General features: G+C 65.3%; 49 protein-coding genes and 2 tRNA genes (2 of these 51 running past the window's edge). 35 read left to right on the forward strand and 16 right to left on the reverse strand.

What is annotated here, in order from left to right:
* Both AB4Y36_RS09790 and AB4Y36_RS09795 read left to right on the forward strand, forming a co-directional pair.
* On the forward strand, positions 1-121 hold the final stretch of the coding sequence (locus AB4Y36_RS09790) for a LysR family transcriptional regulator (protein WP_069268660.1). The gene continues 818 nt to the left of window position 1, outside the view; only the last 121 of its 939 coding nucleotides appear in the window; the start codon falls outside the window, past its left edge; it ends in the stop codon at positions 119-121.
* A 144-nt stretch (positions 122-265) separates the two neighbouring features.
* Entirely contained in the window at positions 266-409 is a 144-nt protein-coding gene (locus AB4Y36_RS09795) for a hypothetical protein (protein ID WP_169739136.1), read from the forward strand.
* An 18-nt stretch (positions 410-427) separates the two neighbouring features.
* Here the strand turns inward: AB4Y36_RS09795 and AB4Y36_RS09800 are convergent, their stop codons facing one another.
* The 4 genes from AB4Y36_RS09800 to wrbA all read right to left on the reverse strand — a co-directional run bounded on the left by AB4Y36_RS09800 (position 428) and on the right by wrbA (position 3,884).
* Positions 428-1,234 (reverse strand): metallophosphoesterase, encoded by an 807-nt coding sequence (locus AB4Y36_RS09800; RefSeq protein ID WP_069268659.1) that lies wholly within the window; start codon positions 1,232-1,234, stop codon positions 428-430.
* Positions 1,235-1,264: 30 nt separating this feature from the next.
* Complete coding sequence (locus tag AB4Y36_RS09805; protein ID WP_368682858.1) at positions 1,265-2,701, reverse strand: FAD-binding oxidoreductase; 1,437 nt, start codon at positions 2,699-2,701, stop codon at positions 1,265-1,267.
* A 140-nt stretch (positions 2,702-2,841) separates the two neighbouring features.
* Complete coding sequence (locus AB4Y36_RS09810) at positions 2,842-3,198, reverse strand: DUF2069 domain-containing protein (RefSeq protein ID WP_069268699.1); 357 nt, start codon at positions 3,196-3,198, stop codon at positions 2,842-2,844.
* Positions 3,199-3,266: 68 nt separating this feature from the next.
* Positions 3,267-3,884 carry an NAD(P)H:quinone oxidoreductase gene (gene wrbA, locus AB4Y36_RS09815; protein WP_069268657.1) on the reverse strand — a complete coding sequence of 206 codons (618 nt, stop codon included), beginning with the start codon at positions 3,882-3,884 and terminating at the stop codon, positions 3,267-3,269.
* 194 nt (positions 3,885-4,078) lie between these two features.
* Here wrbA and AB4Y36_RS09820 point away from each other — a divergent pair, with 194 nt between their 5' ends.
* Positions 4,079-5,380 (forward strand): YihY family inner membrane protein, encoded by a 1,302-nt coding sequence (locus tag AB4Y36_RS09820; protein ID WP_368682859.1) that lies wholly within the window; start codon positions 4,079-4,081, stop codon positions 5,378-5,380.
* A 46-nt stretch (positions 5,381-5,426) separates the two neighbouring features.
* On the opposite strand, the gene AB4Y36_RS09825 is transcribed toward AB4Y36_RS09820, so the two are convergent.
* From AB4Y36_RS09825 to AB4Y36_RS09835, 3 genes are all read right to left on the reverse strand, one after another.
* Positions 5,427-5,747, reverse strand: coding sequence for an Mpo1-like protein (locus AB4Y36_RS09825; protein WP_069268656.1), 321 nt, complete (start codon positions 5,745-5,747; stop codon positions 5,427-5,429).
* Between the two features lie 95 nt (positions 5,748-5,842).
* Positions 5,843-6,682, reverse strand: coding sequence for an alpha/beta hydrolase (locus tag AB4Y36_RS09830; RefSeq protein WP_368682860.1), 840 nt, complete (start codon positions 6,680-6,682; stop codon positions 5,843-5,845).
* A complete protein-coding gene (locus AB4Y36_RS09835) occupies positions 6,679-8,025 on the reverse strand; it encodes an O-acetylhomoserine aminocarboxypropyltransferase (RefSeq protein WP_342945950.1) in 1,347 nt (448 codons plus the stop codon). Before AB4Y36_RS09835 ends, AB4Y36_RS09830 begins: the two co-directional genes overlap by 4 nt.
* A 293-nt stretch (positions 8,026-8,318) precedes the next feature.
* Between AB4Y36_RS09835 and AB4Y36_RS09840 the strand changes: the two genes are divergently transcribed.
* From AB4Y36_RS09840 to aroC, 3 genes are all read left to right on the forward strand, one after another.
* Positions 8,319-8,774, forward strand: a complete 456-nt coding sequence (locus AB4Y36_RS09840) for a CBS domain-containing protein (RefSeq protein ID WP_069268653.1) — start codon at positions 8,319-8,321, stop codon at positions 8,772-8,774.
* A 101-nt stretch (positions 8,775-8,875) separates the two neighbouring features.
* A complete protein-coding gene (locus AB4Y36_RS09845) occupies positions 8,876-10,861 on the forward strand; it encodes an MFS transporter (RefSeq protein ID WP_368682861.1) in 1,986 nt (661 codons plus the stop codon).
* Positions 10,862-11,019: 158 nt separating this feature from the next.
* Entirely contained in the window at positions 11,020-12,120 is a 1,101-nt protein-coding gene (aroC, locus tag AB4Y36_RS09850) for a chorismate synthase (protein WP_368682862.1), read from the forward strand.
* A 95-nt stretch (positions 12,121-12,215) separates the two neighbouring features.
* Here aroC and AB4Y36_RS09855 read toward each other — a convergent pair whose 3' ends face one another.
* On the reverse strand, positions 12,216-13,889 hold the full coding sequence (locus AB4Y36_RS09855; protein ID WP_368682863.1) for an electron transfer flavoprotein-ubiquinone oxidoreductase: 1,674 nt from the start codon (positions 13,887-13,889) through the stop codon (positions 12,216-12,218).
* 176 nt (positions 13,890-14,065) lie between these two features.
* On the opposite strand from AB4Y36_RS09855, the gene AB4Y36_RS09860 reads away from it, so the two are divergent.
* The gene (locus AB4Y36_RS09860) at positions 14,066-14,845 is read left to right on the forward strand and encodes an SDR family oxidoreductase (RefSeq protein WP_028204260.1); all 780 of its coding nucleotides are present in this window, start codon (positions 14,066-14,068) and stop codon (positions 14,843-14,845) included.
* 64 nt (positions 14,846-14,909) lie between these two features.
* Complete coding sequence (locus AB4Y36_RS09865; RefSeq protein ID WP_069268196.1) at positions 14,910-15,350, forward strand: thioesterase family protein; 441 nt, start codon at positions 14,910-14,912, stop codon at positions 15,348-15,350.
* Between the two features lie 47 nt (positions 15,351-15,397).
* Here the strand turns inward: AB4Y36_RS09865 and AB4Y36_RS09870 are convergent, their stop codons facing one another.
* Positions 15,398-15,970, reverse strand: a complete 573-nt coding sequence (locus tag AB4Y36_RS09870; protein ID WP_069268195.1) for a LuxR C-terminal-related transcriptional regulator — start codon at positions 15,968-15,970, stop codon at positions 15,398-15,400.
* 257 nt (positions 15,971-16,227) lie between these two features.
* Between AB4Y36_RS09870 and AB4Y36_RS09875 the strand changes: the two genes are divergently transcribed.
* From AB4Y36_RS09875 to AB4Y36_RS09950, 16 genes are all read left to right on the forward strand, one after another.
* Complete coding sequence (locus AB4Y36_RS09875; protein ID WP_069268194.1) at positions 16,228-16,947, forward strand: CoA transferase subunit A; 720 nt, start codon at positions 16,228-16,230, stop codon at positions 16,945-16,947.
* A 15-nt stretch (positions 16,948-16,962) separates the two neighbouring features.
* Entirely contained in the window at positions 16,963-17,604 is a 642-nt protein-coding gene (locus tag AB4Y36_RS09880) for a CoA transferase subunit B (protein WP_069268193.1), read from the forward strand.
* 170 nt (positions 17,605-17,774) lie between these two features.
* Positions 17,775-18,668, forward strand: a complete 894-nt coding sequence (locus AB4Y36_RS09885; RefSeq protein ID WP_368682864.1) for an alpha/beta fold hydrolase — start codon at positions 17,775-17,777, stop codon at positions 18,666-18,668.
* A gap of 96 nt (positions 18,669-18,764) precedes the next feature.
* The gene (locus AB4Y36_RS09890; protein WP_069268191.1) at positions 18,765-19,118 is read left to right on the forward strand and encodes a RidA family protein; all 354 of its coding nucleotides are present in this window, start codon (positions 18,765-18,767) and stop codon (positions 19,116-19,118) included.
* Between the two features lie 60 nt (positions 19,119-19,178).
* Positions 19,179-21,428 carry a bifunctional (p)ppGpp synthetase/guanosine-3',5'-bis(diphosphate) 3'-pyrophosphohydrolase gene (locus AB4Y36_RS09895; protein ID WP_342945945.1) on the forward strand — a complete coding sequence of 750 codons (2,250 nt, stop codon included), beginning with the start codon at positions 19,179-19,181 and terminating at the stop codon, positions 21,426-21,428.
* An 86-nt stretch (positions 21,429-21,514) separates the two neighbouring features.
* Positions 21,515-21,591: transfer RNA gene (locus tag AB4Y36_RS09900), tRNA-Val, on the forward strand.
* A gap of 292 nt (positions 21,592-21,883) precedes the next feature.
* Positions 21,884-23,791 carry a threonine--tRNA ligase gene (gene thrS, locus AB4Y36_RS09905; RefSeq protein WP_368682865.1) on the forward strand — a complete coding sequence of 636 codons (1,908 nt, stop codon included), beginning with the start codon at positions 21,884-21,886 and terminating at the stop codon, positions 23,789-23,791.
* Positions 23,792-23,841: 50 nt separating this feature from the next.
* A complete protein-coding gene (infC, locus tag AB4Y36_RS09910; RefSeq protein WP_083245567.1) occupies positions 23,842-24,363 on the forward strand; it encodes a translation initiation factor IF-3 in 522 nt (173 codons plus the stop codon).
* A 291-nt stretch (positions 24,364-24,654) separates the two neighbouring features.
* Entirely contained in the window at positions 24,655-24,852 is a 198-nt protein-coding gene (rpmI, locus tag AB4Y36_RS09915) for a 50S ribosomal protein L35 (protein ID WP_004191477.1), read from the forward strand.
* 30 nt (positions 24,853-24,882) lie between these two features.
* Positions 24,883-25,242 (forward strand): 50S ribosomal protein L20, encoded by a 360-nt coding sequence (gene rplT / locus AB4Y36_RS09920; RefSeq protein WP_004192938.1) that lies wholly within the window; start codon positions 24,883-24,885, stop codon positions 25,240-25,242.
* Positions 25,243-25,465: 223 nt separating this feature from the next.
* The gene (gene pheS, locus AB4Y36_RS09925; protein ID WP_069268188.1) at positions 25,466-26,479 is read left to right on the forward strand and encodes a phenylalanine--tRNA ligase subunit alpha; all 1,014 of its coding nucleotides are present in this window, start codon (positions 25,466-25,468) and stop codon (positions 26,477-26,479) included.
* A 108-nt stretch (positions 26,480-26,587) separates the two neighbouring features.
* Positions 26,588-29,044: a phenylalanine--tRNA ligase subunit beta gene (gene pheT / locus AB4Y36_RS09930; RefSeq protein WP_342945943.1), complete on the forward strand. Its 2,457-nt coding sequence runs from the start codon at positions 26,588-26,590 to the stop codon at positions 29,042-29,044.
* A gap of 91 nt (positions 29,045-29,135) precedes the next feature.
* Positions 29,136-29,546: an integration host factor subunit alpha gene (locus AB4Y36_RS09935; RefSeq protein ID WP_028204248.1), complete on the forward strand. Its 411-nt coding sequence runs from the start codon at positions 29,136-29,138 to the stop codon at positions 29,544-29,546.
* 127 nt (positions 29,547-29,673) lie between these two features.
* The gene (locus AB4Y36_RS09940; protein ID WP_342945942.1) at positions 29,674-30,072 is read left to right on the forward strand and encodes a MerR family transcriptional regulator; all 399 of its coding nucleotides are present in this window, start codon (positions 29,674-29,676) and stop codon (positions 30,070-30,072) included.
* A gap of 93 nt (positions 30,073-30,165) precedes the next feature.
* Positions 30,166-30,242, forward strand: a tRNA-Pro gene (locus tag AB4Y36_RS09945).
* A 247-nt stretch (positions 30,243-30,489) separates the two neighbouring features.
* A complete protein-coding gene (locus AB4Y36_RS09950; RefSeq protein WP_069268185.1) occupies positions 30,490-31,428 on the forward strand; it encodes a DMT family transporter in 939 nt (312 codons plus the stop codon).
* Between the two features lie 91 nt (positions 31,429-31,519).
* On the opposite strand, the gene AB4Y36_RS09955 is transcribed toward AB4Y36_RS09950, so the two are convergent.
* Positions 31,520-32,923, reverse strand: a complete 1,404-nt coding sequence (locus tag AB4Y36_RS09955) for an MFS transporter (RefSeq protein WP_368617734.1) — start codon at positions 32,921-32,923, stop codon at positions 31,520-31,522.
* Positions 32,924-33,560: 637 nt separating this feature from the next.
* On the opposite strand from AB4Y36_RS09955, the gene AB4Y36_RS09960 reads away from it, so the two are divergent.
* From AB4Y36_RS09960 to AB4Y36_RS09970, 3 genes are all read left to right on the forward strand, one after another.
* Entirely contained in the window at positions 33,561-34,130 is a 570-nt protein-coding gene (locus AB4Y36_RS09960) for an acyloxyacyl hydrolase (protein ID WP_069268184.1), read from the forward strand.
* A 108-nt stretch (positions 34,131-34,238) separates the two neighbouring features.
* Positions 34,239-34,559 (forward strand): DUF190 domain-containing protein, encoded by a 321-nt coding sequence (locus tag AB4Y36_RS09965; RefSeq protein ID WP_342923633.1) that lies wholly within the window; start codon positions 34,239-34,241, stop codon positions 34,557-34,559.
* A gap of 186 nt (positions 34,560-34,745) precedes the next feature.
* Positions 34,746-35,606, forward strand: coding sequence for a 3-hydroxybutyryl-CoA dehydrogenase (locus AB4Y36_RS09970; protein WP_069268182.1), 861 nt, complete (start codon positions 34,746-34,748; stop codon positions 35,604-35,606).
* Between the two features lie 16 nt (positions 35,607-35,622).
* Here the strand turns inward: AB4Y36_RS09970 and AB4Y36_RS09975 are convergent, their stop codons facing one another.
* Together AB4Y36_RS09975 and AB4Y36_RS09980 are read right to left on the reverse strand one after the other, a co-directional pair.
* Positions 35,623-36,723 (reverse strand): aldose epimerase family protein, encoded by a 1,101-nt coding sequence (locus AB4Y36_RS09975; protein WP_069268181.1) that lies wholly within the window; start codon positions 36,721-36,723, stop codon positions 35,623-35,625.
* Positions 36,724-36,781: 58 nt separating this feature from the next.
* A complete protein-coding gene (locus tag AB4Y36_RS09980) occupies positions 36,782-37,993 on the reverse strand; it encodes a DNA-binding transcriptional regulator (RefSeq protein ID WP_069268209.1) in 1,212 nt (403 codons plus the stop codon).
* A 310-nt stretch (positions 37,994-38,303) separates the two neighbouring features.
* Here AB4Y36_RS09980 and xylA point away from each other — a divergent pair, with 310 nt between their 5' ends.
* The 6 genes from xylA to AB4Y36_RS10010 all read left to right on the forward strand — a co-directional run bounded on the left by xylA (position 38,304) and on the right by AB4Y36_RS10010 (position 48,626).
* Positions 38,304-39,626, forward strand: a complete 1,323-nt coding sequence (gene xylA / locus AB4Y36_RS09985; RefSeq protein ID WP_368682866.1) for a xylose isomerase — start codon at positions 38,304-38,306, stop codon at positions 39,624-39,626.
* Positions 39,627-39,728: 102 nt separating this feature from the next.
* Positions 39,729-41,219: a xylulokinase gene (gene xylB, locus AB4Y36_RS09990; RefSeq protein WP_368682867.1), complete on the forward strand. Its 1,491-nt coding sequence runs from the start codon at positions 39,729-39,731 to the stop codon at positions 41,217-41,219.
* A gap of 195 nt (positions 41,220-41,414) precedes the next feature.
* Positions 41,415-42,443, forward strand: coding sequence for a D-xylose ABC transporter substrate-binding protein (gene xylF / locus AB4Y36_RS09995; RefSeq protein WP_069268207.1), 1,029 nt, complete (start codon positions 41,415-41,417; stop codon positions 42,441-42,443).
* 93 nt (positions 42,444-42,536) lie between these two features.
* Positions 42,537-44,090 carry a D-xylose ABC transporter ATP-binding protein gene (gene xylG, locus AB4Y36_RS10000; protein ID WP_368682868.1) on the forward strand — a complete coding sequence of 518 codons (1,554 nt, stop codon included), beginning with the start codon at positions 42,537-42,539 and terminating at the stop codon, positions 44,088-44,090.
* Positions 44,087-45,286 carry a sugar ABC transporter permease gene (locus AB4Y36_RS10005; protein WP_368682869.1) on the forward strand — a complete coding sequence of 400 codons (1,200 nt, stop codon included), beginning with the start codon at positions 44,087-44,089 and terminating at the stop codon, positions 45,284-45,286. The genes xylG and AB4Y36_RS10005 overlap by 4 nt, the downstream gene beginning before the upstream one ends.
* A gap of 487 nt (positions 45,287-45,773) precedes the next feature.
* On the forward strand, positions 45,774-48,626 hold the full coding sequence (locus tag AB4Y36_RS10010) for an AAA family ATPase (RefSeq protein WP_368682870.1): 2,853 nt from the start codon (positions 45,774-45,776) through the stop codon (positions 48,624-48,626).
* Positions 48,627-48,698: 72 nt separating this feature from the next.
* Here the strand turns inward: AB4Y36_RS10010 and AB4Y36_RS10015 are convergent, their stop codons facing one another.
* Both AB4Y36_RS10015 and AB4Y36_RS10020 read right to left on the reverse strand, forming a co-directional pair.
* Positions 48,699-50,990 (reverse strand): ATP-dependent DNA helicase, encoded by a 2,292-nt coding sequence (locus AB4Y36_RS10015; protein WP_368682871.1) that lies wholly within the window; start codon positions 50,988-50,990, stop codon positions 48,699-48,701.
* Positions 50,987-52,738 carry a VRR-NUC domain-containing protein gene (locus AB4Y36_RS10020; protein WP_368682872.1) on the reverse strand — a complete coding sequence of 584 codons (1,752 nt, stop codon included), beginning with the start codon at positions 52,736-52,738 and terminating at the stop codon, positions 50,987-50,989. The genes AB4Y36_RS10015 and AB4Y36_RS10020 overlap by 4 nt, the downstream gene beginning before the upstream one ends.
* Before the next feature lie 120 nt (positions 52,739-52,858).
* Between AB4Y36_RS10020 and AB4Y36_RS10025 the strand changes: the two genes are divergently transcribed.
* Complete coding sequence (locus AB4Y36_RS10025) at positions 52,859-53,437, forward strand: hypothetical protein (protein WP_368682873.1); 579 nt, start codon at positions 52,859-52,861, stop codon at positions 53,435-53,437.
* A gap of 130 nt (positions 53,438-53,567) precedes the next feature.
* Here the strand turns inward: AB4Y36_RS10025 and AB4Y36_RS10030 are convergent, their stop codons facing one another.
* Together AB4Y36_RS10030 and AB4Y36_RS10035 are read right to left on the reverse strand one after the other, a co-directional pair.
* Positions 53,568-54,848: a DUF3443 domain-containing protein gene (locus AB4Y36_RS10030; RefSeq protein WP_368682874.1), complete on the reverse strand. Its 1,281-nt coding sequence runs from the start codon at positions 54,846-54,848 to the stop codon at positions 53,568-53,570.
* Complete coding sequence (locus AB4Y36_RS10035; RefSeq protein WP_342945928.1) at positions 54,845-55,318, reverse strand: DUF2844 domain-containing protein; 474 nt, start codon at positions 55,316-55,318, stop codon at positions 54,845-54,847. The genes AB4Y36_RS10030 and AB4Y36_RS10035 overlap by 4 nt, the downstream gene beginning before the upstream one ends.
* A gap of 387 nt (positions 55,319-55,705) precedes the next feature.
* On the opposite strand from AB4Y36_RS10035, the gene bamC reads away from it, so the two are divergent.
* Positions 55,706-56,884 carry the 5' portion of an outer membrane protein assembly factor BamC gene (bamC, locus tag AB4Y36_RS10040; RefSeq protein WP_368682875.1) on the forward strand. 60 nt of this gene lie beyond the right edge of the window, so the window shows 1,179 of its 1,239 coding nt (coding positions 1-1,179); it begins with the start codon at positions 55,706-55,708; its stop codon lies off the right edge, out of view.

The raw sequence follows: 56,884 nt of genomic DNA on the forward strand, positions 1-56,884 counted from the left end.
TTATCCGTCGCGCCAGTATCTCGACGCGAAGATCCGCACGTGGGTCGAGCTGCTGCGCGAGAGCATGCCTTCGACACTCGCTCGGGATCACAACGAGCTGCGCCAGTTCGCGCGCACCTGAGCGCAATCAAATGGCGCGCGGGCCGTGACAGCCTGTTACAGCTTGCGCAGATGGCAACACTTCCTTACGCCCGGCGGCGCGGTGGCTTGGTAAGGTAGCGGGACTGTTTCACGCAACCTCTTTCTGCCAACACCGGAAACTCGAATGGATACGCATCTGATGATCGGCATCGCCGTGATGATGGGCCTGATCGGCATCGCGGCATCGCGCGATCTGCTGCGCATGCGCCGCGCGCAGCTCCAGCCCGCGACGCTGCGCGTGCGCCGCGACGACGCACGCATGCACTAAAGCCGCGGGTTTGCCTCGCTAGATCTCCACCACCTTGTCCCAAGCAAAGGCCGGATTCTCCGGCCGCCCCGTGCGGCGGTCGCGATAGCCGCGCGGATTGCACACCACGCGGGTGCCGTTGACCGTGTAGTCGAAGCACGTATGCGTGTGGCCATGTATCCATAGCGCGACCGGCGCGCGCACGAGCGCGCCGAGATCGCTCACGAATCCCGCCGACACCAGATCCTCCGCGTAGCGCGGCGCCAGACTCCCTTTATGCGGCGCGTGATGCGTGACGACGATCGTCTCGCCCGCGAAGGGCTTCGCCAGTTCCGCTTCGAGCCATGCGCGCGAACGCGCGTGGAGCGCGAGCGAGTCGGCCGGCGTGAAGTCGCGGGCACCTGCTTGCGGGCTGTCCGGCCAGGACACCTGGATCAATCCGCGAAAATCCAGCATCACGCGCATCGCTGCCGCTATGGCGGCTTCACGCGCGGCGTCGTCGGCGCCGAAGAGTGCGAAGTCGGCCCACAGCGTCGTGCCTAATACCCGAAAGCGGCCCGCCGGATCGACGTAGACGCCATCGTTGAGGAAATGCACGTTGTCGAGCGTGGAGGCGGCGTCGCGCATCGCCGTTTCCAGCGCGCCGAGATCGCCGTCGTAGTACTCGTGATTGCCGGGCACGTACACCACCGGCACCTGCGGATCGAACGTTTCCGCCGCCCAGCGCAAGCCCAGCCCGTGATTGTGGATGTCACCCGCGAGCACGACGAGATCGGCCTGCGCATGCGGGATCGTGTCGGGCTCGTCGTTTTCCAGATGCAGGTCGGATAGCACGCGGATCTTCAACACGATGTCGGCTCCTTGCGTCCCGCGCGTTCAGCGCAGCACTTTCCCCGGATTCATCAGATTCAGCGGATCGAGCGCGGTCTTGATCGCGCGCATCAGCGCGAGTTCGACCTCGCTCTTGTAGTGCATGTTCTCGTCGATCTTCAGCTGCCCGAGGCCGTGTTCCGCACTGATCGTGCCGCGATGGCGATCCACGCTGTCGTAGACGATGCGGTTCAGCGTCTTCTCGTTTTCGGCGAGGAAACGCTTCGGGTCGCCGCCTTCGGGCGCCTGCACGTTGTAGTGCAGATTGCCGTCGCCGAGATGCCCGAAGGTGACCATACGCGCGCCGGGCACCGCGCGGGCGATTTCGGCGTCGGTTTCCTCGATGAAATGGCCGATGCGCGAGATCGGCACCCCGATATCGTGCTTGATGTTCAACCCTTCCTGCGCCTGCGCGAGCGGAATGTGCTCGCGGATATTCCAGAACGCCTGCGACTGCGCGAGGCTTTCCGCGACCACGGCGTCTTCCACGAGACCTTGTTCGAGCGCTTCTTCCATGAGCCGCTCGAAGAGGGCGCGCGCGTGTTCTTCGCTTTCGTTGTCCGACAGTTCGAGCAGCACGACCTGCGCGTGATGCTCCGCGAACGGATAGCGCAGTTGCGGGAAATGACGGCCGACGAGCGCCATGCAGAAGTCCGACATCAGCTCGAAGCCCGTGAGCAGCGGCCCGGCGTAGCGCTGCGCGAGTGCGAGAAAGTCGAGCGCCGCATGTGCCGAGCCGAGCGCGGCGAGCGCGGTGACGCGCGCGGCCGGCAGCGGATGCAGCTTCATGACGGCGGCGGTGATGATGCCGAGCGTGCCTTCCGCGCCAATGAAGAGATCGCGCAGATCGTAGCCGGTGTTGTCCTTGCGCAGCCCGCGCAGACCGTCCCAGATCTCGCCTTGCGGCGTGACGACTTCGAGGCCGAGACACAGCTCGCGCGTATTGCCATAGCGCAGCACGCCGGTGCCGCCCGCGTTGGTCGAGAGATTGCCGCCGATCGTGCAGCTGCCTTCGGCCGCGAGCGAGAGCGGGAAGAGGCGGCCTGCATCTTTTGCGCGCGCCTGGACTTCGGCGAGGATCACGCCGGCTTCGACGGTGATGGTGTTGTTGTGCGGATCGATTTCGCGCACGCGGTTCAGGCGGCGCAGGCTCAGCACGGCCTGGTTGCCGCTCGTGTCCGGCGTGGCGCCGCCCGCTAGGCCCGTGTTGCCGCCTTGCGGCACGAGCGCCACGCGATGCTCGCGCGCGAGCTTCACGACCGCGGCGACTTCCTGCGTATTGGCCGGGCAGAGCACCGCGACGGCCGCGCCCTGGTAGCGGCGGCGCCAGTCGGCGAGGTAGGGCGCGGTGTCGTGCGCGTCGGTCAGCACGTATTGCGCGCCGATGGCGGCGGCGCAGGCGTCGAGAAAGCCTTGGCAGGCGGTCGGGGTGGAGTCGGTCATGGTGTCTCGGATATTCGCGCCTGGGCTGGCTCGCGGCGCGATTGTCATGAAGTCGCGAGGCTCAAACGGTTAGTTTGACACGGCGGTAACCTTCACGCAGCGCTCGTGGACGAGGCGGTCGCGGCGTGGAAGGCCGTCGCTTAGGCCGACTCGCTTTTAGCGGACTTTGCGGCGGACTTCGCGGCACGCTTTGCCGCGCGCTTGTACGGCGCGACATAGGCAAGCGCACACGCGAAAAAACCAAGAGCCAGCGCGACTTCCACCCAGCCGAGCCGGTTGCCGGGCGCGGGATCGGTCATGCCGCGCACGATGCCTTCCGCGAAGTAGAGCAGCACGAGCATCGCCGCCCATTGCAGCGTGTAGAGCCTGCGTCGCAGCACGCCAGGCAGCGCGATGGCGAGCGGCACGGCCTTGAGCACGAGCGCGCTGCCGCCGGGGCGCAGCGGCGCGAGCCGCCACTCCCACGCAATGCACAGCAGCGTGAGCGCGGCGAGCATCGCAAAAGCGCCGAGCGCAGCGCCGCGACGCTGGACGATGGGCTCGGCGATGCCGTCCACGCGGGTATTCACAGCCGCTGGCCTTGCTCGGTGACAGCGAGTGCGAGCGCCGCGCGCGCAAGCCGCACACCCAGCGCGCTCGCGAGCGTCTTTTCATCGGCGCTCAAACCGTGGCCGCGCGCGTCCTGGCGCGCGTGATGCGAGGCGCCGTAGGGCGAGCCGCCGCCCTGCGTGGTCGTGAGCGCGCTTTCCGTGTAGGGGATGCCCACGAGCAGCATGCCGTGATGGAGCAGCGGCAGCATCATCGAGAGCAGCGTGCTCTCCTGGCCGCCGTGCAGGCTGCCCGTCGATGTGAACACGCAAGCGGGCTTGCCAGCGAGCGCACCCGAAAGCCACTGCGGTGTGGTGCCGTCGAGAAAGTATTTGAGCGGCGCGGCCATGTTGCCGAAGCGCGTGGGCGAGCCGAGCGCGAGGCCCGCGCATTCTTCGAGGTCGCGCAGTTCGACGTAGGGCGGCCCGTCGGCGGGGATGTCGGGCGCGGTGGCCTCGCAGACCGTCGAGACGGGCGGCACCGTGCGCACGCGCGCTTCGGCGCCGGGAACACTGTCGATACCCTGGGCGATGGCGCGCGCGAGTTCGCGCGTTGCGCCATGCCGGCTGTAATAGAGCACAAGAATCGGTTTCATCGGGCCTCGTCGGTGGACGGGATATTATAGGGGTTGGGTCTGCCGCCGCAGCGGCGCACCGGCGAGCGACGCGCATCTTACGCGCAAATCATCGGCAAATAGGTACACTGCGTGCGCGCCGGATCAGAGGCAAAAAAACGGCGTCAAGAAAGCGCGGCAATCAACGTGTTCACGGTGGCGAGGAAAGCAGGCCAATGGATGTGCTGTCGAGGGTGAAGATCGATCTGGACATCGTGAAGCGCCTCGCGCGTTTCGCGGCGCGGCGCAGTCGCGAAGATCGCATTGCGCAGGTCGCGGGCAGCCTCACCTTCACCACGCTGCTCTCGCTCGTGCCGCTCGCCACGGTCGCGTTTGCGCTTTTCACCGCGTTCCCGATCTTCGCTTCGTTCCAGAACTCGCTGCAGGCCTTTCTCGCCGATCACCTCATGCCGGCGCAGATCAACAGCCAGATCTTCAAGTACCTGAACCAGTTCGCCTCGAAGGCCAAGGGCCTCACGACGATGGGCATGATCGTGCTCTTCGTCACCTCGGTCATGACGATGATGACCGTGGAGTCGGCCTTCAATCTGATCTGGCGTGTGCGCAAGGCGCGCCCGTTCGCGCAGCGCGTGCTCGTCTACTGGGCCATTCTCACGCTCGGGCCGATCCTGATCGGCGTGAGCCTGTCGATCTCCTCGTACGTGTTCACGCGTTCGGCCGTGATCGCGACCGAGCAGCACGTTTCGGGCATCCTCGACTGGATGCTGATCGGCGCCTCGCTGCCGCTGACGTCGCTCGCGTTCACGATGCTCTATGTGTATCTGCCGAACTGCCGCGTGCAGTGGCGCGACGCATTGGTTGGCGGCATCGCAGCGGCGATCGCATTCGAGGCGGCCAAGCGTGGCTTTGGTTACTACGTGCGGCGTATTCCGACTTATACGGCTGTTTATGGCGCCTTCGCGGCCGCGCCGATGTTCCTGCTATGGATGTACCTGAGCTGGTTCATCACGCTCGTGGGCGCGATGATCACCTCCGCTTTGCCCGAAATCCGCACCGGGCGCTTCGACCGGCCGCGCTTTCCGGGCAGCGATCTGCTCGACGCGCTCGAACTGCTCGCGGGTCTCGCCGATGCGCGGGAAGCGGGCGAGCCGGGCCGCACGACCGAGCAGCTCGCGCAGCTGCTGCGGCGCGACCTGGCCACGGTCAGGCGACTGATCGACGGCCTCGAAGAGGACGAACTCGTGGGGCGTCTCGAGCAGGAGGAGCGTGCGAAAACGCTGTTCCTGCTGATCGGCAATCCTGCGCGCATTTCGGTGACGCGCATCTTCGACCGCTTTGCGATCGATCGCGAGGAACTGGCGTATCAGCTCAAGTCGAGCAGTATCGACGCGCACCTGCTGCTGGGTGCGCTCGACAACGACAAGCTCGCGATTTCACTCGCGTCGCTGCTCGCGACGCGGCGTCTCCCGGCGCTCACGGAGGAGCATCCGCCAGTGCTCCCGCATCCGGCGGCATGACGAGGCGGCGCGCCCATGACAGGCGCGCCGTCGCATCAAATTCGAATCAAAGGGAAATCTTGCCGCGGCAGATATCCGCGAACATGACCCAGTCGCCCATCAAGCTGTAGATGGGGTGACGGAAGGTGGCCGGGCGGTTCTTCTCGAACTTGAAATGGCCGACCCACGCGAAGCCGTAGCCGCACACGACGGCAAGCGGCAACCAGAGCCAGTTGCCGGTGGCGATCGCCATGCAGACGAAGCCGATCACGCCAAGCGAGCCGATGAAATGCAGCCGCCGCGACATGAGATTGCTGTGCTCGCTCAGGTAAAACGGATAGAACTGCGCGAAGCTCGAAAAGTGCTCGGTATGCGTGGTGGGTTGCATCGTCTCCTCCTTTCTGCGCGGGTACGCAGGGGATGGTTGATTGAGCCATTCTGCGGCGTTCCGAACGACCGTGCAACCCGGGCAAGTCACAGCCGTCAGCCGTTGCCCACGCGCGGTGTTTGTTGCGTTGCAAAACCGTAGAGCGCATCGAGCGTCGCATCGGGCTGCTCCGTCATCAGCGCGTGGCCGGCGTCCAGCGTGACCGTGTCCACGGGCGTGCCCGCTTGGGCGAGGGCGTCGGCGAGGGCGCGCGCAGCGCGCGGGGGCGTCATCGCATCGCGTTTGCCGACGATCAGGCGCACCGGGCAGCGGACTTTCGCGGCGCTGGCGAGGCCGTCCGCATAGGCATTGCACGCCGCGAAATCGGTATGAAAAAGCTGCGGCTCGCCGCGCGCGGAGACGCGCTCCATGAGCCGCTGGTTCATGCCGCGCAGCCAGAAGCCGGGCCCCGGGCTCGACGGCTTGGCGGCGAGCGTCGAGTGCGACCACGCGTTGACGAGCGCGATCGCCTCCGGCTCACGCTCGCGCGCGGCTTCGAGCAGGGTAGGCGCGACCGTCATCGGGAACGCGGTGGCGAGCAGGGCGATGCGCTGCGCGCGTTCGGGATGGCGTGCCGCGAATTCGAGCGCGATGAGCGAGCCCATGCTATGGCCGGCGACGAAGGCCTGCGGGGCGTTCAGCGCGTCGAGCAGTGCGGCGAGCCAGTCGGCGAGCGCGCCGATGCTCGTGAGCGCCGGACCCGCGCTGCGCAGATGGCCGGGCAGATCGACGGCCAGCGCATTGAAACCGTGGTTGGCGAAATAGCGCGATTGCAGCGCCCAGACGCTGTGGTCGTGCTGCGCGCCGTGGACGAACACCGCGAACGGCAGCGCGTGGTCGATCGCGTGCGAGGCCGTGTAGACATAGACCGGTTTGCCGGCGACATCGACGATCATGACGCCTCCTTGCCGGCGGACTTGCCTTTCGATGCGTCCACTTTTTGCGACGCCTTCAGTGCGCGCTTGAGGTCATCGACCAGGTCGGCAGGGTCTTCGAGCCCGATCGAGAGCCGGATCGTGCCCTCCGCGATGCCGGCGGCGGCCAGTGCCGCGGCGTCCATGCGGAAATGCGTGGTCGAGGCGGGGTGGATCACGAGTGAGCGCGCGTCGCCGACGTTGGCCAGATGCGAGAACAGGGTGAGCGCTTCGATGAAGCGCTTGCCCGCCGCGCGGCCGCCGCGCAGATTGAAGCTGAACACCGCGCCCGCGCCACGCGGCAGCAGGCGCTTCGCCAGCGCGTAATCGGGATGGCTCGGCAGTTCCGGCCACGCGACCGATTCGACCGCCTCGTGCGCGGCGAGATATTCGACGATGCGCCGCGCGTTCGCCACATGCCGCTCCATGCGCAGCGGCAGCGTTTCGATGCCTTGCAGCAATTGCCACGCGGCCTGCGGATGCAGGCACGCGCCGAAGTCGCGCAGGCCCTCGCGCCGCGCGCGCAGCAAGAAGGGCGCGACCGTGCTTTCCTCGCTGAACACCATGTCGTGAAAGCCCGCATAGGGTTCGGTGAGTTCGGGAAAGCGGCCCGACGCTTCGAAGTCGAACGTTCCGCCATCGACCAGCACGCCGCCGATCGTCGTGCCATGGCCGCCGAGGAACTTGGTGGCCGAGTGATAGACGAGATCGGCGCCGTGCTCGAAGGGGCGCAGCAGGTAAGGCGTGGTGAACGTCGAATCGACGAGGAGCGGCACGCCATGGGCGTGCGCGATCTGCGCGACGGCTTCGATGTCGAGCACGTCGAGGCCCGGGTTGCCGAGCGTTTCGCCGAACAGCAGGCGCGTATTGGGCCGCAGCGCCGCGCGCCAGGCGTCGAGGTCGCCGGGCTTCACGAAGGTCGTTTCGATGCCGAAGCGCTTGAGCGTGTAGTGCAGCAGGTTGTGCGAGCCGCCGTAAAGCGCCGCCGAGGCGACGATGTGCGAGCCCGCGCCCATCAACGTCGCGATCGCGAGATGCAGCGCCGCCTGGCCGCTCGCGGTGCCGATCGCGCCCGCGCCGCCTTCGAGCGCGGCGACGCGCTCTTCGAACACGGCGACGGTCGGGTTCGAGATGCGCGAATACACATGGCCCGCACGCTCCATGTTGAAGAGCGCGGCGGCGTGGTCGGTGTCGCGAAACGAGAACGAGGTGGTGAGGTAGATCGGCGTCGCGCGGGCGCCGGTGGCGGGGTCGGGCGCCGCGCCCGCATGCAGCGCGAGCGTGTCGAAGCGGCTATCGGGATTGGATGCGGGATTCGATGACATCGTGGCGGCGCGCCGGCGCGAACCGGCCTGGTATCGAGATGAAGGGCATCGTAACACCGGCGGCGGGGCGCGGGGACGCCCGGCCGGGCGTTTTTCGGGCCTGATGGGGCGCGCCCCGTGTGGCCGTTTTCGCGCCGGAAAACCCCTCGCTACGGCTTTCGACAGACGTTTCGGTACGCCGCGGAGGGCCCGCCGCGCGGCTTTCCTTTTAACAATCTTTCCGCTAGGATCGAATCAGGTAGGCATCTTTTCAGCATTTCCCCCATTACTAGCGGCATTCCTGGAGACACATCATGCGTGTCAGCGACATCCTCAAGGTGAAGGGCAATACGCTCTACACCGTCACGCCCGACACTGCGCTGAACGAGGCAGTCAACACCATGGCCGAGCACGATATCGGCTCGCTCGTCGTCATGGAGTACGGCGATCTGGTCGGCATGCTCACGTTCCGCGAGATCATCCTCACGCTGCGCGCAAACGGCGGCAGCGTCGGCACCACGACGATCCGCAAGGTCATGGACGATCATCCCATCACCTGCACGCCGGAGACCGAGGTCGACGAAGTGCGCCGCATGATGCTCGAGCACCACGTACGCTACCTGCCGGTCATGGAAAGCCGCTCGCTCATGGGCGTGATCTCGTTCTACGACGTGGCGAAGGCCGTGGTCGAAGCGCAGGGCTTCGAAAACAAGCTGCTCAAGGCGTATATTCGCGACTGGCCCGAAGAGGAGCGTCAGCCGGCGCGCTGAGCGCAGCCCTTTCGCCCGATTGATCAGTATGGAAAAGCGCGCGTCAGGCGCGCTTTTTCGCGTCTGGGCCCCATGAATTCCGTCAGTGCGATTCCTGTTCGATGAACGATAGACCGATGCCCGCAGCGCAGCGCGACAAACGCAAAGCGCACCATGAGGGTGACCACGCTTCGCAGTTCGCGCTGCTGCGCCAGCGTCGTTTCGCCCCGTTTTTCTGGACGCAGTTCCTCGGGGCGATGAACGACAACGTCTTCAAGATCGGCTTCACCTCGCTCGTCACCTATCAGGCCGCGCGCTTTTCCGGCGTCGATCCGAAGACGGTCGCGTTCCTCATCTCGGCCATTTTCATCCTGCCGTTCGTGCTATTTTCCGCGACCTCGGGCCAGGTCGCCGACAAGTACGACAAGGCGATGCTCACGCGCTGGGTCAAGACCTTCGAGATCGCGGTCATGCTGATCGGCGCGGCCGGCTTCTGGATGCACAGCGCGCCGCTGCTGTACGCGTGCACTTTCCTGATGGGCGTGCATTCCACCGTGTTCGGGCCGGTCAAGTACGCGTACCTCCCGCAGCGCCTTGCGCCCGATGAACTGGTTGGCGGCAACGGGCTCGTCGAGATGGGCACGTTCGTCGCGATTTTGCTCGGCACGATCGTCGGGGGCGTGGCGGCGGGTATCGGCGCGATGGATCCCGCGTCGGCGCATGCGGACCTGGGGCCGCCCCTTGGTGCATGGTGGCTCGGCGGCATGTGCATTGTCATCGCGCTCGTGGGGCGCGTGGCGTCGGCCTTCGTGCCGCCGTGCGAGCCGTCGCAGCCGGACCTGCGCATCAACTGGAATCCGGTTTCCGAAACCTGGCGCAACCTGCGCCTCGCGCACGGCAACCGCACCGTGTTCCTGAGCCTGCTCGGCATCTCGTGGCTCTGGTTCGTGGGTGCAACGTTTCTCGCCTCGTTCTTCAATTTCGCGAAGGACGTGATGTCGGCCGACCCCGACGTCGTGACCGTGCTGCTCGCCATGTTTTCACTCGGCATCGGCTCGGGGTCGCTGCTCTGCGACCGGCTCTCGCGGCGGCGCATCGAGGTGGGCCTCGTGCCGCTCGGCTCGATCGGCATGAGCGTGTTCGGCATCGATCTCTTCTTTGCGAGCCACGCGTTGCCTCCCGCGTCCCATCTGCTTTCGGTGGGCGAATTCCTGCGCATCGCCGCGCATTGGCGCGTGCTCGCCGACCTGTTCCTGCTCGCCATGTTCGGCGGCTTCTACAGCGTGCCGCTCTACGCGCTGATCCAGAGCCGCAGCGCGCCCAGCCACCGCGCGCGCATCATCGCCGCGAACAACATCCTCAATTCGCTCTTCATGATCGTCTCGGCGCTCATGGCGATGGCGCTCACATCCGCAGGCGTCGGCATTCCCGGCATCTTTCTGACCACGGCGCTGCTCAATATCGTCGTGGCGGCCTATATCTACACGCTCGTGCCCGAGTTCCTGCTGCGCTTCGTGGCGTGGGTGCTCGTACATACGGTCTACCGCGTGCGGCTCGTGCATACCGAACGCATACCGGCCGAGGGCGCGGCCGTGCTCGTCTGCAATCACGTGAGCTATGTCGATGCGATCGTCATCATGGCCGAGAGCCCGCGCCCGATCCGCTTCGTGATGGATCAGCAGATCTTCCGCTCGCCGTTCGTCGGCTGGGTGTTCCGCCACGCCAAGGCCATTCCGATTGCGCCCGCGCACGAGGACCCGAATGCGCTCGCCGCTGCCTACGACGCGTGCGCGGCCGCGCTGGCCGAGGGCGACCTCGTCTGCATTTTTCCCGAGGGCAAGCTCACCCGCACCGGGGAGATGAACCCGTTTCGCCACGGCGTGAGCGAAATCTTGCGGCGCTCGCCCGTGCCGGTCGTGCCGATGGCGCTGCGCGGGCTGTGGGGCAGTGCGTTTTCGCGCTTCGCGGGGTCCGGCCAGGAGCGGCCGCTGCGACGCGGTCTGACGAGCCGTTTGACGCTCGCGGTGGGCGAGCCGATCGCGGCGGCGGACGCTACGCTTGAGCGCTTGCAGGAGACGGTGACGGAACTGCGCGGCGCGCGGCGCTGACGCCGGGCCATGCGGCGCGGCGCGCACGCGTCGCCCAACCGGCGTCGCGCCGCCGCTTCTCACCCGGCGCTCGCCCGACAGGCCGACCGCCCGGTCGGGCGTCGCCGCGCGCGGGCTGGCATAATATTGGATTCCCCGATTCACTTTGGACGACCGCCATGTCCGGCAACACGCTCGGTACGCTTTTCACCGTCACCACCTTCGGCGAATCCCACGGCCCGGCCATTGGCTGCGTCATCGACGGCTGCCCGCCCGGCATGGCGCTCACCGAAGCCGACATCCAGATCGACCTGGACCGCCGCCGCCCCGGCACGTCGCGTCACGTGACGCAGCGCCAGGAAGAGGACAAGGTCGAGATTCTCTCGGGCGTGTTCGAAGGGCTCACCACGGGCACGCCCATCGCGCTCCTGATCCGTAATACCGACCAGCGCAGCAAGGACTACGGCAACATCGTCGAGACCTTCCGTCCCGGTCATGCCGACTACACCTACTGGCAGAAGTACGGCATTCGCGATTACCGCGGCGGCGGCCGCTCGTCGGCGCGCCTCACGGCGCCCACTGTCGCGGCGGGGGCGGTGGCGAAGAAGTGGCTGCGCGAGCGCTTCGGCGTGGAAATTCGCGGCTACATGCGCGCGCTTGGCGAGATCGACGTGCCGTTCGTGAGCTGGGAGCACGTGCACGAGAACCCGTTTTTCGTGCCGAACGCCGACGTCGTGCCGCAGCTCGAGGACTACATGGATGCGTTGCGCAAGGACGGCGACTCGATCGGTGCGCGCGTGAACGTGGTGGCGAGCGGGGTGCCGGTAGGCTGGGGCGAGCCGCTTTTCGACCGGCTCGATGCCGACATTGCGCACGCCATGATGGGCATCAACGCGGTGAAGGGCGTGGAGATCGGCGCGGGCTTCGCGAGCGTCGCACAGCGCGGCTCGGTGCACGGTGACGAACTCACGCCCAACGGGTTCCACGGTAATCACGCCGGCGGCGTGCTCGGCGGTATTTCGACGGGGCAGGACATTACCGTCTCGATCGCCATCAAGCCGACCTCGAGCATCCGCACGCCGCGGCGCTCGATCGACAAGGCGGGCGATCCCGCAACGGTCGAGACCTTCGGGCGCCACGACCCGTGTGTGGGCATTCGCGCGACGCCGATCGCCGAAGCCATGCTCGCGCTCGTGCTGATCGATCACGCAATGCGCCACCGCGCGCAGAATGCCGACGTCGTCGTGACGACGCCGAAGATCGCGGCCAGCGACGAGTGATGCCGATCGCTGCGACGTGAGCCGCACGCGTTGCGCAGGCAACAAAAAGCCGCTTCAGGCTCACACCTGAAGCGGCTTTTTTTCGCCTGTCGGACTTACATGTTCGGATAGTTCGGCCCGCCGCCGCCTTCGGGCGTGACCCACACGATGTTCTGCGTCGGGTCCTTGATGTCGCAGGTCTTGCAATGCACGCAGTTCTGCGCGTTGATCTGCAGGCGGTCGCTGCCGTCGTCGTTCTTCATGAACTCGTACACCGCGGCCGGGCAGAAGCGCGCTTCGGGGCCCGCGTAGGTGCGCAGGTTCACGTTCACGGGCACGCTCGCGTCCTTGAGCGTGAGGTGCGCGGGCTGGTTCTCTTCGTGGTTCGTGTTCGAGATGAACACCGAAGACAGACGATCGAACGTGAGCTTGCCATCGGGCTTCGGATACTCGATCGGCTTGCACTGCGATGCGGGCTTGAGCATCTCGTGGTCGCGATGCTGGTGATGCAGCGTCCACGGCACGTTGCCGCCCAGCAGCTTCTGCTCGATGCCCACCATCAGCGTGCCCAGGTACAGGCCCTTGCTCATCCACTGCTTGAAGTTGCGCGCCTTGTACAGTTCCGTGTGGAGCCACGACTGCTTGAACGCTGCCGGGTAAGCCGCGAGTTCATCGCTCTGGCGGCCTGCCTGCACGGCTTCGAACGCCGCATCGGCGGCCAGCATGCCGGTCTTGATCGCCGCGTGGCTGCCCTTGATGCGCGAGGCGTTCAGGAAGCCCGCGTCGTCGCCCACGAGCGCGCCGCCCGGGAACACGAGCTTGGGCAGCGACATCAGGCCGCCTGCCGTGATCGCGCGCGCGCCGTACGAGACGCGCTTGCCGCCTTCGAGGTACTTGCGGATTTCCGGGTGCGTCTTGTAGCGCTGGAATTCCTCGAACGGCGAGAGATACGGGTTCTGGTACGCAAGACCGACGACAAAGCCCACCATCACCTGGTTGTTGTCGATGTGGTACAGGAACGAGCCGCCGTACGTGTCCGACTCGAGCGGCCAGCCGGCGGTGTGGATCACGAGGCCGGGCTGGTGCTTCGAAGGATCGATCTCCCACAGTTCCTTGATGCCGATGCCGTAGACCTGCGGGTCCGAGTCCTTGCCCAGCTTGAACTTCTCGTTCAGTTGACGGCCCAGATGCCCGCGGCAGCCTTCGCAGAACAGCGTGTACTTCGCGTGCAGCTCCATGCCGAGCTGGAAGTTTTCGGTGGGCTCGCCGTCCTTGCCCACACCCATGTTGCCGGTGGCAACGCCCTTGACCGAGCCGTCGTCGTTGTAGAGCACTTCGGCAGCCGGAAAGCCGGGGAAGATTTCCACGCCCAGGGCTTCGGCCTGCTGGCCCAGCCAGCGCGTGACGTTCGCGAGGCTGATGACGTAGTTGCCGTGGTTCTTGAAGTTGTCGGGCAGCGCCCAGTTCGGCACAGCCTTAGCCCCCGTTTCGGAAAGAAAAAGGAACTTGTCCTCGGTCACGGGCACGTTCAGCGGTGCGCCTTGCTCTTTCCAGTCCGGCATCAGCTCGTTCAGGGCGCGCGGGTCCATGACCGCACCCGAGAGGATATGCGCCCCGATTTCCGAGCCTTTCTCCAGCACGCAGACGCCGATTTCAGCGCCTTTCTCCGCGGCCAGCTGCTTCAGGCGGATCGCAGCAGACAGCCCGGCGGGGCCGCCACCGACGATCACCACGTCGTATTCCATCGACTCGCGTGGGCCGTATTGCTCTAAAAGACTTGCGGGGGTCATCAATGCTCCTCTTGCCATTAGAATGCTTTTTTCGGGATCGTATTGTCGGGTAACGTTCCCCGTGCCGCAACCCAACAGGCTAACATTAGCACGACCGTTCTATTCTGTGGCGTCAGATTTGGCGGGCCGACCCCGCCGCGTTCTGGCGCCTATTTACCTCTGAACAGGAACCGGAAATGGGCCGTTCGATCAATCTGGAAGGCAAGGTCGCGATGATCACGGGGGCCTCCAGCGGGCTCGGCAAGCGCTTCGCCCAGGTGCTCTCGCAGGCGGGCGCAAAGGTCGTGCTGGCGAGTCGCCGCGTGGAGCGGCTCAAGGAGCTGCGCGCCGAAATCGAGGCGAGCGGGGGCGCCGCGCACGTCGTCTCGCTCGACGTGACCGACTACCAGAGCATTCGCTCGGCGGTCGCGCACGCGGAAACCGAGGCGGGGACCATCGACATCCTCGTCAACAACTCGGGCGTCTCCACGACGCAAAAGCTCGCCGACGTCACGCCCGCCGACTTCGAATACGTGTTCGATACCAACACGCGTGGCGCCTTTTTCGTGGCCCAGGAAGTGGCCAAACGGATGATCATGCGCGGCAACGGCGGCGGCCCGAAGCCGGCCTACCGCATCATCAATATCGCTTCGGTCGCGGGTCTGCGTGTGCTGCCGCAAATCGGCCTGTACGCGATCAGCAAGGCCGCCGTCGTCCACATGACGAAGGCGATGGCGCTCGAGTGGGGCCGCCACGGCATCAACGTGAACGCGATCTGCCCGGGCTACATCGACACGGAGATCAACCACCACCACTGGTCGACCGAGCAGGGGCAAAAGCTCGTTTCGATGCTGCCGCGCCACCGCGTCGGCAAACCCGAAGACCTGGACGGCCTGCTGCTGCTGCTCGCCGCCGACGAGTCGTCGTTCATCAACGGTTCGATCATCACCGCCGACGACGGCTTCGGGCTCACCTGAACTGAGGCGAGTCCGGCCGGCGCCCGGCATTCTGTTTTCCGCAACAACACGAAGTTGAAGTGCAATGAGTGACTACCACCCCGTATTTGAAATGACCATGCCGATCCGTTGGGGCGACATGGATGCGTTCGGCCATGTGAACAACACGGTCTATTTCCGCTACATGGAGCAGGTGCGCATTTCCTGGTTCGAGCATCTTGGCGTGGCCTCCGAGAGCGGCGACGGACAGGGCCCCGTGATCGTCAATGCTTCGATGGAATTTCTCAAGCAACTGCATTACCCCGGCGACATCGTCTGCACGATGACGGTCGGCCAGCCCGGCCGCAGCAGCTTCGACACCGGTTTCGAACTGCGCCGCGCCGACGAGCCGGACACGCTCTACGCACGCGGGAACGCGCGCTGTGTGTGGATCGACTACGCGGCAGGCAAATCGGTGCCGATTCCCGATATGTTGCGCGCCACCATCGAGCATGCCGGACTGGTGAAGTCCGACCGGATAGGCTGAGCGCCCCGATGTCGCGCGCTGCCCCGCAGTGCGCGGCCCTGGCGTCCTTACTGGCCGAGCAGCCGCTGCAGCAGCTCGGTGGCGTTGCCGGTGTCGTACTTGCGCATGAGGCGCGCGCGATAGACATCCACGGTGCGCGGGCTGATATCGAGCACGCGCCCGATCTGCTTGCTGGTCTTGCCCGTAACGAGCTGCGCGGCGATCTCGCGCTCGCGCGGCGTGAGCTCGATGGCCACGCGGCGCGTCGCGCTCAGGTCTTCAAACGTCCAGACGCCCGCCGCGTGCGGCTCGGCGCGATCGAGCGAGCGCCCCGTGACGTGGCACCAGAAGAGTTCGCCGTTGGCGCGCTTCATGATGCGGTCGTCGGCATAGCTGCCTTGCGCCGTCATGATCGGCGGGATGCGTGCGCCAATGCGCTCGAACTCGTCCGCGGAAGGGTAGAGCACCTGGAACGACTGGCCGATCAGCGCCTCGCGTACGCAGCAGAAGATTGCGGCGACCTGGTCGTTGCAGTCGACGATGGTGCGCTCGCGCGCCAGTACGAGGCCGATGGGCGCGAGATGGAACGCGGTCTGGTAGTCGAGCGCGGAGCGTTCGACGGATTGGGTGGGAGCAGCCATGGCGGACGGTGCGGGTATTGCTTTATGTAGTTTTGCGTATTGTGCCGCAACAGGGGGCCAGCGTACGCTTTGCACCCATCGGAGGGGCAGTTTTCCAGGCTCGCGCGGCTCGTTTGGGCCCGTGCGCACGGCCCGGCCGGGCTGCCGGCTTCACGGCAGCGCCGCCGGGGCATGACTAGAATTGAACATCCGGACGCGCCAGACGTCCGCGCGACAAACCGGATTGGCGGATTTCCATTCGAGGAAGGGACACACTGATGAACAAGGTCTATAAAAGCGCGGCTGCCGCGCTCGAGGGCATCGTCAAGGACGGCCAGACATTCGCGGTTGGCGGTTTTGGGCTGTGCGGCATTCCCGAAGCCCTGATCGCCGCACTGCGCGATACGGGCGTGAAGGGCATCACCTGCATCAGCAACAACGCAGGCGTGGACGGCTTCGGCCTCGGCCTGCTGCTGGAGACGCGCCAGATCAAGAAAATGATCTCCTCCTACGTGGGCGAGAACAAGGAATTCGAGCGCCAGTATCTGTCGGGCGAACTCGAACTCGAATTCACGCCGCAAGGCACGCTGGCTGAAAAGCTGCGCGCGGGCGGCGCCGGCATCCCGGCGTTCTTCACGAATACCGGCTTCGGCACGCTGATCGCCGAAGGCAAGGAAACGCGCCAGTTCGGCGACAAGCACTACGTGCTCGAGCATTCGCTCACGGCAGACGTCGCGCTCGTGAAGGCGTGGAAGGCCGACAAGTCGGGCAACCTGGTGTTCCGCCGCACGGCGCGCAACTTCAACCCGATGTGCGCGATGGCGGGCAAGATCACCGTGGCGGAAGTGGAAGAGATCGTCGAGAACGGCGCACTCGATCCGGACGCCGTTCATACGCCGGGCATCTTCGTGCAGCGCATCGTGCTCAACGCGCACCCGGAAAAGCGCATCGAACAACGCACCGTGCGCGCCGCAGCTGGCAAACCCGCGGGCAACTGAGGAAGGAGACCGACCATGGCTTGGAATCGTGACGAAATGGCCGCGCGCGCGGCGAAGGAACTGCAGGACGGCTTCTACGTGAACCTCGGCATCGGGCTGCCCACGCTCGTGGCCAACCATGTACCCGCGGGCATGGAAGTGTGGCTGCAGTCGGAAAACGGCCTGCTCGGCATCGGCCCGTTCCCGACCGAAGACGAAGTGGACGCCGACATGATCAACGCCGGCAAACAGACCGTGACAACGCTGGCGGGCTCGTCGATTTTCTCGTCCGCGGACTCGTTCGCGATGATTCGCGGCGGCCACATCAACCTGGCGATCCTCGGCGCGATGCAGGTGAGCGAGAAGGGCGACCTGGCCAACTGGATGATCCCCGGCAAGATGATCAAGGGTATGGGCGGCGCGATGGATCTCGTGGCGGGCGTTGGCCGCGTGGTCGTGCTGATGGAGCACGTTGCGAAGGGCGACCAGCACAAGATCCTCGAGGCCTGCACCTTGCCGCTGACGGGCGTGGGCGTGGTCGATCTCATCATCACCGACCTCGGCGTGATGGAAGTGAGCGATGCGGGTCTGAAGGTGACCGAACTCGCACCGGGTGTCACGATCGACGAGATCAAGGCGAAGACCGGCGCGCCGCTCGACGTGAGCGCCGTGGGCTGAACGTCGTCGCGTAAGCACGATTGGCGGCGGGCGAGACTTCGGTCTCGCCCGTTTCGTTTTTGCGCATGGCTTGCGCACGGTCCGCGTGCGGCTTGACCGACGATGCCGTGCGGCAAAGCCGTTTACAATCGGCCGAAAGCCTTGATGCGCCTTCGAGCGAGGATTCCGCGATGACCGAATCGACCGCAGTGCCGCGCCAGCAATACGTCCAGTGTCTCAGTCCCGCGGGCCTGCACCGCATCGCGTACACCGAGTGGGGCGACCCCGCCAACCCGCGCGTGCTCGTGTGCGTGCATGGACTCACGCGCTCGGGGCGCGACTTCGACCGCTTCGCGGCCGCGATGGCCGACCGGTATCGTGTCGTGTGCCCCGACGTGGCAGGGCGGGGGCTGTCATCGTGGCTGCTCGACCCGCGCGGCTACGGCGTCGCGCAGTATGTGGCCGACATGGTCACGTTGCTCGCACGTACCGGCGTGGAGAAGGTGGACTGGTTCGGCACGTCGATGGGCGGCCTGATCGGCATCGCGCTCGCGGGGCTGCCGGGCGCGCCCATCGGCCGCATGCTGCTCAACGACGTCGGGCCGCATATCGAACCCGCGTCGCTCACGCGCATCGGCGAGTACGTCGGGCAAGGCGGGTCTTTCGCTACGCTCCAGGAAGGCATCGACAACGCGGCGCTTCTCGCGGCCTCGTTCGGTCCGCTGAGTGCCGATGAATGGCGCGAGATCAATACGCCGTTGCTGCATGAAGTGGAAGGCACGTGGCGCTACCGGTACGACCCGCGCATTGCGGAGCCCTTCAAGTCGATCACGCCCGAGCAGAACGAGGAGGGCGAGAAGTTCCTGTGGCGCTCGCTCGCCGCGTTCGAAGGGCCTGTGCTCGTCGTGCGCGGCGCGCTTTCGGACCTGCTTTCGCGTGAAACCGTCGAAAAGATGGTCGCGACCGGGCGCCAGGTATCGAGCGTCGAAATCGAGGGCGTCGGGCACGCGCCGGCCTTCCTCGCGCCCGACCAGATCGCGATCGCGCGCCGTTTCTTCGACGGCGAGGCCCTTCGCGCGTCATAATATGAGATTGGCCGGCATATTCCGGCGCGCGCCGATGCGCAGCGGATCGTGCCGGTCCGGAAGTCGACCGTTTTTCACTTCTCAACAGGAATTTTCATGGCAGTCATTCGTCACCACGTTGGCCCGCGTCTCTCGGAAACCGCCATCCACAATGGCACCGTCTACCTGGCTGGCCAGATCGCCGAAGACACGACGCAAGACATCGGCGGCCAGATGCGCGAAGTGCTCGGCCACATCGATCGTCTGCTGGGTGAAGCGAACAGCGACAAGTCGCTGCTGCTCTCGGTGCAGATCTATATCGCCGACATGAAGGATTTCCCCGGCATGAACGCCGAGTGGGACAAGTGGGTTGCGCAAGGCGCGACGCCGCCGCGCGCGACGGTCGAAGCGAAGCTCGCGAATCCGGAATGCCTGGTCGAGATCGTCGTGGTGGCTGCGCAGCGCGATTGAGCGCAGCTGGTTTGATCCTTTTCGTTGTCGCCCGTCCGGCAAGCCGGTGGGCATCGCCTCATGAGTAGCGACACCGTTCCTCCTTCCCCCGCGGTTACCGCCGATCCCGGCGCGCTGCCGTCGCTCGACGACGCGCTTGCGTTCGTGCGCGAGCACGCCGGCGACGCACGTCTTTCTACGGGCGAGCCGCTCATCGAGCATGCGCAGGGCACGGCAGTCATCATGAGCCGGCTCAATGTCGACCCGCCTGCGGTGCTTGCCGCGGCGCTCTTCAATCTCGCGCCGCATCTCGACGATCCGGAAGGCGCGCTCGAAGCGCGCTTCGGCGCGGAAGTCGCGAAGCTCGTGTTCGACGTGCGCAAGCTCTTGCGGCTCGGCACCGTGAGCCTGCGCGCGGCGCAGCACGCCGTGCCCGAAGCGGGTCGCGAAAGTCGCGACGCCCAGGCGGCGCGGCGCGCGCAGGTCGAGTCGCTGCGCAAGATGCTGCTCGCGTTCGCGCAGGACATTCGCGTCGTGCTGATCCGGCTCGCGTCGCGTTTGCAGTCGCTGCGCTTTTATGCGGCGGCGAAGATCAAGCCGGCGCCCGAGATCGCGCACGAGACGCTCGAAATCTACGCACCGCTCGCCAACCGCCTCGGCATCTGGCAACTGAAGTGGGAACTCGAAGACCTCGCGTTCCGCTTCCAGGAGCCCGATACCTACAAGCGCATCGCAAAGCTGCTCGACGAAAAGCGCGTGGAGCGCGAGAGCTACGTGTCCGAGGCGATCGCGCGGCTGCAGAGCGAGCTTGCCGCGGCGCATATCCAGGCCGAGGTGAGCGGGCGGCCCAAGCACATCTACAGCATCTGGAAGAAGATGCGCGGCAAGGAGATCGACTTCTCCGAGCTTTACGACGTGCGCGCGTTCCGCGTGATCGTGCCCGACATCAAGGATTGCTACACGGTGCTCGGCATCGTGCACAACCTCTGGCAGCCGGTGCCGAGGGAATTCGACGACTACATCTCGCGGCCCAAGCCCAACGGTTATCGCTCGCTGCATACGGTCGTGATCGGCGACGACGGCCGCGCGTTCGAAGTGCAGATCCGCACGCACGAGATGCATCAGTTCGCCGAATACGGCGTGGCCGCGCACTGGCGCTACAAGGAAGCCGGTGCGAAGGGCTACGGCGGCCAGTTCAGCGCGAGCAGCAGCTACGACGAGAAGATCGCGTGGCTGCGCCAGCTGCTCGCCTGGAAGGACGATGTGTCGGATGGGCGCCAGCCGTGGGAGCAGTTGCGCCAGGCCACCCTCGACGACGACCACATCTACGTCCTCACGCCCCAGGCGCGCGTGATCGCGCTACCGCAGGGCGCAACGCCGCTCGACTTCGCCTATCACCTGCACAGCGAACTGGGCCATCGCTGCCGCGGCGCGCGCGTGGACGGCGCGATGGTGCCGCTCAACACCCAGCTGCGCAACGGCCAGACGGTCGAAATCGTCTCGGTGAAAGAGGGCGGCCCGTCGCGGGACTGGCTCAATCCGCAGCTCGGTTATCTCCAGAGCCCGCGTGCGCGCCAGAAGGTCCGCGCGTGGTTCAACGCGATCGAGGCGCAGGAAAACATCGCCAACGGCCGCGCGATGGTGGAAAAGACGCTGCAGCGCGAGGGCCGCACGTCGGTCAGTCTCGATCAGCTCGCGGCCAAGCTGGGCTTCAAGTCGCCCGACGATCTCTTCAGCGTGGTCGGCAAGGAAGAGTTCAGCCTGCGCAACGTCGAGCACGCGCTGCACGACGCGCCCGCGGCCGAGCCCGAAGAGGAGACGCCCGAGCAGCTCACCAAGCGCGCGAGCGGCGCGAACGTCGCGCATGGCGGATCGTCGGGCGTGCTGGTGGTGGGCGTGGACGCGCTCCTTACGCAGCTCGCGCGCTGCTGCCGGCCCGCGCCGCCCGACGCGATCAGCGGTTTCGTCACGCGCGGCAAGGGCATGTCGATCCATCGCAGCGACTGCCCGACCTTCCGGCGCATGGCCGCCCGCGCGCCCGAGCGCGTGCTGCACACCACGTGGTCCGCCGACGTGATGGGCGGGCGCGGTCAGTCGGTCTACCCGGTCGACATCTCGATCGAGGCGACCGACCGCCAGGGTTTGCTGCGCGACATCTCCGAAGTGTTCGCGCGCGAGAAGATGAACGTGATCGGCGTGAAGACGCAGTCTCGCCGCAATGCGGCGTACATGCAGTTCACGGTGGAAGTGTCGAGTTCGGCGCAGATCCAGCGCGCCTGCGTGCTGCTCGGTGAGGTGGGCGGAGTGCAGCGGGCGTCGCGCAGGGGCTGAGGCGGCCAGACGAGGCAGGCAAAGATTGCCGCGCTGCAAAAAATGCTTGCCAAGTCTGCGGCTACTTCATATAATCTTCCTTCTTCAGGCTCGTAGCTCAGCTGGTTAGAGCACCACCTTGACATGGTGGGGGTCGTTGGTTCGAGTCCAATCGAGCCTACCAACGAAATCGAATCCCTGGCTTTGCCGGGGGCTCAAGGCAGTAAATGCACACAGCGCGCTGCGCCTGCAAAGGAAGCAGCCATAAGGCGAATACGGTTATGACACCGCGAACGTTTACCGAAACTACTTCGGAGCGACGCTAGTCGAGGACCTCTTTCGCCTCTGCAGTCAGGTTTGAAAAGTGAATGCGGCCCCTCGAAAGCGGGGCCGCATTTTTTTTCGCTGCGAAGTTTTCCGCGGTCTGTTCCCCACGAACAATACGATGTGCCTGCGCGGCACTTCTGGAGAAAAACATGGTTGCGATACGTCTGCCCGACGGTTCGGTTCGACAGTACGATCATCCCGTCACGGTCGCCGAAGTGGCGGCTTCGATTGGCCCCGGCCTCGCCAAGGCGGCGCTCGGCGGCAAGCTCGACGGCGAACTGGTCGATACGTCGACGCTGATCGATCGCGACGCATCGCTCGCCATCGTCACGGACAAGGACGCCGACGGCCTCGACATCATCCGTCACTCGACGGCGCACTTGCTCGCCTACGCGGTGAAGGAGCTGTATCCGGAAGCGCAGGTCACGATCGGACCGGTCATCGACAACGGTTTCTATTACGACTTCGCCTATAACCGTCCCTTCACGCCGGAAGATCTCGAGAAGATCGAAAAGCGCATGCAGGAACTCTCGAAGAAGGACGAGCCGGTGTCGCGCCGCGTCGTCACGCGCGGCGAAGCCGTGGACTACTTCAAGAGCATCGGCGAGAAGTACAAGGCCGAGATCATCGAGTCGATTCCGGGCGACCAGGAAATCAAGCTGTACTCGCACGGCGGTTTTACGGACCTGTGCCGCGGCCCGCACGTGCCGTCCACGGGCAAACTGAAGGTCTTCAAGCTCATGAAGGTCGCGGGCGCCTACTGGCGCGGCGACTCGAAGAACGAGCAGCTGCAGCGCATCTACGGCACGGCCTGGACGAAGAAGGAAGACCAGGATCAGTACCTCCACATGCTCGAAGAGGCCGAAAAGCGCGACCACCGCAAGCTCGGCAAGCAGCTCGACCTGTTCCACATGCAGGACGAGTCGCCGGGCATGGTGTTCTGGCACCCGAAGGGCTGGACGCTCTGGCAGCAGGTCGAGCAGTACATGCGCGGCCGCCTGCGCCTGGCCGGCTACGACGAAATCAAGACGCCGATGATCATGGACCGTTCGCTCTGGGAAGCGTCGGGTCACTGGCAGAACTATCGTGAAAACATGTTCACGACGGAGTCGGAAAAGCGCGACTACGCGATCAAGCCGATGAACTGCCCGGGCCACGTCCAGGTGTTCAACCATGGCCTGCGCTCGTACCGCGATCTGCCCCTGCGCTACGCGGAGTTCGGCTCGTGCCACCGCAACGAGGCGTCGGGCGCGTTGCACGGTCTCATGCGCGTGCGCGGCTTCGTCCAGGACGATGCGCACATCTTCTGTACGGAAGATCAGATCATCAGCGAGTCGATCGCCTTCAACACGCTGGCGATGAGCATTTACAAGGATTTCGGGTTCGATCACATCGACATCAAGCTCTCGCTGCGCCCGGATTCGCGCGCGGGGACGGATGAGACGTGGGATCGCGCCGAGCAGGGCCTGCGCGAGGCGCTCACGGCCTGCGGTCTGCAGTGGGAAGAACTGCCGGGCGAGGGCGCGTTCTACGGTCCGAAGGTCGAGTACCACATCAAGGACGCGCTCGGCCGCTCGTGGCAGTGCGGTACGCTGCAGCTCGACATGGTCCTGCCGGAGCGCCTTGGCGCCGAGTTCGTGGCCGAGGACAACAGCCGCCGCCGCCCGATCATGCTGCACCGGGCCATCCTCGGTTCGATGGAGCGCTTCCTCGGGATTCTGATCGAGCACCATGCCGGCGCGATGCCGCCGTGGCTCGCTCCGGTGCAGGCCGTTGTGATGAATATCGCGGAAAGTCAGGCCGAATATGCCGCGAATCTGGTCCAATCGTTGCAAAAACAAGGGCTTAGAGTGGTGGCCGATTTGCGCAACGAGAAAATTAGCTATAAAATACGCGAGCACACGCTTGAGAAGGTCCCCTACCTGCTTGTCGTCGGCGACAAGGAGCGTGAAGCACAAACGGTAGCCGTGCGTGCCCGTGGCGGCGTCGATCTGGGTGTCATGCCCGTCGATGCCTTTACAGCGCGTCTTGCGGAAGACATCAAGACGTTCAGGTAAGCCACTGCGGCAGCGCGGCTCGTTTTTTTAATTTTTAGAGGAAACGTAACATCGCTACGGATAAGTCGCATCGCATCAACGGTGAAATCACTGCACCCGAGGTGCGTCTCGTCGGAATCGAGAACGAGCCGCTCGGCATCGTAAAACTGGCCGATGCGTTCCGCATGTCGGAACAGCAGGACGTCGATCTGGTTGAAATTGCCCCGCAGGCGGTGCCTCCCGTGTGCCGCCTCATGGACTACGGCAAGTTCAAGTACCAGGAATCGAAGAAGCAGCACGAGGCCAAGCTCAAGCAGAAGGTCATCCAGGTCAAGGAAGTCAAATTCCGCCCGGGTACAGACGATGGCGATTACAACGTCAAGTTGCGTAATCTCATCCGCTTCCTCGACGATGGCGACAAGACGAAGATCACGTTGCGTTTCCGGGGCCGCGAAATGGCCCACCAGGAAATCGGTATGCGTATGCTCGAGCGCCTGCGCACCGACCTCGAAGAAGTCGGTCAGGTCGAGCAAATGCCGAAGATGGAAGGGCGCCAGATGATCATGGTGCTCTCGCCCAAGAAGAAGAAGTAACTGGCGTGCCGCGCGGTTCGACCTGCGCGGCGGTCAACATGCAGTTTTCAATGACGTCTTCGGCGCCCAGGCGCAGGAGGCGGCAAGCAGGTTCCGGAACGGCGCCCGCGCGTTGCACGTGAAGTGCGGCAAACGGGCGTTTTTCCTGGAAGCGGCGGCGAGCTTGTTTTTCAAAAGCCAGCCAGTCGCCAAAACAAGTGGAGTGGGTTTCGAAGGGCGGAGTCCCGGCAAGGTGTGTGAACACTGCGCCAACCGCACACCCATGTCCATCAAATAATGGAGTTGTCTGTCATGCCGAAGATGAAGACCAAGAAGAGCGCTGCAAAGCGCTTCGTGGTTCGTCCGGGCGGTACCGTCAAGCGCGGTCAAGCCTTCAAGCGTCACATCCTGACCAAGAAGACCACCAAGAACAAGCGTCATCTGCGTGGTGCAACGGCCGTTCATGATTCCGATCTGAACTCCGTGCGCGCAATGCTGCCGTTCGCGTAATCCTCAACCGATAACTCATAGGAGCGAAACATGCCTCGAGTCAAACGTGGGGTTACCGCACGGGCCCGCCACAAGAAGATCATCAACCTGGCCAAGGGTTACCGCGGCCGTCGCAATAACGTCTATCGCATCGCCAAGCAGGCGGTCATGCGCGCAGGCCAGTACGCCTACCGCGATCGCCGCAACAAGAAGCGTGTGTTCCGCGCACTGTGGATCACGCGTATCAACGCGGCGGTGCGTCAGCACGACATGACCTACAGCGTGTTCATCAACGGCCTGAAGAAGGCTTCGATCGAACTCGACCGCAAGGTTCTGGCTGACATGGCTGTGTTCGACAAGGCTGCATTTGCTGCGATCGTCAAGCAGGTGAAGGCCGCCGTCGCTGCCTGATAGCAGGTATTGCGCAGGTTCGTTGCAGCAGACATTCCGGTAGTCTCGGTGATGCTGCAACAAAAACGGGGCTCCTCACCGAGCCCCGTTTTTGTTGGTAATCACGCTTCTTGCGCCGCTTCATGGAGTGTCTTCGCGTCGTCATTGCCAGGCGTCATCATGGCGTGCCGTGAGCGCGGAGAGGCTCCAAGTCTCAAACTCTGACGCTGAAAAGATGGGATCAATGGATCTGGACCAGATTGTCGCCGACGCGCAAAGCGCGTTCGCCTCCGCCCCCGACGTCAACACGCTTGAAAACGAAAAGGCCCGCTTTCTCGGCAAGTCCGGCGCGCTGACCGAACTGCTCAAGGGTCTCGGCAAGCTCGACGCGGAAACGCGCAAGACCGAAGGCGCGCGCATCAACGCCGTCAAGCAGCAAGTGGAAGCCGCGCTCACCGCGCGCCGCCAGGCGCTCGCGGACGCGCTCCTGAACCAGCGTCTCGCCGCCGAGGCGATCGACGTCACGCTGCCGGGCCGCGGCACGGGCACGGGCAGCCTGCACCCCGTGATGCAGACGTGGGAACGCGTCGAGCGCATTTTCGGCTCGATCGGCTTCGACGTGGCCGACGGTCCGGAGATCGAAACCGACTGGTACAACTTCACCTCGCTCAACAGCCCGGAGAACCATCCGGCGCGCTCCATGCAGGACACGTTCTACGTGGACGGCAAGGACGCCGATGGCCGTCAGCTTTTGTTGCGCACGCACACGAGTCCGATGCAGGTGCGCTACGCGCGCACGCACACGCCGCCCATCAAGGTGATCGTGCCGGGCCGCACGTATCGCGTGGACAGCGACGCCACGCACTCGCCGATGTTCAATCAGGTCGAAGGCCTGTGGATCGAAGAGAACATCAGCTTCGCAGACCTGAAGGGTGTCTACACGGACTTCCTCAAGAAGTTCTTCGAACGTGACGACATTCAGGTGCGCTTCCGTCCGTCGTACTTCCCGTTCACGGAGCCGTCGGCCGAAATCGACATGATGTTCGAGCAAGGCAAGAACGCCGGCAAGTGGCTCGAGATCTCGGGCTCGGGCCAGGTGCATCCGACCGTGATCCGCAACATGGGCCTCGACCCGGAGCGCTACATCGGCTTTGCGTTCGGCAGCGGCCTTGAACGCCTGACGATGCTGCGCTATGGCGTGCAGGACCTGCGCCTGTTCTTCGAAGGCGATCTGCGCTTTTTGCGTCAGTTCGCGTAGAGCGGCGACGCATTCGCTTGCAGTGCGCGAGGCGGACGCAGCATCTGAAGAAGGTGCGCGAGCATCCGCCTACGCGACGGTCACAATCTGTCTGGAACGTAAAACCAAATGCTATTCCCCGAATCCTGGCTGAGAAGCTTTGTCGATCCGAAGCTCACGACCGATGAACTGGCCCACGCGCTCACCATGGCCGGCCTCGAAGTCGAAGGCCTGAGCCCGGCGGCGCCCCCCACCACGAAAATCGTCGTGGGCCGGGTGCTCGAAGTCGTCAAGCACCCGGACGCGGACAAGCTCAACGTCACGCAGGTCGATGCCGGCACCGGCGCGACGCTGCAGATCGTATGCGGCGCGCCCAACGTCGCGCCCGGCATCAAGGTGCCCGTGGCGCTCGTGGGCGCCGAGCTGCCGCCCGCCGAAGAAGGCGGCAAGCCTTTCGCGATCAAGCTCTCCAAGCTGCGTGGCGTGGAAAGCCAGGGCATGCTGTGCTCCGCGCGTGAACTGAAGCTCTCGGAAGACCACAGCGGCCTGATGATCCTGCCGGAAAACACGCCGATCGGCCAGGACATCCGCGAAGCGCTGAATCTCGACGACACCATCTTCGAAATCAAGCTCACGCCGAACAAGGCCGATTGCCTTTCGGTGTATGGCATCGCGCGCGAAACGGCCGCGATCACCGGCGCGCCGCTGCAGGCGCCCGTGTATCCGAAGGTCGAAGTGAAGCTCGATGAAAAGCTGCCCGTGAAGATCTCGGCGCCGGACCTGTGCGGCCGCTTCTCGGGCCGCGTGATCCGCGGCGTGAACGCGCACGCGAAGACGCCGATGTGGATGGTCGAGCGCCTCGAGCGTTCGGGCCAGCGCAGCATCTCGGCGCTCGTCGATATTTCGAACTACGTGATGCTCGAACTCGGCCGTCCGTCGCACGTGTTCGATCTCGACAAGATCCACGGCTCGATGGACGTGCGCTGGGGCCGTAAAGGAGAGACGCTCAGGCTGCTCAACGGCAACACCGTCGAAGTCGATGAAACGGTTGGCGTGATCGCCGACGACCGCGAGATCGAAAGCCTCGCGGGCATCATGGGCGGCGACAGCACGGCCGTCACGCTCGACACCACGAACATCTATCTCGAAGCCGCCTTCTGGTGGCCGGACAGCATTCGTGGCCGCTCGCGCCGCTACAACTTCTCGACCGATGCAGGCCATCGCTTCGAGCGCGGCGTGGACTGGTCGACGACTGTCGAGCACATCGAGCGCATCACGCAGCTGATCCTCGATATCTGCGGCGGCGCAGCCGGCCCGATCGACGATCAAACCGTGAACGTGCCTACGCGCGAAGCGGTGAAAATGCGCGTGGCGCGCGCGAACCGCATCATCGGCGTGAAGATCAGTGCCGACGAGATCGCGCAGATTTTCACGCGCCTCGGCCTCGCGTTCACGCGCAGCGTTGACAACGCGGGCGACGAGAGCTTCATCGTCACGCCGCCGCCGTACCGCTTCGACATCGAGATCGAAGAAGACCTGATCGAGGAAGTCGCGCGTATCTACGGCTTCGAAAAGATTCCGGCATTGCCGCCGGTGGCGCGCAGCGAAATGCGCGCGACCCACGAAACGCGCCGTTCGATCCACGCCATTCGCCACGCGCTCGCCGCGCGCGACTACGCCGAGACGATCAACTTCAGCTTCGTCGATGCCGAATGGGAACAGGACTTCGCGGGCAACGCGAATCCCGTGAAGCTGCTGAACCCGATCGCGAACCAGCTCTCGGTCATGCGCACGACGCTGTTCGGCAGCCTCGTCAACGTGCTGCGCCACAACCTCAACCGCCGCGCCGACCGCGTGCGCGTGTTCGAGGCGGGCCGCGTGTTCCTGCACGATCCGTCGATCAAGGCGAGCGAGATGACGGTGGAAGGCTTCGCACAACCGAAGATGATCGGCGCGCTCGCGTACGGTCCCGCGCTCGAAGAGCAGTGGGGCGCGCAGACGCGCGGCGTGGACTTCTTCGACGTGAAGGGCGATCTCGAAGCGTTGTTCGCATCGCTCGGCGCCGCGAAGACGCCGCGTTTCGTGAAGGCAGAGCACCCCGCGCTGCACCCGGGACGTAGCGCACGCATCGAAGTCGATGGCCGTGCCGTGGGCTGGATCGGCGAGCTGCATCCGCGCTGGATGCAGAAGTACGACCTGCCGCATGCACCGATGCTCTTCGAGGTCGAGGCCGACGCACTGATGGCGCGCGAACTGCCGACGCCTGGCGAAGTCTCGAAATTCCCGCCGGTCCGCCGTGACATCGCGCTCGTTGTCGATCAAAAGATCGAGGTGCAAGCGCTGCTCGACGAGTTCCAGAAGGGCATGCAAGACGAGCCTTGCCGGATTGTGCAGAGGGTTGCGCTGTTCGATGAATTTCGTGCAAAATCAAATACTTCCGGACTTGGCGCGGACGAGAAAAGCCTTGCCTTCCGGGTGACCCTGCAAGATACTGGCGGAACCCTTCAGGACGAAACGGTCGATACGGCCATCAAGTCCCTGGTGGATCGCCTGGCTCGAGTGTATGGCGCCCGGTTGCGCGGATAAGCTTCTCGGCTCTTCACGTACCGACATCGGCTTCCGGTTTGCGAGGTGGCAAGTCAACCCCGCAACCGGCAGCGCGCCATTGCATAGATAGATGAACGAAATGAACTCGAGTGATTTCGAAGCCCTTCTTGCGGCACAGCGTAGCGCCATGATTCGCGACATTCCTGCCTCGTCGGCAAGCGCCACGAACGACACGCCCACGCTGACGAAAGCCGAACTCGCTGAGCTGCTGTTCGACAACGTCGGTCTCAACAAGCGCGAAGCGAAAGACATGGTCGAAGCCTTCTTCGAAGTGATTCGCGACGCGCTAGAAAGCGGCGACAGCGTGAAGCTGTCCGGCTTCGGTAATTTTCAGTTGCGCGACAAACCGCAACGACCCGGCCGCAACCCGAAGACGGGCGAGGCGATACCCATCGCGGCGCGTCGCGTGGTGACGTTCCATGCGAGCCAGAAGTTGAAGGCGCTCGTGGAGAGCGGTGCCGAGGCGAGCTTCCCGCGTTGATGCGTTGAGGTTGTTTGCCCGCGCTGGTGGCAATCTGGCGGGCGTGAACGTATAAGTAGAAATAGCGGACTTCAAGGACCCAGGCGGCGACGCCTCATTGCGCAACCCCCACGACGGCAACCCGGCGATGACATCGACAAGCGAAAAGGTCGTCTTGCCTCCCATACCCGCCAAGCGCTACTTCACCATTGGCGAGGTGAGCGAGCTGTGCGGCGTGAAGCCTCACGTACTGCGGTATTGGGAGCAGGAGTTCACGCAGTTGAAGCCGGTGAAGCGGCGCGGCAATCGTCGCTATTACCAGCATCACGAGGTATTGCTGATCCGTCGCATTCGCGAACTGCTCTATGAGCAGGGGTTCACGATCAACGGCGCGCGCAATCGGCTCGACTCGCATGGGGCGGCAGCCGACGAAGCCGGGCAGTCGGAAACCGTGGGGGCACCGGTCGCCGAAGGCAAGACCGCCCTCGTGGACGTCGATCAGTTGCGCAAGGAATTGCTGCATGTGCTCGATCTGCTCGGGCGCTGAAACACCCCGCTGAAGGCATGCATGTGAGTCGTTCACGAATTACGTGCGAAGCGGTTCTAATTAGGGAAACTCTCTGTTATACTTTCTAGCTCTCGGGGCGTAGCGCAGCCTGGTAGCGTACCTGCATGGGGTGCAGGTGGTCGGAGGTTCAAATCCTCTCGCCCCGACCAGAAATAGAGCCCGCGTAGTCGAAAGATTACGCGGGCTTTGTCTTTTGTGCACCGCGAAAAAACAAGAAGCACAGAAAGCACACGAACGAGACCGCAAGATCCGGCTGTTAATTTTTCTCACATATCGGTGAGAATCCTTCGTTATACGGCGCGTGCCGCTCGCCTTACGATACGCATACCTTCGCGCCGGTGATTCGTGCAATCGCGCGCCCGCGCGCAACCCTGTGCTCACTCAGCGCCACTTCACATGAACCCGATCGAACTCGCGCAACTGGTCCTCCTCGCCGCCCTGTGGGGCGGGTCGTTTCTGTTCATCCGCGTCGGCGTGACCGACTTCGGCGTCGCGCCGCTGATGGCGTTGCGCGTCGGCATCGGCGCGCTGTTCCTGCTGCTCGTGCTGTTTTCGCGCCGCCCCGCGCGCGAGGCGCTCGGCACGCTGCGCGAACGCGCGTGGCCGCTTTTCATTGTCGGCATCCTCAATTCGGCCGCGCCGTTCTGTCTCTTCGCGTGGGCCGAACTCACGCTCTCCGCGGGCGTCACGTCTGTGATCAACGCGACCACGCCGCTGTGGGGCGCGGTCGTCGCGTATGTGTGGCTCAAGGATCGTTTGAGTGGCCTGCGCGTGGTCGGGCTCGCGATCGGCTTCGCGGGCGTGCTCGCACTGGTGTGGGATCAGGTCGTGACGCACGCCGGCGACGGCGCATCATCCACCAGCGCCGCGCTTGCCGCCTTCGCGGCGCTCGTTGCTGCGGCGCTGTATGGCGTTGCCGCGAGCTACACGAAGCGCCATCTCACGGGCGTCGATCCGCTCACGGTCGCCGCCGGGACGATGACGGGCGCGACGCTCGTGCTCGCGCCGTTCGCCGTGGCAACCTGGCCGGCTACTCCCATCTCGCTGCATGCATGGGGCGCGGTGCTCGGCCTTGGCGTGGCGTGCACGGGCATCGCGTATCTGTTGTTCTTCCGCCTGATCGCAGCGGTGGGCCCGGCGCGCGCGATCACGGTGACGTTCGTGATCCCGATTTTCGGCATTCTGTGGGGCGCGCTCTTTCTCGGCGAGCGCGTGTCGATGGGCATGGTCGAGGCATGCGCGGCGATTCTTGTGGGCACCGCGCTTGCCACCGGCTTCGTGAAGCGCTTGCCGGGATTCACCGCGCGCCGCAGCGGCGCAGGCGCGGAACGCTAGCAGCGTAGGGCGCGTAACGCACTGCCTTGCGCGCCGGTTTAACGAAATCGCGTGACGCTCACCGTCGCGCGATTTGCATTCTGAAGTTCGCTCAAGCCGCCGCGCGAGGCACGGCTTTCACTTCCTTCTCCCGATCGCTGCGGCCAGCGCGCCCGATCGGCAACGTCGCGACGATCACCGCCCCCAGCACGAGCAGCACCGCGGAATAGATGAGCCCCGCGGCATAGCTGTGCGTCGCGTCCTTGAGCCAGCCGACCACGAGCGGATTCGCCGCCGAGCTGATATTGCCGATCGCATTGATCACGGCGATACCCACTGCGCGCGCCTGCGGCGTGAACGCCTGATCGGGCGTGGTCCAGAAGATCGACATCGCCGTGTACGACCCCGCCGATGCGAGGCACACGCCAAGCAACTGCACGAGCGGCGCGCCGCCTTGCGCCGTCAGCACGCAGCCGAGCCCGGAGAGCAGCATGGGCGCGGCGAGGTGCCATTTGCGTTCCTGACGACGGTCCGAGCGGCGCCCCCACACGATCATCGCGACGATGGTGACGATCTGCGGAATCGTCGCGACGAGGCCCACGGTGACGTTGCTCGCACCGGCGCTGAAGCCCTTCACGATCAGCGGTGCCCATACTGCGACCATCGCGAGCGTATTGACGAGGCAGAAGTACGCCGCCGCGAAGCGCAGGACCACGGGCGAGCGCAGTTGCTGCCAGAGGCTGCGCTCGCTCGCTGCTTGCGCCGTAGGCGCAGCGAGGGCCTCGGACGGCTCGGCGAGCGCGGCTTCGAGCGTGCGCTTTTCTTGCGCGCTGAGCCAGCGCGCGGCGCGCGGCGTGTCGTCGAGATAAAAGAACGCCACGCAGCCGAGCAGTGCGGCCGGCATGCCTTCGAGCACGAACAGCCATTGCCAGCCGGCGAGTCCCGCATGGCCGTCGAGTTTGAGGATGAAGCCCGAGACCGCGGAGCCGAGCGCGGCCGTCACGGGCATCGCGATCATGAAGAGCGCGTTGGCGCGGGCGCGCCACGCGCTCGGGAACCAGCAGGTGAGATAGAGCAGCATGCCGGGCAGAAAACCTGCCTCGGTCACGCCAACCAGCATGCGCAGCCAGTAGAGCGTGGTGGCGTTGGTGGCGAACATCGTCGCGGTGGAGGCGAGGCCCCACGCAATCATGATGAAGCTGATCCAGCGGCGCGCACCGACGCGCGCGAGCATCAGATTGCCCGGAATGCCGCACGCGATATAGGCGACGTAGAAGAGGGTGGTGGCAAAGCCGAACTGCGTGCTCGACAGGCCGAGGTCCTTCATCATCGTCAGGCCTGCGAACCCGATGTTGATGCGGTCGAGGAACGAGACGACGAACAGCAGGAACAGGAAGCCGAGCAAATGGCGCGAGACCTTGCGCGTGACTTGTTCGGTGGCGGCTGCGCAGTTTGACTGCGCTTGTGCGGACGTTTGCGGCACGCGCGAAGCATGCCCTTGCGGGATTGGGCTCATGTGTCTCCTCCTAAGCACCGGGACGTGAGCGTGGCAAGGGCTATGACGTTGTTGTTTGCCGCGGATCACAATTCACGCGGATTATGCGAGGCGCCTGCGCGCTGTCTGTCCTCAATTTGGGTACAGCTGCGCAGCGCATTCCGCGATGTTCGGGAATACCCGGGTCCAGGCGCCATGCCGGTTTTCCGCAGGGGGATATCGGGACGAGCAGCAAGTCTGAAAATCGTTATTCAGAGATCTGAATGCCCGGTAAATCTAAAACTCGTAATTGAGACGGATTCGTTAACGAGGTGAGTCCTATATCGCAAATCCTTCCGTCAATAATCGATGAGCACCATTTATTCGCCTCAATAATCGAAACTGAAAGCTGGCAGTCAGTCATTGTGAAGCTACAGGGCCTTGCAGTGGCGTGATTTGTTGGCTCGCCAGCGAGCGTGTTCGATTTTTCGACGCTAAACTTCGCTCTCATATGTGCGCCAGTCATTAGTGAACATTGGGGCGTGATGGTATTTGTTCTGTCCAGGTGACAAGCGCGTAGTGCATTTCGTAGGGGATTTGTGCGGATGCCGAACCTGCGCGAATCGTGGTTGTGCCCGATGCATGGCGTCATGCTGAATCGATCGAATCGGGGAAAGCTATGAAAGTAAGAAGATTCGTCTGGCACGCTCATGCAGTGCGTTGGGCGCTCACCGCGCTGTGCGCCCTCGGCGCCGCCGGCGCGCAGGCGGACAACACGTTTGGCGTGCAGCTTGGAGCGGGCGTAGCGGACCACGACGTGAAAAAGCTCGACCTCGGCCTGGTGTGGGATCCGGGCCTGCAGTGGTGGCACATCGGCGGGTATCACTTCACGCTGGTTGGTGAAGCGCATGTCGCCTACTGGAAGCTGAATGCGCCGGACGCCGTTTACTCGCATATCTGGGAATACGGCGTGACGCCCGTTTTTCGCTTCATCAAGGACAGCGGCTGGTTCAAGCCCTTCATCGAGGCGGGCGTGGGCTTTCACTTTCTCTCGCACGTCCGGCAGACGCCCGATCGCGCGACGTCGACGTCCTTCCAGTTCGTCGACATGGTCGGTGTTGGTGCGCAGTTCGGCGAGCACGGCAACTATCAGGCCGGGTTCCGTTTCCAGCATTTGTCGAACGCGGATATCAAGGCGCCGAATCCCGGTACGAACTTCAGTCAGATCTACTTCCAGTACAACTTCTAGGGTGCCAGCGGGCATCCCGGCGTCTGTCAGGACGCGTGCTAGAATTTTTTTGCATGCCGCCTGTCGCGCGGCGCTCAATGACTGGATTTCCGACTGCATGGAGGTCCCATGCCCGCAGGCAGTCAACTCACGCTCTATACGAGCCGCAAGCACAAGAAGGGCCACAAGTCGGCGGTCGCGTGGATCATCGACGCCGCGCGTGCGCAGGGCGTCTTCGGCATCACCGTGCTGGAAGGCTACGAAGGCCTCGACGCCCACGGAAAGATGCACGCCGCCCACTTCTTCGATCTGGCCGACGAGCCCGCCGTGGTGCTGATCGTCGCCGACGAGCCCTCTATCGACGCGCTCCTCGTCACGCTCGAAGCGGGCGGCGTCGAACTCTTCTATACGCGCACGCCAATCGAGTACGGCCGCCTCGGCGGCGCTTGACCGGCAGGGTCTTCACGCCGCCGCGCAGGCGCTTCGCCGCAGGTCCTCCCCGTCACGCGGGCGCCAGTCGATTCCCGCAACCCGTTACACTCTGGGTATTGGTGCGGTGCACCACGCATTGCGCCGCACGACCGGCATTTTCCATAGCGACACGCCGGAGTCGCAGACAAGGAGTGAGGACGAGGCATGGCAATCGAATCGGTAGGGATCGTGGGCGCAGGCACGATGGGCAACGGCATCGCCCAGGCCGTGGCGGTGGCGGGGCTCAAGGCGGTGATGATCGACGTCACCGATGCGGCGCTCGCCAAGGGCGTCGCCACGCTCACCCATAGCCTCGAGCGGCTCGTCTCGAAGGGCAAGCTCGAAGCCGGCGCGCGCGACGCCGCGCTCGCACGCATCGAAACGACCACCGACTATCAGCGCCTCGCGAGCGTCGATCTCGTGATCGAGGCGGCGACCGAGAACGCCGAGCTCAAGACGCGCATTCTCAAGCAGATCGAAGCCGCGGCCCGCCCCGACGCGATCGTCGCGTCGAACACCTCGTCGATCTCGATCACGGCCCTCGCGACCACGCTCGCCGACCCGTCGCGCTTCATCGGCATGCACTTCTTCAACCCGGTGCCGATGATGCCGCTCGTCGAGGTGATCCGCGGCCTGCAGACGCGCCCGGAGGTCGCCGAGTCGGTGCGCGAAATGGCGCTGCGCCTCGAGAAGACGCCGATCGCCGTGAAAAACGCGCCGGGCTTCGTGGTGAACCGCATTCTCGTGCCGATGATCAACGAAGCGTTCTTCGTGCTCGCGGAAGGCATTGCGAGCGCCGAGGAAATCGACGCCGGCATGAAGCTCGGCGCCAATCATCCGATCGGCCCGCTCGCGCTGGCGGACCTGATCGGCCTCGACGTGTGTCTTTCGGTGATGGACGTGTTTCTGAAGGACTTCGGCGACTCGAAGTATCGTGCGTGCCCGCTGCTGCGCGAGATGGTCGCGGCGGGCCAGCTCGGCCGCAAGACCGGCCGCGGCGTGTATCAGTACGACAAGGTGTCGTAAGGCCTCGCGCCCGGCTTCAGGCGAGCACGCTTACGCGGTATTGCGTGACCTGCCGATAGGTCTTGCCGGGCTGCAGCACCACTTCGTCACAGGCGGGCGCTTCCATGTTGATCTGGTTCGGGAAGCCGCCCGCTTCGAGGCACAGCCCCGCATAGCGCGCACACGTCGCGCCCCGGCGTCCCGGCTGTCCCTCCAGATAATTCCCCGTATAAAGCTGCAGGCCGCGCTGGTCGGTCGAGACGGCAAGCTCGCGTCCGCTGCCCGGCTCGTAGACGCGCGCGACCGGCCGCACCGGCCATCGCCCCGGCGCGGCGTGCAGCGTGCCTGCCGTGCTCTCGGGTGCGCGCAGCACGTAGCAGTGGTCGAAACCGCGTGCGCGCTCGAGCTGGGCGTTCGGCCAGTCGAGCCGCGCGCCGAGCGGCGCGCCATGGCGGAAGTCGAAGGCGCTGCCCGAGACGTCGGCGATGCGCGCGGGAATCAACTGCGGGTCGACTTCGAGGAACGCGTCCGCGTCGATCGTCAGCACGTGGCCGCGAATGTCCGGGCTCGCCTCGCCGGAGAGGTTGAAATAGCCGTGGCTCGTGAGATTGAGCGGCGTAGGCGCATCGGTCACGCCCTCGTATTCGAGCGTCAGCGTGCCGTCGTCGTCGAGCGTGTAGCGCACCTGCACGCTCACGTTGCCCGGAAAGCCGCCATCGCCTTCGGGTGAGTCGAGTCGCAGCACCAGCGAGCCCCGATCCTCTTCCACCTGCCACATCTGCCGATGAAAGCCGTTCGCGCCGCCGTGCAGCAGATTGCCGTTCTCGTTGCGATCGAGCGGATAGTCGATGCCGTCCAGCGTGAAATGCGCACCGGCGATGCGGTTGGCCCAGCGTCCCACCAAACCGCCCATGTACGTGGTGGCGGCGAGATAGTCCGCCGGCGTGTCGTGGCCGAGCAGGATATCCGCGAGGCGGCCGGCGCGATCGGGCGCGAGCCATGAAACGAGCGTGGCGCCGAGGTCGCTGACTGTCACCTTCATGCCCTGCGCGTTGCGCAGCGTGTAGAGCCGCACGGCGTCGCCGCCGGGCAGGGCGCCCCACGGTTCGGAAGTCAGATGGGCAGCAAGAGTGTTCATGAGGTGAAGGGAACGTATGAAGAAAGCGTGTTTGTCCGGGATGGCCGAAGCCGCTTCATCAAGTGGACAGGCGTGGGCCCGAAGCGTTCGCGACACTGTCCTGATATTCGCGCGGCGTGCATCCCAGTTCGCGCCGGAATACGGCATACATGTACTGCAGCGACGTGAATCCGCAGCGGATCGCCACCTCCGCGCTCGAGGCGTCGCGGCTCGCGAGCATCGCCTTGGCGGCGTCGAGCTTGTGGCGCAGGATTTCCTGGTGGACCGTGCATTGCAGTTCACGCCGGAAATAGTCTTCCAGCGACGAGCGCGATACGCCGACATAGTCGGCCACCTGCTCGGTCTTGATGCCCTGGCAGGCGTACTGGCGGATGAAGTGGCGCGCACGCATGACATGCGGGCTCGACAGCGGCTCGTGGCGGGTCGATTCGAGCACGTTGATGCCGACGGGCGGCACCAGAATGCGTTGGCCCGGAAAACGTGCACCGCGCAGCATCTGGTGCAGCAAGTGCGCGGCGGTCTTGCCCATTTCCTCCGTGCCCTGGATGACTGACGAGAGCGGAATGCGCGTGAGCGTGCGGGTGAGCGGATCGTTGTCGATGCCGATGATCGCCACCTGCTCGGGCACGGCAATGCCGTGAATCAGACACGCCTGGAGCAAATGCCGCGCCCGTGCGTCGGTCACGGCGATCACGCCCACGGGCTTGGGCAGGCTGTGCAGCCAGACGCTCAACTGCTCGATGGCCTGGTTCCAGGCGCTGGCGCTGGTGGCCTGGCCGCGGTAGATCGGCGCCTGTACGCCCTCTTCGCGGGCGAGCGCCTGGAACGCCAGTTCGCGCTCCTGCGCCCAGCGGTTTTCCTGCGCGACGGGCAGGCTGTACATCGCGAGGTTCGGCAGGCCCGCACCGATCAGATGCGTCCAGGCCAGCGAGACCAGTTTGCGGTTGTCGGTCGCGATATAGGGCACGTCGGCCGGGTACTGGGCGGCGTCTTCGAATGACGAGCCCACGGCGACCACCGGCAGCGGGCAGCCGCGCAGGGCGTCGGCCACGTCGGGGTCGTCGAAGTCGGCGATGATGCCGTCCCCGTCGAAGCGTTCGATGCCCGCGAGGCGACAGCGGAAGTCTTCCTCGAGAAAGAGATCCCATGCGACGCGCGTGGAGCGCAGATAGTGGCCAATCCCCGCAATGATCTCGCGGTCGTACACCTTATTCGCGTTGAACAGCAGCGCGATCCGGTGGGGTGTCTGGGAAGCGGGGGCACGGGTCATGTCGGGTCGGCGGTTGTTCGCCCGGCGCGGATCGCCGGCGGAAAACCGCCATGTCTCCAGTTCGGGCGCGGTGCGCGCCAAGGTGCACCGCGCTACGATGTCTCTGGCGCCTGCGGCGCGTCATTTTAAGCGTCCGGTTATTTTAGGCCCAGATTCGGGTTCGCGGGCAGGCCGGTCGCGCCCGTCGGCAGGAAACGTTAGAGGTCTCACGCAATTTCGCAATTGCCGCGCTTTGCGCGTCGCGGGCAGTATGGCGTCACACAGAGGGATGCACGCTGCGCCGCTGCGCTGCAACAACATTGGAGACATCATGTCGTATTTCGAACATATTCCCGCCATTCGATACGAAGGCCCGCAGTCGGACAATCCGCTTGCGTACCATCACTACGACCGTAGCAAAAAGGTGCTCGGCAAGACGCTCGAGGAGCATCTGCGCATTGCCGTGTGCTACTGGCATTCGTTCGTCTGGCCCGGCAACGATATCTTCGGGCAGGGCGCGTTTCACCGCCCGTGGCAGCAGCCCGGCGACCCCATGGAACGCGCGCACCAGAAGGCCGACGCGGCGTTCGAGTTTTTCTCGAAGCTAGGCACGCCTTATTACACGTTCCACGACACCGACGTCGCTCCGGAAGGCAAGGACCTGAAGGACTACACGGAAAACTTCAAGCGCATGGTCGACTACCTCGGCGAGCGCCAGCAGGCGAGCGGTGTGAAACTGCTCTGGGGCACCGCCAACCTGTTTTCGAATCCGCGCTACGCCGGCGGCGCCGCGACCAACCCCAACCCCGAAGTCTTCGCCTACGCGGCCACGCAGGTTTGTCATGCGCTCGACGCGACGCGCAAGCTGGGCGGCGAGAACTACGTCCTGTGGGGTGGCCGCGAAGGCTATGACACGCTGCTCAATACCGACCTCAAGCGCGAGCGCGAGCAGTTCGCACGCTTCCTTTCGATGGTGGTCGAGCACAAGCACCGCACCGGCTTCACCGGCACGCTGCTGATCGAGCCGAAGCCGCAGGAGCCGACCAAGCACCAGTACGACTACGACGTTGCGACGGTGCACGGCTTCCTCACGCAATACGGTCTGCAAAACGAAATCCGCGTGAATATCGAGGCCAATCACGCGACGCTCGCAGGCCACTCGTTCCACCACGAAATCGCCACCGCGTTCGCGCTGGGTGTGTTCGGCAGCGTCGACGCGAACCGCGGCGATCCGCAAAACGGCTGGGATACGGACCAGTTCCCGAACAGCGTCGAAGAACTGACGCTCGCGTTCTACGAGATCCTGGGCCACGGCGGCTTTACCACGGGCGGCATGAACTTCGACGCGAAGGTGCGCCGCGCGAGCAGCGATCCGGAAGACATGTTCTATGGTCACGTGGGTGCGATCGACGTGCTCGCGCTGGCGCTCGAGCGCGGTGCGGCGCTCGTGGAAAACGACCGGCTCGAGCAGTTCCGCAGCCAGCGCTACGCGGGCTGGGACAGCGAGTTCGGCCGCAAGATTCTCGCCGGCGGCTATTCGCTCTCGTCGCTCGCCGCCGACGCAATCTCGCACGGCATGAATCCGCAGCACGCGAGCGGCCAGCAGGAGCGGCTCGAGAATGTCGTGAACCAGGCCATCTACGGCCAGCGCTAGCCGTGCCACGGCGCGCGAAAAATCATTAGCGCGCGCCGTCAAATTCGCAATTGCGCCGTTTGCGATTGAAGGCAAACTGACGCAAAAAATCAGGACGGAGACATGTTCATCGGTATCGACCTCGGCACGTCGGGCGTGAAGGCCGTGCTGCTCGATCGCGCGGGCGATGTGCTCGGCAGCGCGAGCGCGCCGCTCACCGTGAGCCGGCCGCAGCCGCGCTGGTCCGAACAGGCGCCGCAAGACTGGTGGCTCGCCACGCAGAGCGCGTTGCGCGCACTCATCGACGAGGCGCGCGGGCGCGGCTTCGACCCCGCACGCATCGAGGCGCTCGGCCTGACCGGCCAGATGCATGGCGCGACGCTGCTCGACGCGCAGGGCGAGGTACTGCGTCCCGCCATACTGTGGAACGACGGTCGTTCGGATACCGAATGTCTCGAGCTGGAGCGCGCCGTACCGCAGTTGCACGCCATCGCGGGCAATCTCGCGATGCCGGGCTTCACGGCGCCGAAGCTGTTGTGGGTGCGCAAGCACGAGCCTGAGATCTTCGCGCGCATCGCGCACGTGCTGTTGCCGAAGGACTATTTGCGCTGGCTGCTCACGGGCGTGTTCGCCACCGATCCCTCCGATGCCGCCGGCACGCTGTGGCTCGATATTGCGAAACGCGACTATAGCGACACGCTGCTCTCGGCCTGCGACCTCACGCGCGCCCAAATGCCGGAGGTATTCGAAGGCGACCAGGTGACCGGCACGCTACGGCCCGAACTCGCGCGCCAATTCGGCCTGCGCGAAATCCCGGTCGTGGCGGGTGGCGGCGACAACGCGGCGGGCGCCGTGGGCGTGGGCATCGTGCGGCCCGGCGACGCGATGCTTTCGCTCGGCACTTCCGGTGTCTATTTCGCAGTTTCGGACGGCTTTCTTGCCAATCCCGATTCCGCGGTGCACAGCTTCTGCCATGCGTTGCCGCACACGTGGCACTTGATGTCCGTGATGCTCAACGCGGCCAGTTGCCTCGACTTCACGGCGCAGTTGACGGGTTACGAAAGCGTCGCCGCGTTGCTCGCCGATGCGCAAGCGAACTCGAACGCCGAGCGCGACGCGCGCCGGCCGTGGTTCCTGCCGTATCTGAGCGGCGAGCGCACGCCGCACAACAACGTCAACGCGAAGGGCGTGTTCTACGGTATGACCCCGCAGACCTCGCGCGCCGATCTGGCGAACGCAACGCTGGAAGGCGTGGGCTTCGCGCTGCTCGACGGCATGGATGCGTTGCATGCGGCGGGGCTCGTGCCGGACACGATCACGGTAATTGGCGGCGGCTCGCGCAGCGCCTGGTGGACGCAGATGCTCGCCGATATCAGCGGCCGCGCGCTCACGTTGCGCGCAGGCGGCGAGGTGGGGCCGGCCCTTGGCGCCGCGCGCCTCGCGCATCTCGCGCTCGAACCGGGCGCGCCGCTCGACGAAGTGTGCCCGCAGCCGCCCGTGCTGGCGATTCGCGAACCTGACGCCGCACGCCACGCCTGGTATCGCGAGGCGCGCCGTCCAACCTTTAGCGCGCTGTATCGCGCGCTCGAACCGGTTTTCGCCACCGGCGCCTGACTAGCGGCGCCGGCGAAGAAAAAACTGCACGGCCGGTGTAGTCGTGCAGCTGATTAGTCGTCCTACGGTTATACCGCACGCTGTGCTGTTTCGCGTGTGTTCCGCATTTACATCGGCAGCACCCTGATAACCATCGCCGCGGCGGCGACGCGTTCGCGCGCGCCTGCGCACCGGCATCAAGAGGAGTATGGAGACATGAATTTCGCCAAACGTCGTTCGGTTCTGAGTTCGCTCGTATGCGGGGCCGTGCTCGCGAGCCTGTCGCTTGCTGCACCGCTCGCGCACGCGAGCAAGGATCATCCCGAGATCGGCTTCTGCATCGACGACCTGCGTGTCGAGCGCTGGTCGCGTGACCGCGACTACTTCGTCGCCGCCGCGGAAAAGATGGGCGCGAAGGTGTCGGTGCAGTCGGCGGACGCGAGCGAAGAGCGTCAGGTCTCGCAGATCGAAAACCTCATCTCGCGCGGCGTGGATGTGATCGTGATCGTGCCGTTCAACTCGAAGGCGCTCACCAATGTCGTTGCCGAAGCGAAGAAGGCGGGCATCAAGGTCGTTTCGTATGACCGCCTGATCCTCGACGCCGACATCGACGCGTACATCTCGTTCGACAACGAGAAGGTGGGCGAGCTCCAGGCGAAGGGTGTCTACGATGCACAGCCGAAGGGCAACTACTTCCTGCTGGGCGGCGCGCCGACCGACAACAATGCGAAGATGCTGCGTGAAGGACAGCTGAAGGTCCTCAAGCCGGCCATCGACCGTGGCGACATCAAGCTGGTCGGCCAGCAGTGGGTGCCGGAGTGGAGCGCGTCGACGGCGCTGCGCATCATGGAAGACGCGCTCACCGCGAACAACAACAAGATCGACGCAGTCGTCGCCTCGAACGACGGCACGGCGGGCGGCGCGATCCAGGCGCTCGCCGCGCAGCATCTCGCGGGCAAGGTGCCCGTGTCGGGCCAGGACGCGGACCTCGCAGCGGTCAAGCGGGTGGTGGCGGGCACGCAGACCATGACGGTCTACAAGCCGCTCAAGCTCATCGCGGGCGAAGCCGCGAAGCTCGCCGTCGATCTGGCGAAGGGCCAGAAGCCGGCGTACAACGCGCAGTACGACAACGGCAAGAAGAAGGTCGATACGGTGCTGCTGCAGCCGACGCTGCTCACGAAGAGCAACGTGGACGTCGTCGTGAAGGACGGCTTCTATACGCAGGCGCAACTGGCAAGCCAGTAACGCTTATGGCCTGACGGCCCGTGCGCTCCACGAGTGTGGCCACGAATGTGGCTACTGCGGCGCGCGCGGGCCATCGCAGCGAGTAACCAGCGTATGACCGAACCCTTGCTGACGATGCGCGGCATCGTCAAGTCCTTTGCGGGCGTGAAAGCGCTCGACGGCATCGACCTCACCGTGCGGCCCGGCGAATGCGTGGGGCTGTGCGGCGAGAACGGCGCCGGCAAATCCACGCTCATGAAAGTGCTCTCGGGCGTGTACCCGCACGGCACCTGGAGCGGCGAGATCCGTTGGGAAGGCGCGCCGCTCGAAGCGCAAAGCGTGCGCGACACCGAACGCGCGGGCATCGTCATCATCCACCAGGAACTGATGCTCGTGCCCGAGCTGTCGGTGGCCGAGAACATCTTTCTCGGCAACGAAATCACGCTTCCGGGCGGGCGCATGAATTACGCGGCGATGTACCAGCGCGCCGACGAATTGCTGCGCGAGCTGAACATCGACGCCATCAACGTGGCGCAGCCGGTGATGAACTATGGCGGCGGCCATCAACAGCTCATCGAGATCGCGAAGGCGCTGAACAAGCGCGCGAAGCTGCTGATTCTCGACGAGCCGTCGTCCTCGCTCACGGCGGCGGAAACGAAGATCCTGCTCGACATCGTGCGCGACCTGAAGCGCCGCGGCGTGGCATGCGTCTACATCTCGCACAAGCTCGACGAGGTCGAAGCCGTGTGCGACACGGTGAGCGTGATTCGCGACGGCCGGCACGTGGCCACCGAGCCGATGGCGACGCTCACGACCGATCGGATCATCGCGCAGATGGTGGGGCGTGAGATCCGCAATCTCTTTCCGCGCGAGGCGCATGACATCGGCGAGGTCGTGTTCGAGGCCCGCAACGTGACCTGCTACGACGTGACGAACCCGCGCCGCAAGCGCGTGGACGACGTCTCGTTCTCGGTGCGTCGCGGCGAAATCGTCGGCGTGGCCGGACTCGTCGGCGCGGGCCGCACGGAAACCATGCAGGCGATCTTCGGTGCGTATGCGGGCGCATGCACCGCGACGGTCCTGCTCGATGGCAAGCCGCTGAAAATCCGTTCGCCGCTCGACGCGATCAACGCGGGCATCGCCATGGTGCCCGAGGACCGCAAGCGTCACGGCATCGTGCCGCAACTGGGCGTGGGCCACAACATCACGCTCTCGGTGCTGCAGCGCTTTTCGAGGCACGGCCGCATCGACACGGCCGCCGAACTCGATACGATCCGCACGGAGATGCAGCGCCTTTCGGTGCGCGCGGCGAACCCCATGCTGTCGATTGCGAGCCTCTCGGGCGGCAATCAGCAGAAGGCGGTGCTCACCAAGATGCTGCTCACCGACCCCAAGGTGCTGATCCTCGACGAGCCGACGCGCGGCGTGGATGTCGGCGCGAAGTACGAGATCTACAAACTGATCTTCCAGTTGGCCAAACGCGGTGTGGCGATCGTGATGGTGTCGTCCGAATTGCCCGAAGTGCTGGGCATCAGCGACCGCGTGCTCGTGATCGGCGAAGGCGAGTTGCGCGGCGACTTCGTCAATGACGACCTCACGCAGGAAGACATTCTCGGCGCAGCGATCCAGAGCGTGCGCGCCCAACCCGATACAGCGAGTGCAGTATGACCCCCGACGTCACGACCCAGGGCGCACGCGAAGACCTGCCGCAAGGCGGCAAAGGCTTCGCCATGCGTTTCCAGCAACTTTTTGCGCGCTACAAGATCCTCGCGCTGCTGCTCGCAGTAGCGGTGATCTGGCTGTTCTTTTCGCTGCTCACGCACGGCGCGTTCGTCACGCCGCGCAACGTGTCTAACCTGCTGCGGCAGATGTCGATTACCGGCATGCTCGCGTGCGGCATGGTGTTCGTCATCATCGCGGGCGAGATCGATCTATCGGTCGGCTCGCTGCTCGGCCTGCTCGGCGGCGTCGCGGCGATTCTCGATGTGAATCGCGGCTGGCCGATCGGCGTGACCGTGCCGGCGGTGCTCGTGCTTGGCGTGCTCGTCGGACTCTTCAACGGCTGGTGGTCGACGTACCGCCGCGTGCCGTCGTTCATCGTGGGTCTCGGCGGCATGCTCGCGTTTCGCGGCGTGCTGCTCGGCATCACGGGCGGCTCGACCATCGCGCCGGTGTCCGATCACTTCGTGTTTCTCGGCCAGGGCTACTTGCCGCGCGTGGCGGGCGACGTGCTGGCGCTCGCGCTCTTCGTGCTGCTCGCCGTGCTCACGGTGCGCCAGCGTGGGAACCGCAGGCGCTATCAGCTGAGCGTCGTGCCACTCTGGCAAGACGGCGTGAAGATCGTCGGGGCGGGTGCGATCCTGCTTGCCTTCATGCTGATGCTCGACAGCTATGGCGGCATTCCGGTGCCCGTGCTGTTGCTGCTCGCGCTGCTCGGTATCTTCACATGGATCGCCACGCAAACCGTGTTCGGCCGGCGTATCTACGCGGTGGGCTCGAACCTCGAAGCCACGCGCCTTTCGGGCGTGAACACGAACCGCGTGAAGCTTGTCATTTTCGCGCTCATGGGTCTCATGTGTGCGTTCGCGGGTATCGTCAATACGGCGCGTCTCGCGGCGGGTTCGCCCTCCGCGGGCACGATGGGCGAGCTCGACGCGATCGCGGCCTGCTTTATCGGCGGCACGTCGATGCGCGGCGGTTCCGGCACCGTGTATGGCGCGCTGATCGGCGCACTCGTGATGGCGAGCCTCGACAACGGCATGTCGATGCTCGACGTGGACGCGTATTGGCAGATGATTGTGAAGGGCGGCATTCTCGTGCTTGCCGTGTGGATCGACGTGGTGTCGGGCTCGAACCGCCGCTGAGAAAGCGTGGCGCGCACGATTGCAAACCTGCTGACGCCATGAAAATCATGACCGTGTTCTTGCATCGCGCGTGACACCGCGGCGTAATTTTTGCGGATGACTGCCACGCGCAGTTGCTCTCCTCGCGCGCGCCGAGCGCGCTCTCAGGGCGGGACTCATGTCCCGCCCTTTTTCTTTGCTGTGGCCGCTCGAGCATCTCGCACCGAGCGGCGCATGTTCGACGCGCCGGCGACCGTTTCCTGCCACAATCGTTCGCACCTGTGCAGGGCGGCATGCGCACGCGATACGTGCGATTCATGCCGTCCGCAAGGTCATCGTCAGCCACAGCACCGCGTCGTCGTGTTCCAGCGCGTGCTCGCCGATTTGTCGCTTTGCTGGTGCAACCGCTGAATGAGCGCTCGCGTTGCACCGAATCATGCCGCGAGGTTGTGCCAGCGTTTTGCCAACTTCGGCGGCGCGATTCCGAACCTCCGGAGACAAGCCGACCATGCCCACTCTTTGCGAAATTTGTAACTCCCGGCCTGCAGTCGCGCGCGTGACTGTCGTGCAAAACGGGCAGCGCAAGTCCATGTCGATCTGCGACTACGACTACCGCCAACTGATGCGTCACCAAAGCATGCTCAACCCGTTCGATTCGCTGCTGGGCGGCAGTGGCCTGTCACGCTTTTTCGGTGGACAAGGCGGCGAGGACGAGCACGACGACGAGGGACACGACCTCGCCGCCGAGGTGCCGCGTGAATCCGTGGACGCGACCGATGCCTTCAGCGAGCAGACGCTCGAGATCCTGCAACGCGCCGCGGAAAAAGCCCATGAACTGCAGCGCAATGAACTCGACACGGAACACCTGCTGTACGTCCTGGCGGACACCGATGTTTGCGCCGCACTCCTGAAGGAGTTGAAGCTCTCGCCGCAGGACATCAAAGGCTATATCGATCAGCACGCGCAAAAGGGCACGGCTTCGCCCGATGCGCCCATCGACAAGATGACGATTTCGCCGCGCCTGAAAAAAGCGTTTCAGTTCGCGTTTCAGGCCTCGCGCGATCTCGGTCACTCGTACGTTGGCCCCGAGCATCTGCTGATCGGACTCGCCGCGGTGCCCGACAGCATTGCGGGCGCGCTGCTCAAGAAGTACGGCGTGACGCCCGAGGCGCTGCGCCAGAAGGTCGTGAAGGTCGTGGGCAAGGGCGCGGAAGACGGCCGCGTCGATGCGCCTACGGGCACGCCCACGCTCGACAAGTTCGGCCGGGACCTGACAGCCATGGCACGGCAAGGCAAGCTCGATCCGGTGCTGGGCCGCGCGCAGGAAATCGAGAGCACGATCGAAGTGCTCGCGCGGCGCAAGAAGAACAACCCGGTGCTGATCGGCGAACCGGGCGTGGGCAAGACCGCCATCGTGGAAGGGCTCGCACAGCGCATCGTCAATGGCGACGTGCCGGAGGTGCTGCGCGGCAAGCGGCTCGTGGAGGTGAACATCAATTCGATGGTCGCGGGCGCGAAGTACCGCGGCGAGTTCGAGGAGCGCGCGAAGCAGCTGATCGACGAAGTGACCGCGAAACACGACGAGTTGATCCTCTTCATCGACGAACTGCACACGATCGTTGGCGCGGGGCAGGGCGGCGGCGAAGGCGGACTCGATATTGCCAACGTGCTGAAGCCAGCGCTGGCGCGCGGCGAGTTGAGCCTCATTGGTGCCACGACGCTGAACGAGTATCAAAAGTACATCGAGAAAGACGCGGCACTCGAACGGCGCTTTCAGCCCGTGCTCGTGCCGGAGCCCACGGTCGAGCAAACCATCGTGATCCTGCGCGGTTTGCGCGACAAGCTCGAAGCCCACCATCAGGTGACCTTCGCCGACGACGCCTTCGTGGCCGCGGCCGAATTGTCGGATCGCTACATCACGTCACGCTTCTTGCCGGACAAGGCGATCGATCTCATCGACCAGGCAGCCGCGCGCGTGCGCATCGGTTCGACGTCGCGTCCCGCCGAGATGCAGGAACTCGAAGCGGAGATCGCGCAACTCAAACGCGAGCAGGACTACGCGGCTTCGCGCAAGCGCTTCGACGAGGCTAAGGGTTTCGAGGAGCGCATCAACGAGAAGCAGGCAAAGCTCGAAGAGCTGACTGAGGCGTGGCAGCGCAAGACGGGTTCGGAAACGCTCGAAGTCACGGTGGCGTCGATTGCCGAGGTCGTGTCGCGGCTCACTGGCATTCCGGTCGCGGATCTCACCCAGGAAGAGCGCCAGAAGCTGCTCAAGATGGAAGAGACGCTGCGCGAACGCGTGGTAGGCCAGGAAGATGCCGTGGTCGCCGTAAGCGACGCCGTACGTCTTTCGCGCGCCGGACTCGGTCAGTCGAACCGGCCGATCGCGACCTTCCTGTTCCTCGGGCCGACCGGCGTAGGCAAGACCGAGCTTGCGAAGGCGCTGGCGGAAACCGTGTTCGGCGACGAGCAGGCGATCATCCGCATCGACATGAGCGAGTACATGGAGCGTCATGCAGTGGCGCGGCTCATCGGCGCGCCGCCGGGCTACGTGGGCTACGACGAGGGTGGCCAGCTTACCGAGCGCGTGCGGCGCCGCCCGTACAGCGTGATTCTGCTCGACGAGATCGAGAAGGCGCACGCGGACGTCTACAACGTGCTGCTGCAGGTGTTCGACGACGGGCGTTTAACGGACGGCAAAGGTCGCGTAGTCGACTTCAGCAACACGATCCTGATCGCCACGAGCAACCTGGGCGCGACGATCATCATGGACAACCTCGAGCGCCCGGAGAAGTCGCGGCTCGACGACAAGACGATCCGTGCCGAACTCATGAAGGTGCTCAAGGGACACTTCCGGCCCGAGTTCCTCAATCGCATCGATGAAATCATCGTGTTTCATGCGCTCTCGCGCGAGAACATCCGCGCGATCGTGCAGATCCAGCTCGAGCGCGTGACGCGCACGGCGTCCGCGCAGGGCATCACGCTCTTGATGGGTCAGACGCTCGTCGATCATCTCGTGGAGGCCGGCTATCAGCCGGAGTTCGGTGCGCGCGAACTCAAGCGGCAGATTCGCCAGGAAGTGGAAACGCGCCTTGCCAAAGAGATACTCGGCGACGCGCTGAAGTCGGGCGATACCGTCGAGATCGGCTACGACAAAACGAACGACCAAGTCACGATCAACAAGATCGCTGTGCCACCCGACGTGAAGGAGAGCAAGCCGGCGAAGAAGGCGAAGAAAACGGCGGCACCGCCTGTCGACGAAATCGCGAGCGAGATGGCCGCCGACGACATGGAAGGCGATCCACCACCCCCGCCTCCGAAGAAGAGCGGCAAGGGCGGGGGCAAGGCGAAGCCTGTTTGATTGAGTGGAGCAACGGCTGGCGCACCGAAACGTGCGCCAGTTTTTTACGTTACGATTGATCTGGAATCCAGATTAACTCGTGGCGATACGCCACCACGTGGGCAGCAGCGCGCGCACGCCGGGCTGTGCGAAGCGGTCGTCCAGCAGGTGTACGACGCCGCGATCCTGCTCGGTGCGGATCACGCGCCCGGCGGCCTGCACGACCTTGCGCAGGCCCGGAATCAGGTAGGTGTAGTCGAAGCCGTCGCCGTAGAGCGTATCCATGCGTGCGCGCATCGCCTCGTTCACGGCGTTCACCTGCGGCATGCCGAGCGTCGCGATGAACGTGCCGATGAGACGTGTGCCCGGCAGATCGATGCCCTCGCCGAACGCGCCGCCCAGCACCGCGAAACCGATGCCGCAGCCGCCTTCCACGAAGCGCGCGACGAAGGCCTGCTGATCCGCTTCGTCCATGGTGCGCGACTGGAGCCAGACTTGCACCTCCGGATGGCGTGCCGCAAACGCATCGGCGGCTTGCTGCAGATAGTCGTAGCTGCTGAAAAAACACAGATAGTTGCCGGGGCGTTCGACAAATTGCGCGGCCACGCGCCCGACCAGCGCTTCGAGCGAACGTTCGCGGTCCTTATAGCGCGTCGAGATATGGCGGGCGATGTGGACGTCGAGCTGCTCGGCGCGAAATGGCGTGTCGATGTCGATGCTCACCGTGTTGGCGGGCAGCCCGAGCATGTCGCTGTAGTAATGCGTGGGCGAGAGCGTCGCCGAGAAGAGCGTGATGCTGTGTGCCGTGGCGATGCGCGGGCGCAAGGCATCCGCCGGCACGATGTTGCGGATGGCGATCGTGGAACGCGGGCGGCGCGCGTTCTGATGCGCCAATGGCGTGACGTCGAAGAGTGAATGCGTATCGAAGCGTTCGGCAATGCGCGTGAAGTGCAGGGCGTCGAAATAGAAGCGCTCGAGTTCGGGATCGCGCACGAGCGCGGGTTCGGCGAGCTGGTCGCCGATCGCCCCGATCACGTCGCCAAGCGCGGCGACGAGGCCTTCGGGCAAGGTGTCGCTCGCGCGCCAGGCGCCGGGCAACACGGCGTTCTGCGCGTTCCAGTGCTTCTGCAGGCGCGCGAGCGCGCGCTTGAGCGGTGCGCTCGCGGCGCGGCGCACGGCGTCGATGCGCGTTTGCACGAGTTCCGCCGAATACATCGCGCGGGCGCGCTCGGGGAGGTTGTGGGCTTCGTCCACGAGCACGCTCGCGCGCCACTGGTTGTGCGCGGCGAGCATGAACAGCATGGCGCTCGCGTCGAACCAGTAGTTGTAGTCGCCGACGATCACGTCGCTCCAGCGCGCCAGCTCCTGGCCAAGGTAGTAGGGGCAGACGGCATGCTCGCTCGCCACCTCGCGCAGTGCCGCGCGGTCGAGCCGCACGCGCTCGAGCGCCGCCGCACGCGCGGCCGGCAGACGGTCGTAAAAGCCGCGCGCAAGCGGGCATGATTCGCCATGACATGCCGCTTCGGGATGCTCGCACGACTTTTCGCGCGCGACGAGTTCGAGCACGCGCAGGGGCACGGGCGTTCGATGCGCTTCGGCGCTTGCTTCGTCTTGCGCGCTTGTCAGCGTAGCGAGCGCGTCGAGTGCCAACTGACGCCCAGAGCTTTTCGCGCTCAGAAATACGACTTTGTCGATCGCCGCGCGCGGGCACGCCTTCAACTGCGGAAAGAGCGTGCCGATGGTCTTGCCGATGCCGGTGGGCGCCTGCGCGAGCAGACAGCGTCCCTGCGTCGCCGCGCGCCAGACGGCTTCGGCAAGATCGCGCTGGCCGTGTCGAAACTGCGGATGCGGCAGGCACAGTGTGGCAAGCGCGGTATCGCGTGCGGCGCGGTGGGCGCTTTCCTGCTCGGCCCATGCAACGAAGCGACGACATTGCGTTTCGAACGCGGTGCGCAATTCCCGCGCGCTCGCATGCTCGACGAGCGCCGTCTCGCGCCCCGAACCGATGTCGTAGTAGACCAAAGCGAGTTCGAGCCCATCGAGGCCGAGTTTTTCGCAGAGAAGTGCGCCGTAGACGCGCAACTGCGCCCAGTGCAGCGCGCGCTGATTCTCGCGCATCGCATCGAGGTCGCCTCGATAGGTCTTGAATTCTTCGAGCCTGCGGCGCGCGGGATCGTAGCCGTCGGCGCGGCCGCGCACGCTCAGCGATTCGAACGTGCCGGAAAGCGCGATCTCGGTCTCGTAGCCGGGCGGGCGCCGCGCGGCGATGGCGGCGTGGCCGGCGCGGCCGTCGCTTGCGTCGGGCGAGGGCGTGAAGCGCAAGTCGAGGTCGCCGCGCTTCGCGGTGAACTCGCACAGCGTGCGCACGGCCACCGTGTAGCTCATGGCGCGGGCAGCGCCTGGGCGGCGTTTTCGACGGCTTCTTCTGCTTCTTCGGCTTCGTCGTGCAGGTTGGGCCAACGCACCTGCAATACGGAAACCGGCATGCCGTGCTGCACGCAATAGGCCAGCCAACGGCGCTGGTTGTCCTGCAAGCGGTCGCCGGGGCCTTTCACCTCGATCAGTTCGTAGCGCCGCTCGTGCGGCCAGAAGCGCACGAGATCGGGCAGACCCGAGCGGTTCGCGACGGGTTCGCGCAGCAGTCGCTCGAACCACAGGCGCAGATGAGCGGCCGGGAAGCAGTCGAGGGCTAGCGTGAGCAGTTCGTCGCTCAATGCGGGCCACGCGACGAACGGTGACTGGATGCCGGATTTTTCCGCGTAGCGGCGCACAATCGACTCGCGGTAGGCGAGCGTTTCGAGTTCGGCGAGACATGTTTCGAACTGCGAAGCACGTCGTGCGACGAAGTCGGCGGCGTGCAGGTCGGCGGGGCCGCGCTGGAACGGGTGGAAGAACGCGCCTGGCATCGGCGCGAACAGCGCGGGCCAGCAGAGCAGGCCGAAGAGCGCGTTGATCAGCGTGTTCTCGACATAGAACACGGGCGCTTGCGGCGCGGCGAGCGCGATGCGCGCGGCTTCCTCGACGCGCAGTGGGCCAGGCGCCGCGGGCAGCGCGAGTTCGAGCTGCGCGAACCCCGGCCCGGCGCTCGTCTTCGACTTCGCCCGCGTGCGCGCGAGACGCCCGAGCGTGCGCGCCGCGCGCTGCGCTTCCTCTTCGTTTGCGGGCGCATCGGCAATGGTCTGCGCGAGCGCCAGCGCTTCCTCGCGTCGGTTCAGTTGTTCGAGCACACGCACGCGGCGGTAACGCGATTCAGGGTGAGCGCAGTCGAGATAAGCGCGCCACGCGAGTTCGGGTTCGCCCGCGCGCTCGGCGGCGAGCCCCGCGGCGTGACGCAGCTTGTCGTGGCGAGCGCGCAGCCAGGCGTTCGCTTGCGTGCGCGGGGCCAGCGCGTCGAGTGCTGCGAGTGTTGCGGTGATGGCGCCGGCAGCGTCGAAGTCCTGGGTCTCGGCGGCGCTCTGGAGTCCGTCGCGGCAATCGCGCAGCGCCAGATACGCGTCGATGTCCTCGCGTCGCTGGAACGCACGCGAGGCGTGATCGAAGGGCACGCTTTCGTAGCGAAAGACGCCGAGGTCGGCGAGCACGAACTCCGACCAGTCCTGATGCAGGTTGCCGAAGAACATCAGGCGCAGGCGCTCGCAGAGCGGGGCGCTCGCGAACAAAAGCACAGTGTCGGACGAAGCCGGGAACCACGCACGCCAGTCGCGCGGTTCGGGCGCGGCGGCATAGTGTGCATCGAGCGCCTCGAGCGTTGCCGCGCGCGTGGCGCGAGCTTCGAGCGCGATGCCAAGACGCTCGGCGAGCGCTTGCAGTTCGGCTTTCGTCACGAGCGCGGCGAGCGCGCCGAGATCGAGTGCGGGCGCGTCGTCGAGCCAACCCGCCGCGACGAGCGGTGCCGCAGCCGCGCGCGGGCAGCCGATTTCGTCGTACGCGAGCCGGCTGGCGCGAAAATAGGGGCCCTTACGCATCAGCATGCGCACGAAGAGCGCGCGAGATGCTTGCGGCACCTGCACGAATTCGTCGGCGAAGCGGCGCTCGGCGTCGTCGAACAGGTCGGCGCAGCGCGCGTCGAGCCACGCTAGCGCACGCTCGAAGTTCGCGAGGTAATAGAACGGATCGGGAGAGTCGGGAAGCACGCGTGGCACTGTACGGATATACAGCAGCGATGATAGCAGGGTCGCAGGTGGGCGCGAGCGCCGTCAGGGATTCCCCGCCCCGTACGCTACAATTGCCGCAGCCTGAAAATCGGATGAGCGATGAACACACGTAACGCATGCTTCGCCGGCCTCGCGGCCGCCGTCACCCTGCTCGCGGGATGCGCGGCGCAGTACCGCAACACCAGCGCCTGCGAAGAGGCGATGCGTAGCCGCCTTGCCGAGACGACGCTCGGCGACCTCAAGGTCACGCATAGCGCGACGACGTATCGTGGCGCCCGTGTGGTGGTCGAAGGGCAGCTCGAGAACGGCGCGGCTTCGGCCGCCGTGGTCGCGTCGGCGCCGTCGGCGTCGGCCGCATCGGCCGCATCGGCGGCGGCGTCCACCACGGCGCAGGGCGCCAACGAGGCGCCCACGGTCACGGCGCCGATGGTGCAGGCGGCGGCGCTGCCCGGCACGATTTCGGTTCCCACCGCTCCGGTCGCCCAAGGCGGCACGCCAGAGGGCAAGCCGACCACGCCGGTCGCCGCGCTGGTCGCAAAGCTTGGTATCAAGAAGGCCGTCGGCACACCGGCGGCCGCGGAGTGCACCTTCAACGAGTCGGGCCTCGCGACGTTCCGCTGGCTCGCGCCGCCTAAGCTCGCGAAGACCACGCCCGACCCGAACGCCTCGAACGATTAAAACGAACGCACGCTGCTCGCCGTGGCGTTGCTACGGCAGCCCCGTCGTTGGCGCATTCTGTGCTCATGAAGGCCTCGCATGAGGCCTTCGTCGTTTGTAGCTGATAAGACTCCGGTGATCGCCGGCGCGCTCAAAACGCGAAGAATGGTCCGCTGCCTGCAGGTGTGTCCTGCAAGGCGATCGCCGTGAACACGCGGCGCCCGAAGAAGAACGGCAGTCCCCAGCCGAACGCGCGACCGTTGTAGCCAGCGAGATTGCTGAAGGCCCAGTTGCCGGTGGCGAGCAGCGTCGTCGAGCTTGCGACCGCGAAGGTCACGGAAGCGCCCACACCGTCGATGCCGGCTATCGTCGCACCGAGGCTGACCGGCGAACTCGGGCAATACCAGAACCCGCAGCGCGTCATCGTCGGGCTGTTGAAGTACAGCGCGTTCGAGCCCGTGTCGAGGTAGCTCAGCGAGTAGACCGTGCCGTCCGATGTCGTCGTCTTCACATAGCCGGTGCCCGAGTTCGCGCGCAGCACCGTCGCGCTGCCGAGCGCGTTGTTCGCCTGCGTGCCGATGCCGAAGATCATCGACCCCCTCACCCCGGACGCGCCGCTGTCGGCCAGGGGCGGCAGGTCGATGATCACGCCGTTGTTGTCGGTGGCAAAGCCCGCCACCGGGTTGCTGACTTGTTGCGCAAGCGGTTGCGCGCTCGCCGTGCAGCCGCTCGCGCGGCAGGCGTAGTACCACGGCGTGGCTGCCGCCCTGACGCAGGACACGCCGCAATCGGCGCTGAACGGCCCGACTCCGAGAATGCCGTTCGAGCGCAGCGCGGCGGCGCTGTTCATCGCGAGGCCGCTGCCGGCGCAGCCGTCCGGCGCTGACGCGGGCACGGCCGGGTCGGCGATCAACTGGATCGGCAGCGAAGCGGCAGTCTCGCCCGCGAGCTTCACGTCGGCGCTGCGCACCGTGCCCCACGTGTAGCCCGTGCCGAACACGGCGCATTCGCCGGCGATGTCGGCCCCCGCACCGGCTGGCACGGGGGGCAGCGAGAAGCCTGCCGGCAGCGCCGAAGCGAGCAGGCGCAGGCCTTGGGAGCCGGTATCGAGCTGGACGTTGTCGACGCTCGTGCAGTCCGCGGTGCCCGGCACGCAGACCGTGACGCTCGTCATCAGCATGTTGCGCGTCGAGGTGGGCGTCGGGCCCACCGTGACGGCCACGACATTGGGCGTGGTCGATTGCGGAATCGTGCGGCTCGTGCCGGCGGTCGACGGCGCGCTCGAGGGAGTTGAGGCGCTGGCGGGTTCCGCGGCGCCTGTGCTCGCGGACGCGGTTCCGGCATCGCCGCCACCGCACGCGGTGAGCGCGGCGCAAAGCGAGAAGAGCGCGAGGGGGGCGACGAGGGCGAGGCGCCGGGAGCGGGCCTTCATTGGAGATCCCCGACGCTCACGCCAGCGGGAAGTGCGGCGGGCAGCCACGCGCGTCCCACGTAGGCGCGCATGTGGCCGGCCGTCTCGACCACGACCTGAGCGCCGTCCACGCGCGCAGCGTGCAGGCCGTTGCGGCCGGTGGCGTGAAGCGCCGCGGCGGCGCTGCGCCAGTCGGCTGCGTAACGGCCCAGTAGCGCCCCCACGTTGGGCTGAGCCGGCCCCTGCCACGTGTACGCGAAGACCGTCCCGGCCGCGCTGCCCACATAGGCGTTGATGGTCGTGCCGTTGTCGTCGACGTAGCTGACGACGCGGCCGGCTCCGCCACCGATGCTGCGTTGGGCGGCGCCGGCCGGTACGGTCGCGGTGTCGCCGAGCGCGGCCCGGGCCGGCGCGGCGGCGAAGCCGAGGCAATTGAGCGCGCAGGCGAAGGCTGCGGCGCGGCCCGCCTGGGTGAGGCTGCAAGTTTTCATGACGCTCTCCGGTCCTGCTTTTTTACGAATCTTTTTTGAGATTTCGAGATGAAATTAGCACCGGGGTCGTTCTTGCGAGCGTCCCAGGCCGGGAGGGCGGCACAGCGCAAAGCAGCGTTTGCGCGTGGGGAGGAGTTAATGCGTTGATCCAAAAGGAAATTGGCGGCTTTTCAGTAGGTTCGCCGCGCCGGATCGAATGTGGATGAATGTTAAGGCGCGGTCGGTCTGGAGTGCCGCGACCGCGGTTCGGCGCGCGTCGCCGCTGCGGATATCGGGCCTGGATTGCGTGCCACCCCGTGGTTTTTGCACAGCGGGCCGCCGGACCGGTAAAATGTTTGGTTGATCCACGGAAACTGGCCGTGGCGTAGCCGAAGGGATTACCCGAACATGAGTGATTTTCATCAACGTCTTGCCGCACGCGCGCTCGCGCTTCTGATGGCGGGCGGGCTGGTCGCCGGCTGCAGCTCGCCGACGCCAGGCAAGATCGATTACCGTAGTGACGCCAAGGCGAAGCAGTCCTCGCTCGCTGTGCCGCCGAACATGCTCGACGAAGCGTCCGACCAGCGCTCGCTCGCGCCGCAGGGCGGCGAAACCTCGCTGTCCTCGCTCAAGCAGACCCAGGCCGCCGCGCCGCAGTCCGACGAGGCCCAGGTGGTCCCGCAGGTGCCGGGCATGCATATCCAGCGTGACGGCACGGAAAGCTGGCTCGTCATCGACAGCCGCACGCCCGAGCAGGTCTGGGCGCAAGTGCGCCGCTTCTGGCAGGAACAGGGCTTCCTGCTCGTGGTCGACCAGCGCGACAAGGGCGTGATGGAAACGGACTGGAACGAAACCCATCCGAAGATCAGCGACGGCCTCATCCGCAACACGCTCTCGTGGGCCACGGGCAACTCGTACGTGACCGCCGAGCGCAACAAGTACCGCACGCGCCTCGAAACGTCGCCCAGCGGCGGCACCTATGTGTTCATCAGCCAGAAGGGTCTGAGCGAACAGCTCTCGGGCACCAACAACGACACCAGCAAGTGGGTGCCGAAGCCCAACGATCCCGCGCTCGAAGCCGAGTACCTCAAGCGCCTCATGATGACGCTCGCGAACGCGAAGCCGGGCGTGCCCGACGCGCAGGTCGCGGCCGAAGCCGACGCCAAGGCCAACAGCAAGGGCACCGACGCGAAGTCGAAGGCTCCGGACGCCGCTGCGGCCGCCATGGCCGCGCAGAACGTCGCGGCCGTGGGCCAGCAATCGGGCAGCGGCTCGTCGAACGCGCAGGGCACGTCGGGTCAGTACACCTCGTCGGAGATCACGCTCGGTGAGCCGTACGACCGCGCATGGGTGCGCGTGGGCATCGCGCTCGACCGCGCCAACTTCACGGTGGACGATCGCGACCGCACGAAGGGCATCTACTACGTGCGCTATGTCGATCCGAAGGACCACAGCTCGGACGAGCAGGGCTTCTGGAACCAGATCTTCCACGGCCGCAAGGAAAAGACCGCGAAGCAGTACAAGCTCAACGTGCGCGCCGTGACGGACAACCAGACGCGCGTCGCGATCGTGGACGACAGTGGCCAG

This window comes from Paraburkholderia sp. BR10936 (assembly GCF_040965735.1).
GTDB classification, from domain to species: domain Bacteria; phylum Pseudomonadota; class Gammaproteobacteria; order Burkholderiales; family Burkholderiaceae; genus Paraburkholderia; species Paraburkholderia nodosa_A.

Bases quoted from the DNA above. Each gene is read 5' to 3' on its own strand.
- AB4Y36_RS09875 (WP_069268194.1), top strand. From the start codon at position 16,228: ATGAACAAGGTCTATAAAAGCGCGGCTGCCGCGCTCGAGGGCATCGTC.
- AB4Y36_RS10025 (WP_368682873.1), top strand. From the start codon at position 52,859: ATGAACACACGTAACGCATGCTTCGCCGGCCTCGCGGCCGCCGTCACC.
- AB4Y36_RS09970 (WP_069268182.1), top strand. From the start codon at position 34,746: ATGGCAATCGAATCGGTAGGGATCGTGGGCGCAGGCACGATGGGCAAC.
- AB4Y36_RS10010 (WP_368682870.1), top strand. From the start codon at position 45,774: ATGCCCACTCTTTGCGAAATTTGTAACTCCCGGCCTGCAGTCGCGCGC.
- xylF (WP_069268207.1), top strand. From the start codon at position 41,415: ATGAATTTCGCCAAACGTCGTTCGGTTCTGAGTTCGCTCGTATGCGGG.
- xylB (WP_368682867.1), top strand. From the start codon at position 39,729: ATGTTCATCGGTATCGACCTCGGCACGTCGGGCGTGAAGGCCGTGCTG.
- AB4Y36_RS09835 (WP_342945950.1), bottom strand. From the start codon at position 8,025: ATGTCATCGAATCCCGCATCCAATCCCGATAGCCGCTTCGACACGCTC.
- AB4Y36_RS09870 (WP_069268195.1), bottom strand. From the start codon at position 15,970: ATGGCTGCTCCCACCCAATCCGTCGAACGCTCCGCGCTCGACTACCAG.
- wrbA (WP_069268657.1), bottom strand. From the start codon at position 3,884: ATGAAACCGATTCTTGTGCTCTATTACAGCCGGCATGGCGCAACGCGC.
- AB4Y36_RS09955 (WP_368617734.1), bottom strand. From the start codon at position 32,923: ATGAGCCCAATCCCGCAAGGGCATGCTTCGCGCGTGCCGCAAACGTCC.
- AB4Y36_RS09880 (WP_069268193.1), top strand. From the start codon at position 16,963: ATGGCTTGGAATCGTGACGAAATGGCCGCGCGCGCGGCGAAGGAACTG.
- pheT (WP_342945943.1), top strand. From the start codon at position 26,588: ATGCTATTCCCCGAATCCTGGCTGAGAAGCTTTGTCGATCCGAAGCTC.
- AB4Y36_RS09950 (WP_069268185.1), top strand. From the start codon at position 30,490: ATGAACCCGATCGAACTCGCGCAACTGGTCCTCCTCGCCGCCCTGTGG.
- rpmI (WP_004191477.1), top strand. From the start codon at position 24,655: ATGCCGAAGATGAAGACCAAGAAGAGCGCTGCAAAGCGCTTCGTGGTT.
- AB4Y36_RS09840 (WP_069268653.1), top strand. From the start codon at position 8,319: ATGCGTGTCAGCGACATCCTCAAGGTGAAGGGCAATACGCTCTACACC.
- AB4Y36_RS09980 (WP_069268209.1), bottom strand. From the start codon at position 37,993: ATGACCCGTGCCCCCGCTTCCCAGACACCCCACCGGATCGCGCTGCTG.
- xylG (WP_368682868.1), top strand. From the start codon at position 42,537: ATGACCGAACCCTTGCTGACGATGCGCGGCATCGTCAAGTCCTTTGCG.
- AB4Y36_RS09890 (WP_069268191.1), top strand. From the start codon at position 18,765: ATGGCAGTCATTCGTCACCACGTTGGCCCGCGTCTCTCGGAAACCGCC.
- rplT (WP_004192938.1), top strand. From the start codon at position 24,883: ATGCCTCGAGTCAAACGTGGGGTTACCGCACGGGCCCGCCACAAGAAG.
- AB4Y36_RS09960 (WP_069268184.1), top strand. From the start codon at position 33,561: ATGAAAGTAAGAAGATTCGTCTGGCACGCTCATGCAGTGCGTTGGGCG.
- AB4Y36_RS09895 (WP_342945945.1), top strand. From the start codon at position 19,179: ATGAGTAGCGACACCGTTCCTCCTTCCCCCGCGGTTACCGCCGATCCC.
- aroC (WP_368682862.1), top strand. From the start codon at position 11,020: ATGTCCGGCAACACGCTCGGTACGCTTTTCACCGTCACCACCTTCGGC.
- AB4Y36_RS10035 (WP_342945928.1), bottom strand. From the start codon at position 55,318: ATGAAAACTTGCAGCCTCACCCAGGCGGGCCGCGCCGCAGCCTTCGCC.
- thrS (WP_368682865.1), top strand. From the start codon at position 21,884: ATGGTTGCGATACGTCTGCCCGACGGTTCGGTTCGACAGTACGATCAT.
- AB4Y36_RS09965 (WP_342923633.1), top strand. From the start codon at position 34,239: ATGCCCGCAGGCAGTCAACTCACGCTCTATACGAGCCGCAAGCACAAG.
- AB4Y36_RS09820 (WP_368682859.1), top strand. From the start codon at position 4,079: ATGGATGTGCTGTCGAGGGTGAAGATCGATCTGGACATCGTGAAGCGC.
- AB4Y36_RS09940 (WP_342945942.1), top strand. From the start codon at position 29,674: ATGACATCGACAAGCGAAAAGGTCGTCTTGCCTCCCATACCCGCCAAG.
- AB4Y36_RS10005 (WP_368682869.1), top strand. From the start codon at position 44,087: ATGACCCCCGACGTCACGACCCAGGGCGCACGCGAAGACCTGCCGCAA.
- AB4Y36_RS09825 (WP_069268656.1), bottom strand. From the start codon at position 5,747: ATGCAACCCACCACGCATACCGAGCACTTTTCGAGCTTCGCGCAGTTC.
- AB4Y36_RS09810 (WP_069268699.1), bottom strand. From the start codon at position 3,198: ATGCTCGCCGCGCTCACGCTGCTGTGCATTGCGTGGGAGTGGCGGCTC.
- AB4Y36_RS09865 (WP_069268196.1), top strand. From the start codon at position 14,910: ATGAGTGACTACCACCCCGTATTTGAAATGACCATGCCGATCCGTTGG.
- xylA (WP_368682866.1), top strand. From the start codon at position 38,304: ATGTCGTATTTCGAACATATTCCCGCCATTCGATACGAAGGCCCGCAG.
- AB4Y36_RS09830 (WP_368682860.1), bottom strand. From the start codon at position 6,682: ATGATCGTCGATGTCGCCGGCAAACCGGTCTATGTCTACACGGCCTCG.
- AB4Y36_RS09855 (WP_368682863.1), bottom strand. From the start codon at position 13,889: ATGACCCCCGCAAGTCTTTTAGAGCAATACGGCCCACGCGAGTCGATG.
- AB4Y36_RS10015 (WP_368682871.1), bottom strand. From the start codon at position 50,990: ATGAGCTACACGGTGGCCGTGCGCACGCTGTGCGAGTTCACCGCGAAG.
- AB4Y36_RS09845 (WP_368682861.1), top strand. From the start codon at position 8,876: ATGAACGATAGACCGATGCCCGCAGCGCAGCGCGACAAACGCAAAGCG.
- AB4Y36_RS09885 (WP_368682864.1), top strand. From the start codon at position 17,775: ATGACCGAATCGACCGCAGTGCCGCGCCAGCAATACGTCCAGTGTCTC.
- AB4Y36_RS10030 (WP_368682874.1), bottom strand. From the start codon at position 54,848: ATGAAGGCCCGCTCCCGGCGCCTCGCCCTCGTCGCCCCCCTCGCGCTC.
- AB4Y36_RS09975 (WP_069268181.1), bottom strand. From the start codon at position 36,723: ATGAACACTCTTGCTGCCCATCTGACTTCCGAACCGTGGGGCGCCCTG.
- pheS (WP_069268188.1), top strand. From the start codon at position 25,466: ATGGATCTGGACCAGATTGTCGCCGACGCGCAAAGCGCGTTCGCCTCC.
- AB4Y36_RS09805 (WP_368682858.1), bottom strand. From the start codon at position 2,701: ATGACCGACTCCACCCCGACCGCCTGCCAAGGCTTTCTCGACGCCTGC.
- AB4Y36_RS09860 (WP_028204260.1), top strand. From the start codon at position 14,066: ATGGGCCGTTCGATCAATCTGGAAGGCAAGGTCGCGATGATCACGGGG.
- AB4Y36_RS09795 (WP_169739136.1), top strand. From the start codon at position 266: ATGGATACGCATCTGATGATCGGCATCGCCGTGATGATGGGCCTGATC.
- AB4Y36_RS09935 (WP_028204248.1), top strand. From the start codon at position 29,136: ATGAACGAAATGAACTCGAGTGATTTCGAAGCCCTTCTTGCGGCACAG.